Genomic DNA, 41,191 nt, shown 5'->3' on the forward strand with positions numbered 1-41,191 from the left:
CCCGGTGCTGTACGAGGGCCTGACCCGTGGCGAGAAAGACTTCAGCGCCGTGGTGACCAAGATCCGCGCCGCCGGCGCCGACGTGGTGTACTTCGGCGGCCTGCATCCGGAAGCCGGTCCGCTGGTACGCCAACTGCGCGAGCAGGGCCTGAAGGACGTCAAGTTCATGTCCGACGACGGCATCGTTACCGACGAATTGGTGACCACCGCCGGTGGCCCGCAATACGTTGACGGCGTGTACATGACCTTCGGCGCCGACCCGCGCCTGCTGCCGGACAGCAAGGCCGTGGTGGATGCCTTCCGCAAGGCCGGCACCGAGCCTGAGGGCTATACCCTGTACGCTTATGCCTCGATCCAGGCCCTGGCGGCCGGCTTCGGCGGCGCCAAGTCCAACAAGGGCGAAGATGCGGCCAAATGGCTCAAGGCCAATCCGGTGAAAACCGTGATGGGCGAGAAGTCCTGGGACGCCAAGGGTGACCTCAAGGTTTCCGACTACGTGGTCTATCAGTGGGACAAGGACGGCAAGTACCACCAGCTGGAAAAACAGAAGTGACATGAGTCCGAACGGGCCGGTACCACCCCCTGGTACCGGTCCCTGCTCGTGCAGTACTTGCCTTTTCTCGTAGAGCTGCACAACGGACGTGTTGCGCAGACGGGTGATCCCTGTCCGGCGTCGACGGCCTGTGCAGTCTCTCAAGTCCGTGAGATTGCGTTATGGATGGTATTTTCCTGCAGCAACTGATCAATGGGCTGACCCTCGGGTCCGTCTACGGTCTGATCGCCATCGGCTACACAATGGTCTATGGCATCATCGGCATGATCAACTTCGCCCACGGCGAGGTTTACATGATTTCCGCCTACCTCGCGGCAATCAGTCTGGCTCTGCTGGCCTATTTCGGCATTGAATCCTTCCCGCTACTCATTCTCGGCACGTTGATCTTCACCGTCGTGGTGACGGGGATCTATGGCTGGGTCATCGAGCGTGTGGCCTACAAACCCCTGCGCAACTCCACCCGACTGGCACCGCTGATCAGCGCCATCGGCATTTCACTGATCCTGCAGAACTACGCGCAGATCAGCCAAGGCGCCAAGCAGCAAGGGGTTCCGACCCTGCTGGCCGGGGCCTGGAAAGTCGATATCGGCACAGGCTTCGTGCAGCTCACCTACACCAAGATCTTCATCCTGGTTGCGGCGTTCGCCGGCATGGCACTGCTCACCTACATCATCAAGTACACCAAGCTCGGGCGTATGTGCCGGGCCACCCAGCAAGACCGCAAGATGGCCTCGATCCTCGGCATCAACACCGACCGGGTGATCTCCTACGTGTTCGTCATCGGCGCGGCCATGGCGGCCCTGGCCGGGGTGCTGATCACCATGAACTACGGCACGTTCGACTTCTATGCCGGCTTCGTCATCGGCATCAAGGCGTTCACCGCGGCGGTACTCGGCGGCATCGGCTCGCTGCCTGGGGCGATGCTCGGCGGAATCATCCTCGGCATCTCCGAGTCGCTGTTCTCCGGCTTGATCAACTCCGACTACAAAGACGTGTTCAGTTTCTCGCTGCTGGTGCTGATCCTGATCTTCCGTCCCCAAGGCCTGCTGGGTCGCCCACTCGTGGCGAAGGTGTAAGTATGTCTGCTGCCAATAAACCGATTGATATCAAAAAGAGCGTCATCGACGCCGTGCTGGCCGGGCTGATCTCGCTGATCGTGTTTGGCCCCATCGTGGGTGTGGTGCTCGATGGCTACAGTTTCAACCTGCAGCCGACTCGCGTGGCCTGGCTGGTAGCCATTGTCATGGCCGGCCGGCTGGCCCTGAGCCTGTTCCTGCAAACCCCCAAGGGCCTGAAGATTCTCCAGGGCTTTGAAAGCACCGGCTCCGGCGTGCATGTGCTGGCGCCGGACTACAAGTCGCGGCTGCGCTGGATCATCCCGGCCCTGATCGTGATCGCCATCGTGTTTCCGTTCTTCGCCAACAAGTACCTGCTGACCGTGGTCATTCTCGGGTTGATCTACGTACTGCTGGGCCTGGGGCTGAACATCGTGGTGGGGCTGGCGGGCCTGCTGGACCTGGGTTACGTGGCGTTCTACGCCATCGGCGCCTACGGCCTGGCCCTGGGTTACCAGTACCTGGGCCTGGGCTTCTGGACCGTGCTGCCCCTGGCGGCGATTGCCGCGGCCCTGGCGGGGTGCATATTGGGCTTCCCGGTGCTGAGGATGCACGGCGACTACCTGGCCATCGTGACCCTGGGCTTCGGCGAGATCATCCGCCTGGTGCTCAATAACTGGCTGTCCTTCACCGGTGGCCCCAACGGCATGCCGGTGCCGTCGCCGACTTTCCTGGGCCTGGAGTTCGGCCGCAAGGCCAAGGACGGCGGGGTGCCGTTTCATGAGTTCTTCGGCCTGGAATACAACCCCAACCTGAAATTCCTGTTCATCTACATCGTGCTGTTCCTGGTGGTGCTGCTGGTGCTCTACATCAAGCACCGGCTGACCCGCATGCCCGTGGGGCGGGCCTGGGAAGCCCTGCGTGAAGACGAGATCGCCTGCCGCGCCATGGGCCTGAACCATGTGCTGGTCAAACTCTCGGCCTTCACCATCGGTGCTTCCACCGCCGGGCTGGCCGGGGTGTTCTTCGCCAGCTACCAGGGCTTCGTCAACCCGTCGTCGTTCACCTTCTTCGAATCGGCGCTGATCCTGGCCATCGTGGTGCTGGGGGGCATGGGCTCGACGGTGGGCGTGGTGATCGCGGCCTTCGTGCTGACTGTGGCGCCGGAGTTGCTGCGCAGCTTCTCCGAGTACCGGGTGCTGCTGTTCGGCATTCTCATGGTGTTGATGATGATCTGGCGACCGCGAGGGCTGATCCGCATCAGCCGCACCGGCGTCACTCCACGCAAAGGTGCTCTGACTGAGGGGAACGCGCCATGAGCGAATACATTCTTTCGGTCGAAAACCTGATGATGCACTTCGGTGGCATCAAGGCCCTCAGCGACGTCAGCCTGAAGGTCAAGCGCAACTCGATCTTCGCCCTGATCGGCCCCAACGGCGCCGGCAAGACCACGGTGTTCAACTGCCTGACCGGCTTCTACAAGGCCTCCGGCGGGCGCATCGAGCTCAATACCCGGGGCCGGCAGACCAACGTCATCAAGCTCCTGGGCGAGCCCTTTCGCGCCACCGACTTCGTCTCGCCGAAAAGCTTCGCCAGCCGCCTGTACTACAAGATGTTCGGCGGCACCCACCTGGTGAACCGCGCCGGGCTGGCGCGGACCTTCCAGAACATTCGCCTGTTCAAGGAAATGTCCGTGGTGGAAAACCTGCTGGTGGCCCAGCACATGTGGGTCAACCGCAACCTGCTGGCGGGCATCCTCAACACCAAGGGCTACCGCAAGGCGGAAAGCGCCGCCCTGGACCATGCCTTCTACTGGCTGGAGGTGGTGGACCTGGTGGACTGCGCCAACCGCCTGGCCGGCGAGTTGTCCTACGGCCAGCAACGGCGCCTGGAGATCGCCCGGGCCATGTGCACCCGGCCGCAGATCATCTGCCTCGACGAGCCGGCCGCCGGCCTCAACCCCCAGGAAACCGAAGCGCTGAGCGCGATGATCCGGCTGCTGCGCGACGAGCACGACCTGACCGTGGTGCTGATCGAACACGACATGGGCATGGTGATGAGTATTTCCGACCACATCGTGGTGCTCGACCACGGCAACGTGATCGCCGAGGGCGGCCCGGAGGCGATCCGCAATGATCCGAAAGTGATTGCCGCCTACCTGGGTGCCGACGAAGAGGAACTGGCATGACTCAACCTATCCTCGAACTCAAGGACCTGGACGTGTACTACGGCCCGATCCAGGCCCTGAAGAAAGTCTCGCTGCACATCAACGAAGGGGAAACCGTGAGCCTGATCGGCTCCAACGGCGCCGGCAAGTCGACCCTGCTGATGTCGATCTTCGGCCAGCCCCGGGCGGAGTCCGGGCAGATTCTCTATCGCGGTGTGGACATCACCCATAAGTCGTCCCACTACATCGCCTCCAACGGTATCGCCCAGTCCCCGGAAGGGCGCCGGGTGTTCCCCGACATGACCGTGGAGGAAAACCTGCTGATGGGCACCATCCCCATTGGCGACAAGTACGCCAATGAGGACATGCAGCGCATGTTCGAGCTGTTTCCCCGGCTCAAGGAACGGCGTACCCAGCGGGCCATGACCATGTCTGGCGGCGAGCAGCAGATGCTGGCCATTGCCCGGGCATTGATGAGCCGGCCCAAGTTGCTGCTGCTGGATGAGCCGAGCCTGGGCCTGGCGCCGATCGTGGTGAAGCAGATCTTCGCCACCTTGAGGGAGTTGGCGGCCACCGGCATGACCATCTTCCTGGTGGAGCAGAACGCCAACCACGCGCTGAAGCTCTCGGACCGCGCCTACGTGATGGTCAACGGCGAGATCCGCCTGAGCGGCACCGGCAAGGAACTGCTGGTCAACGAGGAGGTGCGCAACGCTTACCTGGGCGGCCACTGACCGTCCGCTCTGTGGATAAAGCATGCCCCGCCGGCCCGCGCCGCCGGGGCATTGTTATGCCCACCCCATCCCGTCCTCCCCTGTAGGCGCTGGCTTGCCAGCGAAGGGGGCCGCCTGACCGCCTTTCTGATTTCACCGAGCGCCGACTGGCGCTTTGCGCCTGCACCAAGCCTGTGTCCGGTAATTGTGGAAAACATTCCTGGCAAGCTGCTTTAACGCGGCATAAAGACGCTGCAAACAGTTGTTTTTCCACTGTTTTGACTTGTCCCCGTTTGCTGTGGAGCGGGCTGTGGGTAACGTGGGTGTAGCTGGCTGCAAGCCTTTAACCACGTGGCTTGCAGGCGATTGGTTGTTTTTTGATCGGTGCTTTTTGTGGGAGCTGAAGGTGCGCTTGTCAACCTTTTTATTGTCGCAGCTGTACCTGGAAAAGGGTTGGGATAAGCCTGTGGATAAGTCTGTGATTAAACTCTGGAAAGACGGCTCTGAGCGGCGTAGTTACTGGCCTCTGGCCTTGTCAACCTTGACCGTGCGGTCATCTTTGCCCGGGCCGGCTGCATGGACCCGCGGTCCGGGTCAAGCAAAAAACTTCTGCTGGACCCGCGCAGGCCCTGTGGATAGCGGCTTTCAGCCCTTTGCACTTGCCCCCAAAGACTGTGGACCGGCCTGTGGATAAGGTGCGTGCACATGGCTGCAGGCCATGTAACCCGTGGCTTGGCGCCTGGTGAGTGTTTTTTGTACAGCGAGCATCGGGCGCGCTCACCGCTTGCGGCTCTTTACGGCCAACGGCGCGGTTGCCGGTAGGAGCCGGCCCGGGCATGCTGCGAAGCGTTTTTTATCGAAACGGCGGCTCGCCACCCAGCAAGGAGAACACCATGACTTCCACACTGTTCATTACGGGCGCGACTTCCGGTTTTGGCGAAGCCTGCGCCCGGCGCTTTGCCGCAGCCGGCTGGTCCCTGGTACTGACCGGCCGCCGCGAGGAGCGCCTCAGCGCCCTGTGCGCGGAGCTGTCCAAACAGACCGAGGTGCATGGCCTGGTGCTCGATGTGCGCGACCGCAAAGCTATGGAAGAGGCCATCGCCCAGTTGCCGCCTTCGTTCAGCAAGCTGCGCGGGCTGATCAACAACGCCGGCCTGGCCCTGGGCGTGGACCCGGCGCCCAAGTGCGACCTGGATGACTGGGACACCATGGTCGACACCAACATCAAGGGCCTGATGTACAGCACCCGCCTGCTGCTGCCACGGTTGATCGCCCATGGCCGCGGCGCAGGCATCGTCAACCTGGGCTCCATCGCCGGCAACTACCCGTACCCGGGCAGCCACGTCTATGGCGCGAGCAAGGCCTTCGTCAAACAGTTCTCCCTGAACCTGCGCTGCGACCTGCAGGGCACCGGCGTGCGCGTCACCAACATCGAGCCGGGGCTGTGCGAAAGCGAGTTCTCCCTGGTGCGCTTCGCCGGTGACCAGGCACGCTACGACGCCACCTACGCCGGGGCCGAGCCAATCCAGCCCGAGGACATCGCCGACACCATTTTCTGGGTGCTCAATACCCCGGCACACGTCAACATCAACAGCCTGGAGCTGATGCCTGTGAGCCAGACCTGGGCCGGTTTCGCCATCGAACGCAACGCCAAGTCATGAGCCCCCTGTAGCCGCTGCCGCAGGCTGCGACAGGGCCGCAGGGCCCTCCAGCGCCCGCAAGATCTTGCGCCTCCTGCGGAGGCGGTCGCAGCCTCGCCATCGCTCGGCAGCGGCTACAGTTGTACTCGGATACACATAAGCTGATTCGTTTCAGCTTGTGGTCAGCCCTGACAGGTTAGAATTCCCGCCAGAAATTTCGCCGCTGCCTCACACGAGGCGGCGTTTTTGAAGTTCGATAGGAGGAATCGTGAGTAACCGAGGTGAGCAGGCTCTGCTCAAACAATCGACCGTACTGATGTTCGCCGTGGCGATCGCCGGTATCGTCACGGGTTTTGTTTCTGGCGCCCAATCCATCCTGTTCGATGGATTTTTTTCGCTGATCGCCACCTTCATCAAGGTCCTGATGCTGATCACCGCCAAGCTGATCGCCAAGGAAAGCAACCACCGTTTCCAGTTCGGCTTCTGGCACCTGGAACCCATGGTGCTGCTGATCGAAGGCAGCTTCCTGATGCTGATCGCCATCTACGCCTTCCTCAATGGGGTGTTCGGCATCATCAACGGTGGCCGCGAGGTCGAGCTGGGGCTGGTGATTTTCTATGCAGCGTTTTTCGCCGTGGCGGAGTTCGCCTACTTCTTCTACGTGCGCCGGCGTAACCGCAAGCTCAAGTCGTCGCTGATCCAGTTCGACAACATCAGCTGGCTGGTGGACGCGATGCTATCGGTGGGGCTGCTGGTGAGCTTCATCATCGCCTTGCTGCTCAAGCAGTACGGGCACGGCCAGTGGGCGGTGTATGTCGACCCGGCGATCCTGATCCTGCTGGCCCTGAGCATGTTGCCGCCGGCGCTGAAGATCCTGCGCCCGGCCCTGCGTGATGTGCTGGGGATCGCCCCGGACCAGTTGGACGAAAAGGTCCGCAATGTGATGGAGCAGGCCAAGGCTGCCCATGGTTTCGACGACTACATCAGCTACGTGCAGAAGCACGGTCGGGCGCGGTTCATCGAGATCCATATCGTCCTGCCGGCGCACTATCCGCTGCAGGATGTGGCGACTCTGGACAGCTTGCGCGAGGAGATTTCCAGCCAGTTGGGAGAGGCCGACGCAGCACGCTGGCTGACCATCAGCTTTACCGGGGATCGCAAGTGGATCGCTTGATGGGCGGCGCCTGTTTCGCCGGCAAGCCGGCTCCTACAACACCGCGTAGGAGCCGGCTTGCCGGGGAAGGGCCTCAGGCAAAATATTCCGCCAGCCCGCGATAGCAGGTCGCCAGGTGATAAGGCGTGGTCGAGGGCATATCCCGCCGGCTGACCGCGCCGCTGGCATCCAGGCATTCATTCCAGCCCCCTGCATGCAGGAAATGCGCTTGCAGCGCCTTTAGCTGACGCAGCAAGGGCGCCTGGCCAGCCGGGCGCAAGGTCAGGGCACGCAGGTATTCGGCCTGGGCCCAGATACGCTGGGTGGCGTCCTTGACGCCGGCTCGGGGCGGCAGTTCGAGCATGGCGCACACGGCGCCGCTCTCGGGCTCGACTCCCAGTTGCTCGGTGAAGGCGAAGGCTCGTTCCACGGAAGAGTGCAGGGCGCTGCCGCGCAGTAACTGTGACGAGGCCAGCAGGAAGTACCACTCGAACTGGTGCCCCGGCTCGAACCAGTTATCCACAGCTCCCAGGGGCTTCTCCATCATCACCCCGTGCTGCGGGTCGATGAACTGCTGCTGCATGGCCTGGCACAGTTCCAGCAACGCGGCTTGCACCGCAGCGTCCTCGCGTACGGCCAGGATCGCGAGAAAGGCTTCGGCCAGGTGCATCAGTGGATTCTGCAGCGGCCCCGAACCCAATATGCACCAGTCCTCGGCGAGGCTGGCTTCGTAGAGCCCGTCGCCGCGGGCGAAGCGCTGGGCTACCACTTCCAGGGCGGCGTTGAGCACCGACTCCACCAGCGGCTCGCGGACCTTGGCCCAGTAGTGAGCGCAGGCGAAGAGGATGAAGGCGTGGGTGTAGAGGTCCTTGCGCCTATCCAGCGGCGCGCCTTCGGGGTCGATGCTGTAGAACCAGCCGCCGTGCTCGGCGTCGTGAAAGTGCCGCTGCAGCGAGCGGAACAGCGCGGCGGCGCGCTCCTGGGCAAAGGGCGCGGCGGCATCGCCGATCAATTGGGAGAACAGATACAACTGCCGGGCACAGGCCATGGCTCGATAGCGCTGCGGCGGCAGCGGCCGATGCTCGGCGTCCAGCGCCTCATAGGGCAGCGCCAACTGCGGATTCCAGCCCGGGCCTTGCCACAGCGGCACTATCACCTTGTGGAAATGCTGCTGCATGGCGTTGAACAGAGCGCTCGATTCAGGCGAGGTGGCGGAGCGGGATACATCGGGCATTGGCTGGCGTCGTCACGGCAGTTTTGAATGCGCGACATGTTACCAGAGAAGCCCCACAAGGCGGCTTGCCCGCCGAGTACGACCTGCTGGCAGGAGCTGGCTTGCCAGCGAAGGCGGCCCAAAGATCACCTCAGTCTTGCAGGAGCTGGCTTGCCTGCGAACGCGGCCCGCAAGACCGCCTTCGCCGGCACGCCGGCTCCTGCAGATGAAGCAGGGATCAGCCTGCCAGCAACCACACGCCCGTAGCGGCCGAGGCCGCACCGGCCAGGCGCACCAGCGGCGCTGCCGCCTGAGGCAGTACCCGTACCACGGCATAACCGGCGGCATGCAAGGCAGCGGTAGCGGCCACGAAACCCATGGCATAGGCCCAGGGGCTGGACATGTCCGGCAGTTCCAGGCCGTGGGCCACGCCATGGAACAGGGCAAACAGCGCGGTGGCGGCAATCGCCAGGCTCAGGGGCGGGCGCACGGCCAGGGCCACGGCCAGGCCCAGGGCCAATACCGAGGCGGCGATGCCGCTTTCCAGGGCCGGCAACTCCAGGCCCTCGAAGCCCAGCACACCACCGATCAGCATGGTGCCGACGAAGGTGCAAGGCAGCGCCCAGCGCGCGGCGCCTTGCTGCTGGGCGGCCCACAGGCCGACAGCGAGCATGGCCAGCAGGTGGTCGAGGCCGCTGATGGGGTGGCTGATACCGGCCATCAGGCCGTTGTCGCCATGGCCCGGGTGGGCGAAGGCCAGGGCCGGGGTCAGCAGCAGGGCCAGGGCCCCGAGGATGCGTTTTAGGGTCATGGAGTGGCTTTCCTTGTTGAGCGGATTGGGTTCGGGGATCAGGCAGCGGTGAGCAGGCCCTGGCGTTCGATGAAGGCGATGATGTCCGCCAGGCCCTGGCCGGTTTTCTGGTTGCTGAAGACGAACGGCTTGCCGCCGCGCATGCGCTGGGTATCGCTGTTCATCATCTCCAGGGAGGCTCCCACCAGCGGCGCCAGGTCGATCTTGTTGATCACCAGCAGGTCGGATTTGCAGATGCCCGGACCGCCCTTGCGCGGCAGCTTGTCACCGGCGGAAACGTCGATCACATAGATGGTCAGATCGGAGAGTTCGGGGCTGAAGGTGGCCGAGAGGTTGTCGCCGCCGGACTCCACCAGGATCAGGTCGAGCCCGGGAAAGCGCCGGTTCAACTGGTCCACCGCTTCCAGATTGATCGAGGCGTCTTCGCGGATCGCGGTGTGCGGGCAGCCGCCGGTTTCCACGCCGATGATCCGTTCCGGCGCCAGGGCCTCATTGCGTACCAGGAAGTCGGCGTCTTCGCGGGTGTAGATATCGTTGGTCACCACCGCCAGGTTGTAGCGCTCGCGCAGGGCCAGGCACAGGGCCAGGGTCAGGGCGGTTTTACCGGAGCCCACCGGGCCGCCGATGCCGACGCGCAGAGGTTGTGCGTTCATGAGTTTCTCCTAGGAACGGAACAGGCGGCTGTACTGGCGCTCGTGGGCCATGCTCGCCAGGGACAGGCCGAAAGCGGCGCTGCCATGATGGTTGGGGTCAAGGTTCGCGGCGTGGTGCTGGGCTTGCTGCAACAGTGGCAGCAGCTCGCTGGTCAGGCGCTGGGCGGCCTGCTGGCCCAGGGGCAGGGTCTTCATCAGCACCGCCAGCTGGTTCTCCAGCCAGCTCCACAGCCAGGCGGCCAGGGCGTCCGCCGGGCTGATGCCCCAGGCCCGTGCCGCCAGGGCCCAGCCCAGGGCCAGGTGTGGTTCGTCCTGGTGCGTCAGCAGTTCCCTGGCATCGCTGTCCAGTTCCGGCAAACCCTCCAGCAGTTGCTTGAGGGAATAACCCATCTGCCGGCTTTCCTGGTAAAGCTCGCGGGTTTCGCGGCTGGCCCGATGTTCCTCGCTCAACTGCTGCAAGCGGGCCCAGTCCTGGTCCGCTGCGGCCTGGCAGTGGGCGAGCAGCAGCGGTGCTTCGAAGCGTGCCAGGTTCAGCAGCAGTTGATCGCTGATCCAGCGGCGGGCGCTGGCCTGATCATTTACCCGCTGCTGCTCCACGGCCATTTCCAGGCCCTGGGAATAGCTGTAGCCGCCAATCGGCAACTGCGGGCTGGCCAGGCGCAGCAGGGCCCAGGCCGGGTTCATGGGCGGACGCCGAACTGGTGCAGGCGCGGCGGATAGTTGAAGTCTTCATCGCCGTGGCGCGAATGATGGTGGCCGCCGCCATAGGCGCCATGCTCGGGCTGGAACGGTGCCTCAAGGGGCGCGGTGCTGGCCCCCAGCTGTTCGAGCATGGCCTTGAGCACATAGTCGTCCAGCAGGCGCAGCCAGCCGTCACCCACCTGCAGGGCCACGTGGCGGTTGCCCAGGTGATAGGCGGCGCGGGTCAGTTCGAAGGCGTTGCGGCAGGTGACGTGCAGCAGGGCTTCCGGGCGGGCGCAGACCTTGACGATGCGCCCGTCCTCGGCCTCCAGGAACTCACCATCGTGCAGCGGTGGCTGGCCCCGCTCCAGAAACAGGCCGACGTCTTCACCGGCGGCACTGAAACAGCGCAGGCGGCTTTTGCTGCGGGCCTCGTAAGTCAGGTGCAGTTCGGCGGACCAGGTGGCTTGGGGGGCGGTTCTGCGGTGGATCACCAGCATCGGAAAGCTTCCAGCTATGAGCGATGCACAAGCCAGAGCAAGGGCCTTGCCAATCACTCGGTGGAGAGGGAAAACCCTTTCTCGATGCCGGAACTGCGCCTGAAAAAGGGGCAAAACCTTGTTTCATCTTGTTACAAATTGATGCGCTGAGCTGATTTATAGCACTGAGTTGGTGCGCGGGAAATGTTTTTGCTGCAATCCGGTGCCCGGCGGGCAGGCAGGCGCAAACGCGCAGCCCAGAGCGGGGCGCATAGTGTGAAGGGGGAGCGGTGCGGGCGAGTTACTCGGTGCTGCCCAGGCCTTGCCAGTGCTTGAGGCCGATGAAGATGAAGCGCAGTTGCTGGGTGATCTTGGCCTGGGGCGTGAGGTGTTCGGGCAGGGCCTGGGCCGGGGGATCGATGATGTCGGGCAGGGTGGCGAACACGCTTTTGACGATCAGGTCGGCCATGACGCTGAGATCGGCGGCGTCCAGGTGCTGGAGCTTGGGCATCAGGGTGAGGTCGGCGGCGAGGTCCGAACTGATGTTCTCGCGCAAGGTGGCGATGGCCTGGCGAACCGGCAGTGAGCCGCCGTACTGCTCTCGGGCCAGAAACAGGAACTGCGAGCGCTTGGCTTCCACTACATCGAGGAAGATGCGTACCGAGGCATCGATGATGCCGCCCATGACGAATTCATTGTGGCGCACCAGGCGGATGGTTTCGCGAAAGGTCTGGCCGACTTCGCTGACCAGTTCCAGGCCCAGTTGGTCCATGTCGCTGAAGTGCCGGTAGAAACCGGTGGGCACGATACCCGCGGCTTTCGCCACTTCCCGCAGGCTCAGGCTGCCAAACCCACGGCCACACTCCATCAGGTGCCGGGCGGCATCCATCAGGGCGTTGCGGGTCTGTTGCTTCTGTTCGGCGCGGGGCAGCATCGGCGGGGCGTTCTTTGCTCAATGGGAGCGGCGCACTCTAGCAAATCAACTTTGCCGGAGTCGAACTGCTGTCAGAGACAGGCGGGAGAGGCAGGGGGAAAAATGCAGCTGCTATAAAAGTCAAAGCCCGATCCAGGGATCGGGCTTTTTTCCAGGGCCAGCATGGCCTCAGCTCGCAGCTTGATGACGTTCGGCCAGGCGATCAGCACCGCCTTCGGCAACGGTCTGACCTTGAGGTGTACGGCTGTAGCCATCTTCCACCAGGCCTTTCTCTTCCAGGCGATCACGGCCGCCTTCAGCTACGTTTTGACCTTGTGGGGTGCGGTCGTAGCCATCTTCGGCGACGTTCTGGCCTTGAGGTGTACGGTCGTAGCCATCTTCGGCAACGTTCTGGCCTTGAGGGGTGCGATCATAGCCGTCTTCGGCAACGCTCTGGCCTTGTGGAGTACGGTCATAACCGTCGGCAGCGACTTTGTTGCGTTCGATCAGGCGATCCGAACCGCCTTCGGCCAGGGTCTGGGTGAACACGCTGTGGCTGGCCTTGACCTGTGGGGTGGCTTGTTCAGCGGCTGGCAGGGCGAAGGCGTTGGCAGCCAGAACAGATAAGGCGAGGCTCAGTAAAAGTTGGCGTTTCATGATGGGTTGCTCCTTGGTAGGGCGATAAATTGGGTACGGAGCTAATGTTACCGCCGCTAAATCGATATAAAAGTTCATAAACACAATGGTAATAATCAACGGAATTGATTGTTTGCCGCGAAGGCTCTAGCTCGGGCGTTAACGCCGATTGCTTTTGCACCAGGGTGGGTATTTTCGACTCACTGCCGCTTCAGGGAGGGGCGGCTCGAGGTAACACAAAGCTGTCCGAGTGATCAGGAAAGCAGGTTTTTTCAGCGGATCGGGTAGCCGGATTAAACCTGCGCAGGCTTTGTCAGTCGTAGTTTTCATGGCCGGTGATTTTTCCATCGGCAGTTCATCGATGCGTCGTGGTTGGGCGCTCAGTTGTCTTCAGGAGCCTCGTGCAATGACGCGCACTCGTAAAATTCTCGCCTGGTCCATCACTGGCCTGATCCTGCTACTGGCGGTGCTGGTACTGGTGATCGCGTTCTTCGATTGGAACCGGATCAAACCCACGCTCAATGCCAAGGTCTCCGAGGAGTTGCACCGGCCCTTCGCGATCAATGGCGATTTGTCGGTGGTCTGGCAACGCGAACCTGACGAAGGTGGCTGGCGGGCCTGGGTGCCCTGGCCTCACGTGGTGGCCCAGGACCTGACCCTGGGCAACCCGGACTGGTCCAAGGCGCCGCAGATGGTCAGCCTCAAGCGGGTTGAGCTGCGCATTTCGCCTCTGGCCCTGCTGGCGCAACGGGTGAGCATTCCGCGCATCGACCTTACCGAGCCCGACGCCGCGTTGCAGCGCCTGGCCGACGGGCGCGCCAACTGGACTTTCAAGTTCGACCCCAAGGACCCGAACGCCGAACCGTCCAACTGGACGGTGGACATCGGTGCCATCGGTTTCGACAAGGGCCACGTGACCCTCGATGACCAGAGCCTGAAGACCCAGCTGGACCTGCAGGTGGAACTGCTCGGCAAGCCGATCCCGTTCAGCGATATCGTCGGTGAAAGTGAAGCGAAGAAGGTGGCCGAGAAAGGCGCCGAGGCCCAGGCCTATGCCTTCGCCCTCAAGGTCAAGGGCCAGTATCACGGGCAGAAGCTCGCCGGCACCGGCAAGATCGGCGGCCTGCTGGCCTTGCAGGATTCCCGCAAGCCGTTTCCGCTGCAGGCCCAGGCGCAGATCGGCGACACCAAGGTGGAGCTGCGCGGCAGCCTGACCGACCCGCTGAACCTCGGCGCCCTGGATCTGCGCCTGAAGCTGGCGGGCACCAGCCTGGGCAACCTCTACCCGCTGACCGGGGTGACCCTGCCGGATTCGCCGCCCTATTCCACCGACGGCCACCTGACCGCCAAGCTGCACGATCCGGCGGGCGCGACCTTCAGTTACCAGGACTTCAACGGCAAGATCGGCGACAGCGACATCCACGGCAACCTGACCTACGTGGCCAGCCAGCCACGGCCCAAGCTCAGTGGCGCGCTGGTGTCCAACCAGTTGCTGATGAGCGACCTGGCGCCGCTGATCGGCGCCGACTCCAACGCCAAGCAGAAGGCCCGGGGCGGCGAGAGCAAGCAGCCGGCGGACAAGGTGCTGCCGGTGGAAGAGTTCCGCACCGAGCGCTGGCGGGACATGGACGCCGATGTGGAATTCACCGGCAAGCGCATCGTCCACAGCGCCGAGCTGCCGTTCACCGATCTGTACACCCACCTGGTGCTCAACGACGGCCAGCTCAGCCTGGAGCCCCTGCGCTTCGGCGTGGCCGGCGGCAAGCTCGACGCCCAGATCCGCCTCAACGGCCACACCACGCCGCTGGAGGGCCGGGCCAGGCTGACGGCGCGCAATTTCAAGCTCAAGCAACTGTTCCCCACCTTCGAACCGATGAAGACCAGCTTTGGCGAGCTCAATGGCGATGCCGACATCGCCGGTCGCGGCAACTCGGTGGCGGCCCTGCTGGGCAGCGCCAACGGTGACCTGAAGATGCTGATCAACGATGGCGCCATCAGCCGCAGCCTGATGGAAATCGCCGGGCTCAACGTCGGCAACTATGTGGTCGGCAAGATGTTTGGCGACAAGGAAGTGAAGATCAATTGCGCGGCGGCCGACTTCGGCATCAAGAGCGGCCTGGCGACTTCCCGGCTGTTCGTCTTCGACACCGAGAACGCCATCATCTACATCGATGGCACCGCCAATATGGCCAGCGAGCAACTGGACCTGACCATCACTCCGGAATCCAAGGGCCTGCGCCTGTTCTCCCTGCGCTCGCCGCTTTATGTACAGGGCAAGTTCATCCAGCCCAGTGCCGGGGTCAAGGCCGTGCCCCTGGTACTGCGCGGTGCCGGCATGGTGGCCCTGGGGGTGATCGCCGGGCCGGCGGCGGGGCTGCTGGCGCTGGTGGCGCCCAGCGGCGATGAGCCCAACCAGTGCGCGCCGCTGTTGCAGCAGATGCGCTCGGGCAAGGCACCGGTGACGGTGAAACCGACTCATTAAGGGCCAGGGCGCGCGGCCAGAAAAAAGCCCGCCGCTGCAGGCAGGGCGGGCTTGGGGGAGAGGGCGTTACAGGTCGTTGAGGATGTCTGCCATGTCGTCGGCGTGTTCTTCTTCCTGGGCCAGGATCTCTTCGAACAGGCGGCGGGTGGTGGGGTCCTTGTCACCGATGTACTGGATGATCTCGCGGTAGCTGTCGACCGCGATGCGCTCCGCCACTAGGTCTTCGTAGACCATTTCCTTCAAGGTGTTGCCGGCCACGTACTGGGCATGGGAGTGCTTGGACAGCAGGTCGGGGTTGAACTCCGGTTCGCCACCGAGCTGGACGATGCGCTCGGCCAGTTTGTCGGCGTGCTCGGCTTCCTGGGTGGCGTGTTCGAGGAACTCGCTGGCGGCGACGCTGGCCTTGATCCCGTTGGCCATGAAGTAGTGGCGCTTGTAGCGCAACACACAGACCAGCTCGGTGGCCAGCGACTCGTTGAGCAGGCGCAGTATCTCCTCGCGATCGGCGTTGTAGCCCTCGGTCACGGCTCCGTTTTCCACGTGTTGGCGGGCCCGTTCGCGCAGGGTGTTCACATCAGACAAATGCATGTCGCTCATCTCGATCTCCTGGAGGCTAATCCGATTTACGCCAGGCTCTGTTGGCCTGATCGCTACCTTGGTTGTGAGTCGCGGCGGCGGCAAAAAGTTTTATCGGATGTGCCCGGCGGTCAACTGCGTGCCAGTGGCGGGTGCCCGGCCAGCAATGATTCCTGCTGCAGCCATTGAAGAAAGGCGCGCACCGGCGGATGGCGCTCGCGGCCGGGCACGCACAGGGCGCTGTAGCCGGCGCCGTCCACCTGGACTTCGGGTCGGTAGGGCTGCAGCAGGCCGCTGGCCACGCTCTGGGACACCAGGATGTCGCTGGCCAGGACCAGGCCCTGGCCGGCAATGGCCGCTTGCAGGGCGTACTGTTCCTCGTCGTAGGAGCGGATCAGCGGCGCGTCATCGAACCAGCTTTCCCCGGCCTGGGCGCACCAGGCCTGCCAACCGTCGGCATACAGCCGGGAGTTGCGCCAGTGCACGCTGATCAGGGTCGGCGCCTGCTGGCGGGCCAGGGCCACCTGCTGGGGCGAGCCGTAGACTGCGAAACGTTCGTCGAACAGGCACAGGCCGTGCAGGTCCAGGTAGCCCTCCTGGCTGTAGCGGATCGCCACGTCGATGCTGGCGTCCTGTTGCAGGTCCACCACCTCGCACTGGGTATCCAGGCGCAGGCTGATGCCGGGGTGCCGGGCATAGAAGCGCCCCAGCCGCGGTACCAGCCACAGGGCGGCAAAGGCCGCGGTGGTGGAAACGGTCAGTTGGGCATTGCTGGGTGTGGGCCGCAGCGTATCGACACTCTGGGTCACTTCCAAAAGAGCACCGTGCAAGCTGTGAAACAAGCGCTGGCCGGGCTCGGTCAGGCGCACCTGGCGCGGCAGTCGTTCGAACAGCGCCACCCCCAGCCAGTGCTCCAGGCTGCGGATCTGGTGCGACACCGCGGTGGGCGTCACCGACAGGTCCTCGGCGGCGGCCTTGAAACTCAGCAGGCGCGCGGCGGACTCGAAAGTGCGCAGGGCGGTGAGGGGCAGGTGGGCGAACATTGAGTGCTCCATGGCTGAGATAAATTCATCTGGAAGAAATTCTGTTCATTTGTTGCAGTGCGGCTGTGCTCTTAGCTTTAGCGCGGACCGGCCTTGGTTTCAAGGCCGCCATCAGCAACCCCTCTGAGGCAGATGAGATGAGTACAGTTCTTGCGATCCACGGTAGCCCACGGGGCGAGCGTTCCCACAGCCGGCGCCTGGCCGACGCCTTCCTCCAGGCCTGGCAAGCGGCCAATCCCCAGGGGCGGTTGACCCGGCGCGAGGTTGGCCGGGGTGCCTTGCCCCACGTCAGCGAAGCCTTTATCGCCGCCGCGTTTTATCCACAGCCCGAGGCGCGGCCTCTGTCGATGCAGGCCGACCTGGCCCTGAGCGACGAACTGGTGGCGGAGTTGCTTGGCCATCAGCGCCTGGTGATCTCGGCGCCAATGCACAACTTCAGCGTGCCCAGCGGGATCAAGGCCTGGGTCGATCACATCGTGCGCCTGGGGCTGACCTTCAACACCCAGCAGGACAACGGCGTGGCCCAGTACCAGCCCCTGGTGCAGGGCAAGAAGGTGTTGATCGTTACCAGCCGCGGCGGGGGCGGCTTTGGCCCGGGGGGCGAGCATGAAGCGATGAACCACGCGGACCGCTGGTTGCGCACCGCCCTGGGTTTTATCGGTATCGAAGACGTCACCGTGGTTGCGGCGGAAGGCGAGGAGTCGGCGCCCGAGCGATTCGCGCAGTCCTGTGGCGAAGCCCAGCAGCGCCTGCTGGCCCTGGCGCAGAGTTTCTGAGGGGGCGGCGCCATGGCCTGGATGTTCCTGCTGCTGGCGGCGGCCTTCGAGGTCACGTTCGCCATGGGCATGAAGTACGCCGAGGGCTTTACCCGGCCCTGGCCGTCGCTGCTGACGGTGGTCGCGGCGGTGGGCGGGATCTATTTCCTGACCCTGGCCATGCGCGAGTTGCCGGTGAGCGTGGCCTACCCGATCTGGACCGCCATCGGTTCCCTGGGCACGGTGCTGCTGGGCTGCCTGCTGCTGGGAGAAAGCCTGACGGCGGTCAAGCTGGTGTCGGTGGGGCTGATCGTGGCGGGGGTGGCCGGGCTGAAGTAGCTGCCGGGAGAAACGGGCTGTCACCAGTTTGTCGCCAAAGCGTCATGGGGGCTGACGACGGCCTCGGTTATGGTCTAGCTTTCAGCCAGCCCCGCTGCCTTCGCACAAGGATGTCGCCGCATGTCCCAAGAGCTTGCCACCCGTTACCCCCTGGTCCTGGTGCCCGGCATGCTCGGCTTTGTCCGCCTGCTGCTGTACCCCTACTGGTACGGGATCATTCCGGCCTTGCGCCGGGGCGGGGCGCAGGTGATCGCGGTGCAGGTCTCGCCGCTCAATTCCAGCGAGGTGCGCGGTGAGCAGTTGCTGGCGCAGATCCAGCGGATCATGGCCGAGACCGGCGCCGCCCGAGTCAACCTGATCGGCCACAGCCAGGGCGCGCTCACCGCGCGTTACGCCGCCGCCAAGCGCCCGGACTGGGTGGCCTCGGTAACGTCGGTGGCGGGGCCCAACCATGGCTCCGAGCTGGCGGATTATCTGCAACGGCATTCACCCGCCCATAGCCTGCGGGGGCGAGTGCTGAGCCTGCTGCTGAGGGGGATTTCAAGCCTGATGCGGTTGCTGGAAACCGGCTATCGCGGACCGAAGCAGCCGGTGGATATCCATGCTTCGCACCAGTCCCTGACCACCGAGGGCGTGGCCCTGTTCAACCGCCAGTACCCCCAGGGGTTGCCGCAGGAATGGGGCGGGCAAGGGCCGGCGCAGGTCGACGGTGTGCACTACTACTCCTGGTCCGGCATTTTGCAGCCGGGCAAGACCAACCGCGGGCGTAACCTGTTCGACGGCACCAACCGCAGTTGCCGGCTGTTCGCCCGCACCTTCGTCCGTGAAGCCGGCCAGTGCGACGGCATGGTGGGGCGCTACAGCTCGCACCTGGGGCAGGTCATTGGCGATGATTACCCGCTGGACCATTTCGATATCGTCAATCAGTCCCTGGGGCTGGTGGGCAAGGGCGCGGAGCCGATCCGCCTGTTCGTCGAACATGCCCGGCGCCTCAAGGCCGCCGGCCTCTGATCTCAGCGTTGCCCGGCAGAAGCCGGCTTGCCGGCGAGCGGTCCCAGCACGGTGGTCCAGCGTTCCGAGAGAATCACCCCGCCCAAGGTCAGCAAGCCACCCACCAAATGGAACCAGGCCAACTGCTCATGCAGCACCACTGCCGCAATCAGCGCCGTGATCAACGGCAGCAGATTGAAAAACAGCGTGGTCCGGCTTGGCCCCAGGCGCACCACCGCCTGCATCCAGGCCAAGGGCGCGAGCATCGAAGCCAGCAGGCAGGCATAGAGCACCAGCGGAATGTTCTGCAGAGTCGGGCCTACCTTCGGCGAAGCCAGGAACAACGGTAGCAGCACCACGACCGCCACCAGCACCTGCAGATACAACAGCACCAGCGGCGGCAGGCGCAGCTGCCATTTCTTCAGCAGGGTGCTGTAGATGGCGTAGGCCAGGGTGGCCACCAGCATCATCGCGTCCCCCAGGTTGACCCCGTGTTGCAGCAGCGCGGCCAGGCTGCCGGAGGACACCACCACCAGCACCCCGGCGAAGGACAGCACGGCGCCCACCAGGGCTCCGGCAGTCAGGCGCTGGCCCAGGGCCGCGATGGCCATGGCCAGGGACATCAGCGGCATCAGCGAAAGGATGATGCCCATGTTGGTGGCCGAGGTCAGGCTGGCGGCGAAGTAGGCCAGGCTCTGGTACACCGCCATGCCCAGCACGCCGAGAATGGCGATGCGCCAGAGGTTGGGGCGGACCTCCGGCCAGTGCTTGATCACCGGCTTGAGCATGAAGGGGGTGAACAGCAGGCCCGCCAGCAACCAGCGATAGAAGCCGATCTCCGCGGGAAAGATCGCGCCCACGGCGAGTTTGTTGATCACGGTATTGCCGGCCCAGATAAAGATGGCCAGCAGTGGATAAGCGTATTGCATGGAGACAACCAGGCAGTTGATGAAGGCTGATTATCCTCTTGTCCGGATCAATGCCTATACTGCAAACCGGACAACCCGCCCCGACATCCGGACAGCATGAGCAAAAAACACATCGATCTCCTGGATTTCCACGGGCTGCCCGCGCCGGTGTACTTCCGCTATGCCGACTTCGCCGCCCACAGCCATGCCCTGGAGCATCGCCACCCCTGGGGCTGCCTGGAGTATTCGGCCCACGGTGTGATGCACATGGAGATTGCCGGCCAGCGTTTCATGTCGCCGCCGCAATATGCGGTGTGGGTGCCGCCACAGACGCCCCACAGTTTCTACACCGCGCAGCCGATCAACTACCGCGCCGTACTGCTGGCCCCGGAGCTGTGTGCCGAGTTGCCGGCCGGGGGCAGTACCCTGGCCATCAGCGAGATCCTCAAGGCGATCCTCAAGGACTTCGCCGCCCGTGACGTGCAGATCCCCGAGGGTGAGGCCGACCAGCGCCTGGCCCAGGTGCTGCTGGACCAGTTGCGCCAGGCGCCGGTGCATACCTGTTACCTGCCCTACGCCAGCAGCCCCGACCTGCTGCGGGTGCTCCAGGCCCTGCAGGCCGAACCGGGCAACAACCAGCCTTTGGCCCACTGGGCGGGGCTGGCCCATGTCAGCGAGCGGACCCTGGCCCGGCAGTTCGTGCGGGAACTGGGCATGAGTTTTGGCGAATGGCGCCAGCGCCAGCGTTTCCTGGCCTCCATCGAGGCCCTGGAGAGCTCGAGCAGCATCCAGGAAATCGCCTTCGACATGGGCTACAGCAGCGCCTCGGCGTTTATCGCGATGTTCCAGCGCCAGGCTGGCAGCACGCCGGAGCAGTATCGCCGGGCCGGCCTGCAGAACAGGTGAAGGTGTAACAGGCTTTGTCTACACTGCGCTGGAGGCCGTGCCCGTCGGCGCGGTGACAAGGAGAAAACTCCATGAAGATGTTGCGTATTCCGTTGTTGATGGTGGGCCTGCTGCTGTGCTCCCAGGGTTTTGCCGCCACCGCCCAGCAGAACAAGATGACCACCTGCAATGCCGAGGCCACCGCCAAGACCCTAAAGGGCGATGAGCGCAAAGCCTTCATGAGCACTTGCCTCAAGGCGGCCCCGGCAGCTGCGGCTACCCCGTCCACGCCTCAGGAAAGAATGAAGACCTGCAACGCCACGGCCACCACCCAGGCGCTCAAGGGCGATGCGCGCAAGGCGTTCATGAGTGATTGCCTGAAGAAGAAATGAGCCTGAATCGATGGGGCCGAGGTGTCGCGCGCGCTACAGAACCTTGGCCTGCATCGGTTTTTCAGAGTTTCGCAGCACATAAACCATTAGCTTTCAATGAGATAGGTCTGGCAGCTACCGCTCGTCGCTTTTTTGTTATGTAAATTTTTTTACATTTACACTTTGTTCCCTTCGAAAACAGGTGCCGGGACGCACCACGCGGACGTTTGGCCAGCCAAAATCCGTGATTCTAGGGAATGGAAAGCATGTCGCGTTTTGGCTTGTTCAGGCCTGTAGTAGCGTTTTGTGCTTTGTCTGCTTCGCTCGCGCTCAGTGCCGCGCCGCTGCAGACGCCGGGTGATCGCGACCTGATTCGGGATCGCCAGCAGCAGTTGCTGCAAGAGCAGCAGAAGCGCCTCGACGAACTCCAGCAACTCCCCGGCAAGACCTTGCCCCCCGAGCCTGCCCCGCAACCGGGCGAGCAGCGCTGTTTCACCATCAAGACCGTGATTCTCAAGGGGGCCGATCATCTTTCCGCCGCCGATCGCGAGCGCCTGGTGGCGCCCTATCGCGACCAGTGCCTGTCGGTGACGCAGATCAACACCCTGCTCAAGGCCATCACCCATCACTACCTGCAGCAGGGCTATGTGACCACCCGGGCCTACCTGCCGGCCCAGGAACTGGCCTCGGGGCAACTGACCATCGTGGTGGTCGAAGGCCGCCTGGAGAGCCTGGACAGTTCCGCCCTGGCCAGCTCGCGGGAACTGGCCATGGCCTTTCCCGGCACCACCGGCGAGGTGCTCAACCTGCGGGAGCTGGAGCAACTGGTGGACCAGCTGACTCGCCTGCCTTCGCGCCAGGTGGAACTGGAACTGGCCCCGGGAGAGAAACTGGGCGACAGCCGTGTCGGGCTCAAGGGCCAGCGTCTGAAACCCTGGCGGGTATCGGCCACCCGCAACAACAGCGGCGACAAGAGCACCGGCGAGCAGCAGGCCGGCCTCGGCCTGGACTGGGACAGCCCCCTGGGCCTGGCAGACCAGCTCAGCCTGCGGGCCAATCAGGACACGGTCAGTGACCGCTGGCGCCACTCCGACAACCAGAGCCTGTTCTACAGCCTGCCCTGGGGCTGGTGGACCCTCAGTTATTCCTACAGCCAGAGCTACTACCGCACCCGCAATGACAGCACCGGCTTCGACTTCACCATGGACGGCGAAAGCAAGAACCAGCAGTTGCGCGCCGAACGGGTGCTGCACCGCGACAACCTGAGCAAGACCGGCATGAGCCTGGGCCTGAGCCAGTTGCGCACGCGCAACTACATCGATGACAACCTGATCGACGTGTCCAGCAACCGCATCACCGAAAGCCAGCTGGGCTTCAACCATGGGCGGCGCATCGGCAATGCCCTGGTCAACGCCGACATTGGCTGGCAGCAGGGCATCGGCGCCCTGGATGCCCAGGCCAGCGGCAATCCCCATGGCAGCGAGCCGGTGGCCCGTTACAACAAATACAGCCTGACCCTGAGCTACCTGCAGCCCTTTCGCCTGTGGAACGAAAACTTCAGCTTCGACAGCCTGGCCACCGGGCAGCGCAGCGAGGACGTGCTCTTCAGCCCCCAGCGCATCAGCCTCGGCGGCCTCAACTCGGTGCGTGGCTTCCAGGACCAGACCCTGTCCGGCAACAGCGGCGGCTACTGGCGCAACCAACTGCGCTGGCGCCGTGCGGTGACCTGGCCGGCGTTGCAGCCTTTTGTCCAGGAATACGGCATGGCCTTTGCGTATGACGTGGGGGTGATCAAGGGCGATCGCTACAACCAAGATGCCCGCGGCCGCATGAGCGGCAATGCCCTGGAACTCAATGCTCGCGGCCAGTACCTGGCTGCATCCGTCAGCTTCGCACGCTCCCTGGAGCGACCGGCAATTATCGAGAGGCGAGAGCACCCGGTGTACTTCCGGGTAGACCTGTTCTTCTGACTCGCCCGCAACGTTATTGAATGGATGATTCGCACATGGACGTACGCAAGCCTTTTGCCCAATGCATTGCCCTGTCGTTGTCGGGGATCCTGTTTCTCAACCCGATCGTCAGCGTGGCCGCAGGCCTGGCCCTGGACCCGGCCGCGGGGGGCAACGCCACCATCGGCGCGGCCGGCAATGGCGTACCCATCGTCAACATCAACGCCGCCAACGGCGCCGGCTTGTCCCACAACAAGTTCAGCGAATACAACGTCGGCAGCAACGGCCTGATCCTCAATAACGGTACCGGCTCGACCCAGAACACTCAGCTGGGCGGCTACATCATGGGCAACCCCAACCTCAAGGGGCAGGCGGCCCAGGTCATTCTCAACGAAGTCACCGGCAGCAATCGCAGCAAGCTGGCGGGCTATACCGAAGTGGCCGGGCAGTCGGCCCGGGTGATCGTCGCCAACCCCCATGGCATCACCTGCAACGGCTGCGGCTTCATCAACACCCCACGGGCCACCCTGACCACCGGCAAGCCGGTGATCGAAGGGCAGAAACTCGATCGCTTCCAGGTCGATGGCGGCGACATCAGCATCGAAGGCGCCGGCCTCAACGCCAGCAACATCGACCAGTTCGACCTGATCACCCGCAGTACCAAGCTCAATGCCGACCTGTACGCCAAGAAGCTCAACGTCATCACCGGGCGCAACGACGTCAAGGCCGATGACCTGAGCGTCACGGCCCGGGATGCCGACGCCAGCGCCAAGCCGGAATTGGCCATCGACAGCTCGGCCCTGGGCGGCATGTACGCCGGGGCGATCCGCCTGGTGGGCACGGAAAAGGGCGTGGGGGTGAACATGTCCGGGGAAATGGCGGCCAGCACCGGTGATATCCAGATCGACGCCAACGGCAAGGTCACGGTCGCCGGCATGGGCGCCAACCAGGCCATCGCCATCAAGGCCCAGAGCATCGAGCTCAAGGGCAAGGCCTACGCCGGCACCGAGGCGACCCTGCAGGCCGCCGAGCAGATCCAGGTGCAGACCAGCCTGGCGGCCCGGGACCGGGTCCAGGTGGTGGACGCCGCGCAGGTGGTCAACCACGGCATCATCGAAGCCGGAGTCAACACCGACAACAGCCGCAACGATCACGGCGAGGTCAAGCTGACCGCCGGCACCCTGGAGAACCGCGGCAACGTACTGGCCAGCCGCAACCTGGAGCTGACCGCGCGCCAGGCCCTGAACAACCAGAACGGGGTGATTCAGGGGCCCAAGGTCGAGGTCAAGACCGCGCGCCTGGTCAACCAGGGCGCACAGGCCCGTGTGCTGGCACAGCACGAGCTGGTGCTGACCACCCCGGCCATCGCCAACCTGGGCGGCCTGATCCGCTTTGGCGAGCAGCAGGCCGCGACGCTCACTCTGGATAGCCTGAACAACAACGGCGGGCGCCTGGAAGTGGCGGGCGCCGACCTGACCCTCAAGGCCCGCGAAGTGAGCAACCAGAAAGGCTCGATGATTGCCGACCGGGTAGAGATCAGCGCCGGGCGGCTGGACAACCAGCAGGGCCTGATCGGGGCCAGCCAGGGCAGCGCCACCTTCAAGGTCAGCGAGCAGTTGAACAACAACGGTGGCCAGCTCCAGGCCCAGACCCTGCTGGAAACCCAGGGCGCAGAGTTGCTCAACCAGGGCGGCAAGCTGCTGGCCGACCAGATCAAGATCACTGGCACTCGCCTGGACAACAGCCAGAAGGGCCTGGTCAGCGCCGAGAAGGGCGAGTTGCAGGTGAGCCTCGCCCAGGACCTGATCAATGCGGGTGGCAAGCTCCAGGCCACATCGCTGCTCAGCCTCAAGTCCGCCAGCGTGGATAACCGCGCTGGCACCCTGGTTGCTCCGCAGCTGACCCTCACCAGCAGTGGCAAGCTCGATAACCAGGGCGGCACGGTGGATGCCACCGGGCTTGAGCTGCACACCGCGGACATCGACAACCAGGGCGGCCTGCTGCAAGGCAAGGACAACCTGCTGCTGGAAGCCCGGGACCTGGCCAACAACCAGGGCCAGGTGATCGGCAACGTACTGACTGCCAACCTCGACAGCCTCAGCCAGAACCAGGGCGGGGTACTCAGCGCCGAAGCCGGCCAGCTGACCCTGACGGTCAAGCAGCATCTGAACAACGCCCTGGGCCATTTGCAGGCCAAGAACGGCGATGTGCAGATCGGCTCCGGCAGCCTGAACAACCAGGGCGGCGTGGTGGTGGGCAATCAATTGCTGCTGACCAACAACGGCCTTTTGGACAACCGTGGCGGGCAACTGGTGGGCGACCGCCTGAGCCTGAGCACCCAGCGCCTGGACAACCAGGGCGCAGGCCTGCTGGCGGCGGGCAGCGACGGCTTGCTGCTGACCTTGACTGCCGATGGCGCCACCCCGGGGCAGTTGCTCAACAGCCAGGGGCGCCTGCAAAGCGACGGGCATCTGCAAGTCAACGGCGGCCAACTGAACAACAGTGGCGGGGTGATCCTCGGCGAGAGCGTCGGGATCAACGCCGCGGGCCTGGACAACAGCGCCAGGGGCGCAGTGGTGGCCAAGACCGGGGGGCTGCATGTGGCCCTCAACAACGGCGTATTGAACAACAGCGCCGGGGTCATCGACGCCGGTGACCAGGCACTCAAGGTCACCCAACTGGCCCGTCTCGACAACCAGGGCGGCACCCTCAAGGGCAAGCGCCTGGAGGTCGATGGCGGCGCGCTGGACAACCGCCAGGGGCAACTGCTCGCTGGCAGCGATGGCCTGAACCTGGTGGCCGGGGGCCTGAACAACGCCGAAGGGATGATCCTGGCCCAGGGCGGCCATGGTGAGGTCACCCTGGGCCAGGGCAGCCTGGACAACCGTGGCGGCACCCTGCAGGGCGCGACCCTGGCGGTGACGGCCGGGGCTGTGGATAACAGTGCCCTGAACGGCAAGGCCGGCTTGATCAGCAGCCAGGCCGGCAACCTGAAGCTGGTGGTGGACCGCCTCACCAACCAGGCAGGCAAGCTCTACGCCAACGGCCTGCTCAGCGCTTCCGGACAGACCCTGGACAACCGCTGGGGCGGCGAAATCAGCGCCCAGCAGTTGGACCTGACCACCGCGGCCAACCTCTACAACCAGGGCGGCCTGGTGGAGTCGGCCGGCTCGCTGCTGCTGGTGGGCGGCAACCTGGACAACAGCGCTGGCGGGCGAATCCGCGCCGTAGGCGGGGAGCAAAGCCGGGTCAGCCTGGGCGGCAGCCTGTACAACCAGGGCGGTAGCCTGGCCCTGGGCTCCAACGCCTTCAGCCTGAATGCGGGCAACCTGAACAACGTCGGCGGCAGCATCGAGCACGCTGGCAACGGCCTGTTCAAACTCGACCTGGGCGGGCTCTCGGGCCTCCAGGGGCGCATCACCGGCCTGGGCCGGGGCGACTGGGACATCGGCCGGGTGGACCGCAGCGGGCTGATGCAGCTCAACGGCGCCCTGGACCTGAGCACCGGCGGCGATCTCAACCTCAGTGCCGGTGACCGTATCGCCAGCGCCAGCGGCCTGCGGGTGGGCGCCGCAACCCTGAACAACGCCGGGGAGCTGGCCAGTGACGGCTACCTGACCCTGGACCTGGGGGGCAACCTGAACAACAGCGGCCTGCTGTCGTCCCGGGGCAAGCTCACGGTGGGCGCCAGCGACCTCAACCAGAACGGCGGTCGTATCGCCAGCGGCGGCGACACCGAGCTGAACCTGCGCGGCACCCTGGACAACCTGGGCCGGCTGATCGCCAGCCAGAACCTCTACGTGTCGGCGGGGCAGATCAACAACCGCGGCACCCTGGGCGCCCTGGGGCAGATGCAACTGCGCTCCAGCAACGGCATCACCACCTCGGCCGACACCCTGATCTACAGCGGCGGCGACATGCTCCTGCGGGGCAACGGCCTGGCCAACAGCTACGGCGACATCTACAGCGCCGGCAACCTCAGCTTCGCCGCCCTCGACGGGGGCCGCGCGGCCCTGCTGAGCAACCGCTCCGGAACCATCGAAAGCGAGGGCGACATGAACCTCAACGTGGCGTTGCTGCAAAACGCCATGGACCAGTACCAGGTCGGCGAAACCATCACCCAGCGCAATATCGTGATCAACTGCACCGACTGTTCCGGCGATTACCACACCGCCACTTACATCGTTAACACCACCTACGAAGGCACCATGGGCGAGCACTCCGCTGGCGCCCGCCTGGTGTCCAACCGTGACCTGACCATCAATGCCGATACGGTGGAAAACGACCAGAGCCTGATCGCCGCCAACCGCGATGTCTCCATCACCGCCAACAACCTGTACAACCGGGGCCTGACCCTGAACAAACGGGTCGAGAGCATCAGCTATTTCCTGCACGGGGTTTCCAAGGGCGCGTTCCGCGCCGCCGAGCGCGCCACCATCGCCTGGAACGCCGCCAACGCCAATCGCGCGCCGGGCCAGCAGGACCCGCTGCCGACCGTGGTGACCCAGTACCCGATCTACGAACCCGCCAGCCACACGGTGATCACCCCGGGCTCCCAGACTGCCTACGCCTCCACCCTGCAGGCCGGCCAGCGCCTGCACCTGCAGGTCAGCGGCACCCTTGAAAACGGCGTGCAGAGCGAACAGAGCCGCGCCCAGCTCACCGGGCAGACGCTGCAGAACAACCTGGCCCAGGTCGGCGGCCAGGTGATCACGGTCAATGCCCAGAGCTCCGCGGCGGCCAACCAGGTGGCCAAGGATGTGCAACGCATCGAGAAGGTCGGCGCCGACGGCACCACCCAGGTCAGCTTCGTCCCGGTGGATTTCTCCGGCGTGCCGTTCGCCGCCGTGGACCCGACCTCGCTGTCGAGCTTCCGCGTGCCTCAGGGCGAGTACGGCCTGTTCGTCAAGAGCCAGAACCCCCAGGGCCGCTACCTGATCGAGACCAACCCGACCTTCACCGACCTGTCGCGCTTCATGAGCTCGGACTACATGCTCGGCAACCTCAACTACAACACCGATCAGACCTGGCGCCGCCTGGGCGACGGCCTGTACGAGACCCGGCTGATTCGCGACGCGGTGCTGGCCCAGACCGGCCAGCGCTTCCTGGCGGCCGGGCTGACCAGCGACTACGACCAGTACCGCTACCTGATGGACAACGCCATCGCTTCCAAGGACCAGTTGAACCTGAGCATCGGCGTGTCCCTGACCCCGGCCCAGGTGGCCTCGCTGACCCATGACATCGTGTGGATGGAAACCCGCGAAGTGCAGGGTGAGAAAGTGCTGGTGCCGGTGCTCTACCTGGCCCAGGCGGAAACCCGCAACCTGCGCGGTGGCAGCTTGATACAGGGGCGCGACATGACCCTGATCGCCGGCGGCGACCTGACCAACGTCGGTACCCTGCGGGCCAGCAACGACCTGAGCGTGAATGCTGGCGGCAGCCTCTACCAGGGCGGCCTGATCGAGGCCAACGAGCGGGTCAGCCTGATGGCCCAGGACAGCGTGCGCAACGCCCTGGCCGGGGAAATCCGCGGCAACCAGGTCAGCGTCACCTCGATCAAGGGCGACATCATCAACGACCGCACCGCAGTGGCCGTCGGCTACGGCTCGGGCAATCGCACCATCCTCGACCAGGGCAGCCAGATCACCGCGCGCCAGCAGCTGGACCTCAGCGCCGGTCGCGACCTGACCAACCTCGGCCAGCTCGCCAGTGCCGGCGATGCCAAGCTCAGCGCCGGTCGCGACATCGACCTGCTGGCGGTGCAGGACCACACCTTCACCCAGAGCGCGATCCGTCGCGGCCTGGTGACCAACGACACGGTGCAGACCCTGGGCTCCAGCGTGACCACCGGCGGCAACCTGGAACTCAATGCCGGGCGCGACCTGGCGGTGGTAGCGAGCCAGGTCAGCGCCGGCAACGACCTGTCCCTCAATGCCAAGCGCGACATCGTCATCGCTTCGGCCCAGGACGAGCAATCCTCGACCTTCTACCAGAAGAAGAAAGGTTCCTGGGGCAAGAGCAAGACCACCCGCAGCGCCGATTCCTCCACCACCAACGTGGCTTCCGAGATCAGCGCCGGGCACGACCTGATGGTCAACGTCAGCCAGGACAAGGACGGCCGTATCAGCCTCAACGGCGGACGCGACGTCACCGTGGTCGGCAGCCAGCTCAAGGCCGGCAACGACCTGCTGGTGGGCGCTACCCGGGACGTCAGCCTGGTCTCGGCCCAGGAGCAGCAGGACAGCGCCTACAGCCAGAAGAAGAAAGGCAGCTTCGGCCTGAGCAAGAGCGGCAACAGCCGCACCTCCAGCAGCACCACCCAGGTGGGCAGCGAGCTGAGTGCCGGCAATGACGCGGTGGTGATATCCGGGACCAACGTCAACCTTTCGGCCAGTTCCATCGAAGCCAAGCGCGATGCCGAAGTGCGCGCCGGGCTGATCGACAAGAACGGCGACATCAACCTGATGGACGCGGCCAACACCTCCAGCAGCCAGAGCGACAAGTACAAGAGCAAGGTGGGGTTCTCCAGTTCCGGCAGTTTCACTTCGATTGCCTCCTCGAAGAAATCCGGCCAGGAAAACATTCAATCCCAGAGTGTCGGCAGCGTGGTCAGTGGCGGGCGTGACACCACCCTGCAGGCATCCCGTGACGTCAACATGATCGGCAGCACGGCCGCGGCCGAGCGCAACCTGAATGTGGGGGCGGGACGCGATGTCAACGTGCTGGCCGGCAGCAACAGCTCGGACCAGAGCAACTGGAAGTCCGAGAAGCATGTGGGGCTGTCCCTGGAGAGCGATCGCAATGGCGTCACCGCGTTCCTGGGCAGCGAAGGCCTCAAGCAGAAATCGCGCAATGCCGAGCAGACCGTGGCGCCGAGCCAGTTGCTGGCCGGGCAGGATGCAACCATCAAGGCCGGACGTGACCTGACCCTGGAAGGCTCGCGAGTGGATGCCGGGCGTGATATCAACCTGCAGGCCGGGCGCGATATCAGCATCGACGCGGGCAAGGAAACCTCGATCGAGGAGCGCAGCAAGAGCCGTGACCGCAATGGCCTGACGGTCAATGTCAGCCACAACTACGGCAACACCATGGACGCCCTCAAGGGCACCGGCAAAGGCGAGGACAACACCAGCAAGGCCTCCAGCGTGCTGAGCACCGTGGATGCGATCAACCAGTTCACCTCGGGCCCGACCACCGCGACCCATTTCGGTACGGCCAGCCAGTCCAGCAGCTCGCGCCAGGAAGTACACAGCAACAGCCCTGCCAGCCTGGGGGCCGGGCGGGATATCAGCGCCGTGGCCGGCAATGACATCAACATTCGCGGTGGTCAGTTCGACGCCGGGCGCGACATCACCCTGGTGGGCCGTGACATCAATGTGGATGTGGCCCGCGGTTCGGTTTCCGAAGAGAGCAAGACCGCCCGCAGCCAGGGCGGCATCAATGGCCAGAGCGGCGGCGGTAGCGCCCGTGCCGGTATCGGCGGCAGCAACGGTGTGGCCAGCGAGCAGATGAACCAGGGCACCAACACCCCGTCGGTATTCCTCGCCGGGCGTGATGTCAGCCTTGAGGCGCGCAACAACCTGACCCTGATCGGAACCCAGGTCCAGGCCGGGCGCGATATCGACCTGGGCGCCGGTAACGACCTGACCATCCGCGCCGCGCAGAACGATTCCAGCAGCGAGTCCAGCCGCCACAGCGGCGGTGGTGAAGTGGGCCTGGCCGTGGGCGGCAAGGACTTCATCTCGGTCTACGCCAGCGTCGACATGGGCAAGGGCCAGTTGGACCGGGACAACCAGCGGCAGCAGAACGCCAATCTGGTAGCCGGCGACCAGCTGCGCTTCAGCAGTGGCAAGGACACCACCATCGCCGGCGCCACCCTGCGCGGTGGTGAGGTCATCGGCCGGGTTGGCGGTGACCTGACCGTGTCCTCGGTGCCGGACACCGGCAAGGTCAGCGGCAAGGAAATGGATGCCAGTGTCACCGTGAGCATCGGCCTGGGCGGCGGTGGCAGCGTCAGCGGTTCCCTGGGCATGGGCAAGACCACCGGCAAGACCAACTGGGTCCAGGAGCAGACCAGCATCACCGGCAAGAACGGAGTGGACATCCGCACCGAGAACCACACCCAGCTCGACGGCGCGCTGGTCGCCGCCGACAACGGCAACCTCAAGCTGGACACCGGCACCCTGGGCTTCCGCGATATCTCCGGCCAGGACAAGGAGCACAGCTACTACGTCAATGCGGGCGGCACCTTTGGCTGGGGCGGCGGCGATGGCGCCAAGGCCACCGGCGGCAAGGACGTGGCCTTCACCACGGACAAGAGCCAGGAAGGCAAGGGCAAGACCGGGGCGTCCGGCTGGAGCGTCAGCGGCTATGACTACCGCAAGGAGCGTGAGCAGGAAGTGCGCGCCACAGTGGGCGCGGGCACCATCACCGTGCGCAACGACGCCAAGACTGGCGCCGACTCCACTGCGGGCCTGAACCGCGATGTGTCCCTGGCCTATGAAATCACCAAGGACAAGGAAAAGCGTACCGACCTGTATGTCTCGCAGTCGTCCCTGGAGTCGGTGAACCACCCGATTCAGACCCTGAACCAGTGGAAGGAGGGGATGAAGAACTATGGCAAGAATGCCTCGGGTATCTTCACCCAGTTTGGCGACCTGAGTAAGGCGGCGGACCAGGTGGTGGCCGACAACCCGTCGTTGCTGCCGCTGGCCTGGATTCCTGGGCTCCTGGAAACCGTGCTCGACAAGGCTGGCAAGTACACCGGTGGCATCATGCCCGGCGTCGAGAACCATGGTGGCCTGATCACCCAGGTGCCGGCCTTGATCACGGGTGACATGCGCTTCTATCGGGTTGAGACCAAGTACCAGTACGAGTCCGACGGCAAGACCATCAAGGTGGACCCGTTGTCCGGCAAACCGATGATCGAGAACGTGCAGAAGCTGATGGAGATCGAGCGTCCCGATGGTGATGGTGCAGTGTTCACCAACGGCATCCAGAACTCGCTGATGGCGGCATTGGTCAACGGTGCGATGCAGACCGGCTCCGATTCCTTCATGCAGGCCTACAACCCCGAGCACGGGATTCTCGGCGACTTGGTCGAGTCGCTGTGGGATGTGGCGCTGGGCGGGACGGTACGCTCTGGTAACGCCCAGCAGCTGCACGATTTCTTCCAGGCCGGGATCAAGGATGAGTACAAGCTGGACGTTGCCGGCCACAGCCAGGGCGGTCTGTTGACCTACCGGGCGATTTCCGGCCTGGATTTCAACCTCAATGGCCAGGTCGGGAGCATCCAGTTGTCGGGCGCCCCAGTGGGTTCCAAGAGCTTCTTTGAAGCCGCCGATGCCGCCGGATTCGATATCGGCAACGGCGCCTTCTTCCAGGTCAACCGTCCGGGGTCGAAGACCTTTTTCGGCATGTTGCCGGTCACCGATACCGTGTCGGATCTGCTGGGGCAGAACTTCACGCACTCGTCCGACCCGGTGGCTCGTTTCTTCGGTTCGCTGGCGACCAGCACCTCGTTGATGGGAGTGGATAGCCCGCACTCGAACTACCTGTGTGTTGCCAAGGGCATGTGCGGTGATGCGCCCAATGCGCTGCAGGACCAGTTCAAGAAGAATCCCCGGTACATTGAACCTACGTTCATCGATGCCAATGGCAAGGACACTATCCGCAGATGAGGGGGAGTCCAAGTGTGGTGGTGGGGCTGGCAGTGCTGCTCGGGGGATGCCTGAACCTCCCCGCCAAGCCGCAGGAGCGACGCACCGAGCAGCGCATGTTGTGTAGCGAAGGGGCCAAGCGGGTGACCTTGCCCCAGCGTTTCTCCTTCGACCTGCCTGAACCGTTCCGGCACACAGAATGCGGTACGCTCATGGGCGGTTTCTACTACGACAGAATCAGCGACAGCCTGTCTGTCGCTACCGAGGGGACCTTCGCCTATGGCGATGTCCAGGTATCGGCGTCTTCGCTGTACATGAAGGTCAGCAGTTTTCTCGACGGTGAGGGTTATGGGCTGATGTATCCCCACGACGCCTTTCTCCAGGGCAAGCTGGCTGCATTGGCTTTGCCCGGCAGTGGTGCCAAACCCCGTGAAGTGGATTGGGTCACCCGGGGTGGCTACCAGTGCCTGCGCTTCTATGAGCACTGGCAGGGGGCTGCAGTGGGGCTCTGGGAGGATGAGGTCAGGTATTGGTGCTGGGAAGGGGAAAGCGGCCTGACTCAACCGTTCTACGTACATGCCGGGCAACGTCTGGCGCTGGGCGCCAAGGGTTACGATCTTGATCGGACCTTTATCCTGCCGTTCTTTGCCAGCTTGCAGATCAAGCGTCTGGCACCTTCGGCTCTGGCTCAGGCACAAAACCGGCTCCAGGCTGCTTGTGCCCGCGGCAAGGCTCGTTATGACCGGGGAAGTGCCTGGGGCAGCGACTACCCCGACAAGCGCCTGACCCTGACCCGCCTGCACTACTGCGGCTACGACGTGCCGCTGCCCGACCTTTCGGCCCCGGCGCCCGGGGCCAAAGACGACTGAACCTTCGCCTGTCACAACACTCCAGTACCCTGTAAGCCCGCGTCCTCACGGCGCCTGCCACTATTCCTCAGGGGTGAAGGCTGGCAGACTGCCGGTCTTTTCCCCGCTGTCTGTCTTGAGGCTATATGCCAGCGTTTTCACAGCGTCATCTGTTGTTCATCAGTTGGATCATCATCTTCGGTGGCCTGTTGCTGGCCTTGCCCCTGCGTCTGCTGCCCAGCCTGCTGGCCGGGTTGCTGGTGTTCGAGCTGGTCAACATGCTCACCCCGCAACTGCAGCGGCTGATCGAAGGCCGGCGTGCGCGCTGGCTGGCGGTGGCCCTGCTGGGCACCCTGGTGGTCAGCCTGCTGACCCTGCTGTTCGCCGGGGCCATCAGCTTCCTGTTGCATGAGGCGGAGAACCCGGGTGCCTCGCTGGGCAAGTTCATGGTGGTGGTGGACAAGGCCCGGGGCCAGTTGCCGCCGTTCCTCGATTCCTACCTGCCGGCCAGCGCCGCCGAGTTCCAGGCCGCCATCGGCGCCTGGGCCAGCAAGCACCTGAGCGAGTTGCAACTGGTAGGCAAGGACGCGGCGCACATGTTCGTGACCCTGCTGATCGGCATGGTCCTGGGGGCGATCATTGCCCTGCAGCGGGTCCCCGACCTGACCAAGCGCAAGCCTCTGGCGGCGGCGCTGTTCGACCGTCTGCACCTGCTGGTCCAGGCGTTTCGCAACATCGTCTTCGCCCAGATCAAGATCTCCCTGCTCAACACCTTCTTCACCGGGATCTTCCTGGCGCTGATCCTGCCGCTGTTCGGGGTCAAGCTGCCGCTGACCAAGACCCTGATCGTGCTGACCTTCCTGCTGGGCCTGCTGCCGGTGATCGGCAACCTGATTTCCAACACACTGATCACCATCGTCGGCCTGTCGCTGTCGATCTGGGTGGCGGTGGCGGCGCTGGGCTACCTGATCTTTATCCACAAGCTGGAATACTTCCTCAACGCGCGGATCGTTGGCGGGCAGATCAGTGCCAAGTCCTGGGAGCTGCTGCTGGCGATGCTGGTGTTCGAGGCCGCCTTCGGCCTGCCCGGGGTGGTGGCGGGGCCGATCTATTACGCGTACCTGAAGAGCGAGTTGAAGCTGGCGGGATTGGTGTGAACCTTGTTCGCCGGCCCGCCGGCTCCTACAGAACCTTGTAGGAGCCGGCGGGCCGGCGAAGCTGTTTCAGCCGTAACGCTTCTTGGCCTCGATGGCCAGGCCGCTGCCGATGCTGCCGAAGATATTGCCTTCCACATGCCGGGCATTGGGCAGCATCGCCGCCACGCTCTGGCGCAGCGCCGGAATGCCGCTGGAACCTCCGGTGAAGAACACCGTATCGACCTGGCCCACACCGACATTGGCGTCGTTCAGCAACTGGGTGACGCTGGTGCGGATGCGCTCCAGCAAACCGTCGATGGAGGATTCGAACAGGGCCCGGCTCAGGTCCACGCTGAGGTCGCGCTCGATTCGGTCCAGGGCTACCAGGCGGTTCTCTGCGTGGGTCAGCTGGATCTTGGTCTCTTCAACGATCATGGCCAGCCAGTGCCCGGCGCGCTGTTCGATCAGCTTGAACAGGCGGTCGATGCCGCCGGTGTCCTCGATGTCATAGCGCATGCTGCCCAGGGCCAGCTGGGATTTCTGCGAGTACACCGAGTTGATGGTGTGCCAGGTCGCCAGGTTCATGTGGTGGCTGGTGGGCATGTAGGCGCCGCTCTTCATCCGGCTGCCGTAGCCGAACAGCGGCATCACGCCCTGGAGGCTCAGTTGCTTGTCGAAATCGGTACCGCCGACGTGCACGCCGCCGGTGGCGAGGATGTCGTCGTGGCGGTTATCGACGCCACGGCGCTCGGGGGACAGGCGCACCAGGGAGAAGTCCGAGGTACCACCGCCGATGTCGACGATCAGCACCAGCTCTTCGCGCTCGATGGTGGATTCGTAGTCGAAGGCCGCGGCGATGGGTTCGTACTGGAAGGACACGTGCTTGAAGCCGATCTTGCGGGCCACTTCCACCAGGGTGTCTTCGGCTTCCTGGTCGGCGGCGGCGTCGTCATCGACGAAGAACACCGGGCGCCCCAGCACCACTTCTTCGAATTCCCGACCGGCGGAGGCTTCGGCGCGGCTTTTCAGTTGGCCGATGAACAGCCCCAGCAGGTCCTTGAACGGCATGGCAGTGCCCAGCACGCTGGTGTCGTGCTTGATCAGCTTGGAACCCAGCAGGCTTTTCAGCGAGCGCATCAGCCGGCCTTCGTAGCCTTCCAGGTATTCGTGCAGCGCCAGGCGGCCGTATACCGGACGGCGCTCCTCGATATTGAAGAACACCACCGAAGGCAGGGTGATCTTGTCGTCCTCCAGGGCGATCAGCGTCTCCTCGCCGGGGCGCAGCCAGCCGACGGTGGAGTTGGAGGTACCGAAGTCAATGCCGCAGGCACGGGCCGGGGTGGCGTTGTTCATGTCTTTGGATCCGGTGAAAAAAACGGCCGCGCAGCGTACGCCAGTCCTCGCGCCTTGCAAAGGCCGACTATCTGCTAAATCACCCCCTGTCGTGCCTTGAAAGACTATCCTTTACCCCCAAACTTGCAGGCATGGGCCGAGCAGCCACCCGGGATCACAAGATCCGCCCGAGGCTGCCGATAAACTTCTGATGCGCCGTTCAGTCAGAGAATTGAGATTGATCAATTCTCATGCTGCCAGACCGAGCATGCTGTGCTGCACGCCGCGCGACTTTGATAACGGATGGTGATTCCCTCGATGGACTTCAAAGACTATTACAAGATTCTCGGCGTGGAGCCGACAGCGGACGACAAGGCGATCAAGGCCGCCTATCGCAAGCTGGCGCGCAAGTACCACCCCGACGTCAGTAAGGAAAAGGATGCCGAGGCCAAGTTCAAGGACGCCTCGGAAGCCTATGAAGCGCTGAAAAGCGCCGACAAGCGCGCCGAGTACGATGACCTGCGCAAGTACGGCCAGCATGGCCAGCCCTTCCAGGGCCCGCCGGGCTGGCAGAGCCGTGGCGGTTTTGGCGGCGGCGAGGACGGTGGCGATTTCTCGGACTTCTTCAGTTCGATCTTTGGTAACCGGGGGCCAGGATTCGGCGGCCCGGAGCAGCGCCGCAGCAGCGGTCGTCGTGGACAGGATGTGGAAATGGAACTGCCGATCTTTCTTGAAGAAACCCTGTCCACCGAGTCGAAGAAGATCAGCTTCCAGGTGCCGCAGTACAACGCCAATGGCCAACACGTCAGCAACACCAGCAAGAGCCTGAACGTGAAGATTCCGGCAGGTGTCACCGACGGCGAGCGCATCCGCCTCAAGGGCCAGGGCGCGCCGGGCGTGGGCGGCGGCGCGAATGGCGACCTGTACCTGACCATTCGCTTCGCGCCGCATCCCAAGTTCGATGTCGAAGGCGAGAACCTGATCATCACCTTGCCACTGGCCCCCTGGGAGCTGGCGCTGGGGACCGAGGTCGCGGTACCGACCCTGACCGGCAAGATCAACCTCAAGGTTCCGGCCGGCAGCCAGAATGGCCAGCGCATGCGCGCCAAGGGCCATGGCCTGCTGAACAAGGCCGGCCAGCGCGGCTACCTGTTCGTGCAACTCAAGGCGGTCATGCCCAAGCAGGCGGGCGACGACGTCAAGGCCTTGTGGCAGGAGCTGGCGAAGAAGGCAGCGTTCGACCCCCGGGAAAATTTCTGATTCGACACTAGGAGGCGCTGATCATGAGCACCCTGATCGTTCAGCTGGACATGGAAGAGTTCTGTGAAGTGGCCGACCTGTCGGCGGCCTACGTGATCGAAATCGTCGAGCACGGCATCCTCGAACCTCAGGGCCGGGCCCCCAAGGACTGGCGCTTCAACGACTATGAGCTGTCCCTGGCCAAGCGCGCGGCGAAGTTGCGCCGCGACCTGGACCTGGAATGGGAAGGCGTGGCCCTGGCCCTGGACCTGCTGGACGAAGTGCGGCAACTGCGCGCCGAGAACCAGATGCTCAAACAGCGCCTGGGCCGCCTGCTGGTGGACTGACCGCCCCCTGTAGGAGCCGGCTTGCCGGCGAAGAGGCCCTTGAGCCTTGCGTCGCTTGTGCTGGCGCCTTCGCTGGCAAGCCAGCTCCTACGGGGTGGCGCGGGAGACGCGCGGCAGGACCACGGTGAAGGTGGTGCCATCGCTGGCGTTGGAGCTGACTTCGATGCTGCCCTGGTGGGCAACCACCACTTCCTTGACGATGAACAGCCCCAGGCCAAGGCTGGTGCTGGGGTTGCCCAGTTCTTCGTCGACGCTACGCACCAACGGGTCGAACAGGGTGCCCAGGGCCTCCGGGGGGATCGGCGGGCCGTAGTTGTGCACGGTTAACAGCACCTGTTCCGCGCCACCGGTGATGGTCACGGTCACGGTGCGGCGGTTGTTGCCGTGCTGCAGGGCGTTGCCGATCAGGTTCTGCAGCATCTGCTCGATGCGCCCGCGGTCCCAGATGCCATGGCTGTCGCCCTCGAAGCTCATCAGCGGGGTGCAATCGGGCTGCCCGGCGCAGGCTTCGTCCATGGCCGCCTTGGCCGCGCTGGCCAGGTCCATGGGCGCAGGTTCGATGGGCAGGCTGCTGCCCAGGCGGCTGCGCACGAACTCCAGCAGGTCGCTGACCATGGCGCCCATGTGCCGGGTGCCGCTCTTGATACGTGAAACGAAGGCCTGGGCGTCGCCGTCCAGGGCGACTTTGCGTGCCAGCATTTCAGTGGACATGCTCACTGCCTGCAACGGCGCCCGCAGGTCGTGGCCAAGAATTGCCAGGAAGATATCCCGCGAGCGGCTGACCTGTTCGGCATAGGCCGCGGTGGACTCGGCCAGGGCTTCATCAATGGCTTCGTTGAAACGGATCATGTCCTGCAGGTAGGCCAGGTCCGGTGTCTGCAGGCTGGCCACCCACAGGCGGATCACGCAGGCTCGCAGGTGGCGGAATTCCGAGGTCATCTGCACCAGGTCAAAACCCACGTGATGGCGCAGCTCGCCATGGCTGGCGGCCGCGGCATCCAGGCTGGGGGTTTTTTCCGGGCCTTCGCCCTTGGCCTTGGCCCTTTGTTCCCCGGGGCTCTGGGCGGTGCACATATCCCGGGCGGCGGCCAGCAGGATGGAGCGCGCGTGGTCACGCAGGTCCGTGCGGGTCAGGGAGTCCTGGGCGAGGCTCCTGGCAAATTGTTCCCATTCATCAACGATTCGATCAACGTGCTGCACGATAAAATCGGACAGGCGCATAGCCGGGCACCTTACTGGGCAGTGAGTGGAAAACCGAGACGCATCTTAGCGCCTAATCGAACATTTCAGCAGCCACTCTGCCCAGTGGTGGACCGGCCCTAGAACAGGAAGTAGCGCTGGGCCATGGGCAGCACGTCCGCCGGTTCGCACCACAGCAGGACGCCATCAGCCTTGACCTGATAGGTCTGCGGGTCGACTTCGATATCCGGCAGGTAGTCGTTGTGGATCAGGTCGGTTTTCTGCACGTTGCGACAGCCCTTGACCACGGCGATGCGTTTTTTCAGCCCCAACTGCTCCGGCACCCCGGCCTCCAGTGCCGCCTGGCTGATGAAGGTCAGGCTGGTGGCGTGACGGCTGCCGCCGAAGCTGGCGAACATCGGCCGGTAGTGCACCGGCTGCGGGGTCGGGATCGAGGCGTTGGCGTCGCCCATCAGGCTGGCGGCAATGGCCCCGCCCTTGAGGATCAGGGTCGGCTTGACCCCGAAGAACGCCGGGCGCCAGAGCACCAGGTCGGCCCACTTGCCCACTTCGACGGAGCCCACCTCATGGCTGATGCCGTGGGTGATCGCCGGGTTGATGGTGTACTTGGCAATGTAGCGCTTGACCCGGAAGTTGCTGTTGCCCGGGCCGTCTCCCGGCAGCGGACCGCGCTGCTTGTGCATCTTGTCGGCGGTCTGCCAGGTGCGGGTCACCACTTCGCCGACCCGGCCCATGGCCTGGCTGTCGGAACTGATCATCGAGAACGCGCCCAGGTCGTGGAGGATGTCCTCGGCGGCAATGGTCTCCCGGCGGATGCGGCTTTCGGCGAAGGCCACGTCCTCGGCGATGCTCGGGTCCAGGTGATGGCAGACCATCAGCATGTCCAGGTGTTCGTCGATGGTGTTGCGGGTGAAGGGCCGGGTCGGGTTGGTGGAGCTGGGCAGCACATTGGCCAGGCCGCAGGCCTTGATGATGTCCGGGGCATGGCCGCCGCCGGCGCCTTCGGTGTGGTAGGTATGGATGGTGCGGCCCTTGAAGGCGCCCAGGGTGGTTTCGACGAAGCCCGATTCATTGAGGGTGTCGGTGTGGATCGCCACCTGCACGTCGTACTCATCGGCCACGCTCAGGCAGTTGTCGATGCTGGCCGGGGTGCTGCCCCAGTCCTCGTGCAGCTTGAGGCCGATGGCCCCGGCCTTGACCTGTTCGATCAGCGGCTCGGGCAGGCTGGCGTTGCCCTTGCCGGTAAAGCCGATGTTCATGGCGAAGGCGTCCGCCGCCTGGAGCATGCGCGCCATGTGCCAGGGCCCGGAGGTGCAGGTGGTGGCGTTGGTCCCGGTGGCAGGTCCCGTGCCGCCACCGATCATGGTGGTGACGCCGCTCATCAGCGCCTCTTCGATCTGCTGCGGGCAGATGAAGTGGATATGGGTATCGATGCCGCCGGCGGTGAGGATCATGCCCTCACCGGCGATGACCTCGGTGCTGGCGCCGATGGCGATGTTCACGTCGGGCTGGATGTCCGGATTGCCGGCCTTGCCTATGGCGGCGATGCGCCCGTCCTTGAGGCCGACGTCGGCCTTGACGATGCCCCAGTGGTCGATGATCAGGGCGTTGGTGATCAGGGTGTCCACCACCTCGGCGGCCAGCAACTGGCTCTGGCCCATACCGTCACGGATCACCTTGCCGCCGCCGAACTTCACTTCTTCACCGTAGGTGGTGAAATCCTTCTCCACTTCGATCCACAGCTCGGTGTCGGCCAGCCGCACCTTGTCGCCCACGGTGGGGCCGAACATGTCCGCGTAGGCTTCACGGGAAATCTTCATCGCAGCTCCTTACAAAAACAGGTCTTGCAGGAGCCGGCTTGCCGGCGAAGGGGCCCGAAAGACCGCATTCGCCGGCAAGCTGGCTCCTACGTGCGTAGGGTCGAGGGATCAGAGGTCGCCCATGATCCGCCCGGCGAAGCCGAATACCCGGCGCTTGCCGGCCAGTTCCACCAGTTCCACTTCCCGGGTCTGGCCCGGTTCGAAGCGCACCGCGGTGCCGGCGGCGATGTTCAGGCGCATGCCGCGGCTGGCGGCTCGGTCGAAGGTCAAGGCGTCGTTGGTTTCGAAGAAGTGGTAGTGGGAGCCGACCTGGATTGGCCGGTCGCCGCTGTTGGATACGTTCAGGCGCAGGGTGCGGCGCCCGGCGTTGAGTTCGATCTCGCCGGGCTGGATCTGGTATTGGCCAGGAATCATAGGGGTTGTCCCAGGGTCTTGAAGTAGATGGCGGTGGCGGTATAGGTGCCGTCCGGGCTCTGGCAGTAGTTGGGCAGTTCGCCGACCCGGGTATAGCCCAGGGCGCGGTAGAACTCTTCCGCCGCGGAGCCGGCCTCCGTGTCCAGGTACAGCAGCCCGCGCTTGTGCTGGCGGGCGGCCTGTTCCAGGGCATTCATCAACTGCTGGCCCAGGCCGCGGCGGCGGGCGCTG

The 41,191-nt window shown here is 64.3% G+C and carries 34 protein-coding genes (1 of these 34 running past the window's edge); 19 read left to right on the forward strand and 15 right to left on the reverse strand.

The genetic code is table 11. The annotated features are described in order from the left end of the window. The 7 genes from F6S12_RS02335 to F6S12_RS02365 form a co-directional block, all read left to right on the forward strand. On the forward strand, nucleotides 1-553 hold the 3' portion of the coding sequence (locus tag F6S12_RS02335; RefSeq protein WP_152685905.1) for a branched-chain amino acid ABC transporter substrate-binding protein. Its footprint begins 584 nt before the window's first position; only the last 553 of its 1,137 coding nucleotides appear in the window; the start codon falls outside the window, past its left edge; it ends in the stop codon at nucleotides 551-553. A 161-nt stretch (nucleotides 554-714) separates the two neighbouring features. Further along, nucleotides 715-1,629, forward strand: a complete 915-nt coding sequence (locus tag F6S12_RS02340; protein ID WP_011058967.1) for an ABC transporter permease subunit — start codon at nucleotides 715-717, stop codon at nucleotides 1,627-1,629. A 2-nt stretch (nucleotides 1,630-1,631) separates the two neighbouring features. Further along, complete coding sequence (livM, locus tag F6S12_RS02345; RefSeq protein ID WP_011058968.1) at nucleotides 1,632-2,927, forward strand: high-affinity branched-chain amino acid ABC transporter permease LivM; 1,296 nt, start codon at nucleotides 1,632-1,634, stop codon at nucleotides 2,925-2,927. Continuing rightward, entirely contained in the window at nucleotides 2,924-3,796 is an 873-nt protein-coding gene (locus F6S12_RS02350) for an ATP-binding cassette domain-containing protein (RefSeq protein ID WP_011058969.1), read from the forward strand. The genes livM and F6S12_RS02350 overlap by 4 nt, the downstream gene beginning before the upstream one ends. Continuing rightward, nucleotides 3,793-4,509 carry an ABC transporter ATP-binding protein gene (locus tag F6S12_RS02355; protein WP_011058970.1) on the forward strand — a complete coding sequence of 239 codons (717 nt, stop codon included), beginning with the start codon at nucleotides 3,793-3,795 and terminating at the stop codon, nucleotides 4,507-4,509. The genes F6S12_RS02350 and F6S12_RS02355 overlap by 4 nt, the downstream gene beginning before the upstream one ends. A gap of 872 nt (nucleotides 4,510-5,381) precedes the next feature. Further along, the gene (locus F6S12_RS02360) at nucleotides 5,382-6,149 is read left to right on the forward strand and encodes an SDR family oxidoreductase (protein WP_041115482.1); all 768 of its coding nucleotides are present in this window, start codon (nucleotides 5,382-5,384) and stop codon (nucleotides 6,147-6,149) included. A 247-nt stretch (nucleotides 6,150-6,396) separates the two neighbouring features. Then, the gene (locus F6S12_RS02365; RefSeq protein WP_236185727.1) at nucleotides 6,397-7,302 is read left to right on the forward strand and encodes a cation diffusion facilitator family transporter; all 906 of its coding nucleotides are present in this window, start codon (nucleotides 6,397-6,399) and stop codon (nucleotides 7,300-7,302) included. A 73-nt stretch (nucleotides 7,303-7,375) separates the two neighbouring features. Here the strand turns inward: F6S12_RS02365 and F6S12_RS02370 are convergent, their stop codons facing one another. The 7 genes from F6S12_RS02370 to F6S12_RS02400 form a co-directional block, all read right to left on the reverse strand. Continuing rightward, entirely contained in the window at nucleotides 7,376-8,515 is a 1,140-nt protein-coding gene (locus F6S12_RS02370; RefSeq protein ID WP_315868689.1) for an AGE family epimerase/isomerase, read from the reverse strand. Between the two features lie 217 nt (nucleotides 8,516-8,732). Then, complete coding sequence (locus tag F6S12_RS02375; protein ID WP_041115486.1) at nucleotides 8,733-9,305, reverse strand: HupE/UreJ family protein; 573 nt, start codon at nucleotides 9,303-9,305, stop codon at nucleotides 8,733-8,735. A gap of 38 nt (nucleotides 9,306-9,343) precedes the next feature. Next, nucleotides 9,344-9,958: an urease accessory protein UreG gene (gene ureG / locus F6S12_RS02380; protein ID WP_011058975.1), complete on the reverse strand. Its 615-nt coding sequence runs from the start codon at nucleotides 9,956-9,958 to the stop codon at nucleotides 9,344-9,346. A gap of 9 nt (nucleotides 9,959-9,967) precedes the next feature. Beyond that, complete coding sequence (locus F6S12_RS02385) at nucleotides 9,968-10,642, reverse strand: urease accessory protein UreF (RefSeq protein WP_011058976.1); 675 nt, start codon at nucleotides 10,640-10,642, stop codon at nucleotides 9,968-9,970. Further along, on the reverse strand, nucleotides 10,639-11,139 hold the full coding sequence (gene ureE / locus F6S12_RS02390) for an urease accessory protein UreE (RefSeq protein ID WP_015633955.1): 501 nt from the start codon (nucleotides 11,137-11,139) through the stop codon (nucleotides 10,639-10,641). Before ureE ends, F6S12_RS02385 begins: the two co-directional genes overlap by 4 nt. Nucleotides 11,140-11,419: 280 nt before the next feature. Next, complete coding sequence (locus F6S12_RS02395; RefSeq protein ID WP_011058978.1) at nucleotides 11,420-12,052, reverse strand: TetR family transcriptional regulator; 633 nt, start codon at nucleotides 12,050-12,052, stop codon at nucleotides 11,420-11,422. A 168-nt stretch (nucleotides 12,053-12,220) separates the two neighbouring features. Further along, nucleotides 12,221-12,688, reverse strand: coding sequence for a hypothetical protein (locus F6S12_RS02400; protein ID WP_011058979.1), 468 nt, complete (start codon nucleotides 12,686-12,688; stop codon nucleotides 12,221-12,223). A 385-nt stretch (nucleotides 12,689-13,073) separates the two neighbouring features. On the opposite strand from F6S12_RS02400, the gene F6S12_RS02405 reads away from it, so the two are divergent. Then, entirely contained in the window at nucleotides 13,074-15,149 is a 2,076-nt protein-coding gene (locus F6S12_RS02405; protein WP_015633956.1) for an AsmA family protein, read from the forward strand. A 66-nt stretch (nucleotides 15,150-15,215) separates the two neighbouring features. Here F6S12_RS02405 and F6S12_RS02410 read toward each other — a convergent pair whose 3' ends face one another. Then, the gene (locus F6S12_RS02410; RefSeq protein WP_015633957.1) at nucleotides 15,216-15,746 is read right to left on the reverse strand and encodes a bacterioferritin; all 531 of its coding nucleotides are present in this window, start codon (nucleotides 15,744-15,746) and stop codon (nucleotides 15,216-15,218) included. 110 nt (nucleotides 15,747-15,856) lie between these two features. Then, complete coding sequence (locus tag F6S12_RS02415; RefSeq protein WP_162470465.1) at nucleotides 15,857-16,780, reverse strand: LysR substrate-binding domain-containing protein; 924 nt, start codon at nucleotides 16,778-16,780, stop codon at nucleotides 15,857-15,859. Nucleotides 16,781-16,905: 125 nt separating this feature from the next. Between F6S12_RS02415 and F6S12_RS02420 the strand changes: the two genes are divergently transcribed. The 3 genes from F6S12_RS02420 to F6S12_RS02430 all read left to right on the forward strand — a co-directional run bounded on the left by F6S12_RS02420 (nucleotide 16,906) and on the right by F6S12_RS02430 (nucleotide 18,873). Continuing rightward, a complete protein-coding gene (locus tag F6S12_RS02420) occupies nucleotides 16,906-17,544 on the forward strand; it encodes an FMN-dependent NADH-azoreductase (RefSeq protein ID WP_072452016.1) in 639 nt (212 codons plus the stop codon). A gap of 12 nt (nucleotides 17,545-17,556) precedes the next feature. Then, nucleotides 17,557-17,862: a DMT family transporter gene (locus F6S12_RS02425; protein WP_011058984.1), complete on the forward strand. Its 306-nt coding sequence runs from the start codon at nucleotides 17,557-17,559 to the stop codon at nucleotides 17,860-17,862. 120 nt (nucleotides 17,863-17,982) lie between these two features. Next, a complete protein-coding gene (locus F6S12_RS02430; RefSeq protein WP_019094041.1) occupies nucleotides 17,983-18,873 on the forward strand; it encodes an esterase/lipase family protein in 891 nt (296 codons plus the stop codon). Between the two features lie 2 nt (nucleotides 18,874-18,875). Here the strand turns inward: F6S12_RS02430 and F6S12_RS02435 are convergent, their stop codons facing one another. Beyond that, a complete protein-coding gene (locus tag F6S12_RS02435) occupies nucleotides 18,876-19,781 on the reverse strand; it encodes a DMT family transporter (RefSeq protein ID WP_011058986.1) in 906 nt (301 codons plus the stop codon). 96 nt (nucleotides 19,782-19,877) lie between these two features. On the opposite strand from F6S12_RS02435, the gene F6S12_RS02440 reads away from it, so the two are divergent. From F6S12_RS02440 to F6S12_RS02465, 6 genes are all read left to right on the forward strand, one after another. Further along, a complete protein-coding gene (locus tag F6S12_RS02440; RefSeq protein ID WP_053156114.1) occupies nucleotides 19,878-20,666 on the forward strand; it encodes an AraC family transcriptional regulator in 789 nt (262 codons plus the stop codon). A 71-nt stretch (nucleotides 20,667-20,737) separates the two neighbouring features. Further along, nucleotides 20,738-21,037: a PsiF family protein gene (locus tag F6S12_RS02445; RefSeq protein ID WP_011058988.1), complete on the forward strand. Its 300-nt coding sequence runs from the start codon at nucleotides 20,738-20,740 to the stop codon at nucleotides 21,035-21,037. Nucleotides 21,038-21,282: 245 nt separating this feature from the next. Next, complete coding sequence (locus tag F6S12_RS02450) at nucleotides 21,283-22,986, forward strand: ShlB/FhaC/HecB family hemolysin secretion/activation protein (protein ID WP_161466580.1); 1,704 nt, start codon at nucleotides 21,283-21,285, stop codon at nucleotides 22,984-22,986. Between the two features lie 20 nt (nucleotides 22,987-23,006). Beyond that, complete coding sequence (locus tag F6S12_RS02455) at nucleotides 23,007-32,645, forward strand: hemagglutinin repeat-containing protein (RefSeq protein ID WP_315868690.1); 9,639 nt, start codon at nucleotides 23,007-23,009, stop codon at nucleotides 32,643-32,645. Further along, nucleotides 32,642-33,493: a hypothetical protein gene (locus F6S12_RS02460; RefSeq protein ID WP_311167248.1), complete on the forward strand. Its 852-nt coding sequence runs from the start codon at nucleotides 32,642-32,644 to the stop codon at nucleotides 33,491-33,493. Before F6S12_RS02455 ends, F6S12_RS02460 begins: the two co-directional genes overlap by 4 nt. A gap of 125 nt (nucleotides 33,494-33,618) precedes the next feature. Beyond that, on the forward strand, nucleotides 33,619-34,629 hold the full coding sequence (locus F6S12_RS02465; protein ID WP_011058994.1) for an AI-2E family transporter: 1,011 nt from the start codon (nucleotides 33,619-33,621) through the stop codon (nucleotides 34,627-34,629). 66 nt (nucleotides 34,630-34,695) lie between these two features. On the opposite strand, the gene F6S12_RS02470 is transcribed toward F6S12_RS02465, so the two are convergent. Next, nucleotides 34,696-35,961: an Hsp70 family protein gene (locus F6S12_RS02470; RefSeq protein WP_161466583.1), complete on the reverse strand. Its 1,266-nt coding sequence runs from the start codon at nucleotides 35,959-35,961 to the stop codon at nucleotides 34,696-34,698. A 297-nt stretch (nucleotides 35,962-36,258) separates the two neighbouring features. Here F6S12_RS02470 and F6S12_RS02475 point away from each other — a divergent pair, with 297 nt between their 5' ends. After that, complete coding sequence (locus F6S12_RS02475) at nucleotides 36,259-37,200, forward strand: DnaJ C-terminal domain-containing protein (RefSeq protein ID WP_011058996.1); 942 nt, start codon at nucleotides 36,259-36,261, stop codon at nucleotides 37,198-37,200. A 23-nt stretch (nucleotides 37,201-37,223) separates the two neighbouring features. Beyond that, nucleotides 37,224-37,526, forward strand: a complete 303-nt coding sequence (locus F6S12_RS02480; protein WP_011058997.1) for a chaperone modulator CbpM — start codon at nucleotides 37,224-37,226, stop codon at nucleotides 37,524-37,526. 87 nt (nucleotides 37,527-37,613) lie between these two features. Here F6S12_RS02480 and F6S12_RS02485 read toward each other — a convergent pair whose 3' ends face one another. The 4 genes from F6S12_RS02485 to F6S12_RS02500 all read right to left on the reverse strand — a co-directional run. After that, a complete protein-coding gene (locus tag F6S12_RS02485; protein WP_161466584.1) occupies nucleotides 37,614-38,747 on the reverse strand; it encodes a sensor histidine kinase in 1,134 nt (377 codons plus the stop codon). A 98-nt stretch (nucleotides 38,748-38,845) separates the two neighbouring features. After that, nucleotides 38,846-40,546 (reverse strand): urease subunit alpha, encoded by a 1,701-nt coding sequence (ureC, locus tag F6S12_RS02490; RefSeq protein WP_011058999.1) that lies wholly within the window; start codon nucleotides 40,544-40,546, stop codon nucleotides 38,846-38,848. 108 nt (nucleotides 40,547-40,654) lie between these two features. Further along, nucleotides 40,655-40,960, reverse strand: coding sequence for an urease subunit beta (locus F6S12_RS02495; RefSeq protein ID WP_011059000.1), 306 nt, complete (start codon nucleotides 40,958-40,960; stop codon nucleotides 40,655-40,657). Next, a partial coding sequence (locus F6S12_RS02500) for a GNAT family N-acetyltransferase (RefSeq protein ID WP_315868691.1) occupies nucleotides 40,957-41,191 on the reverse strand: 235 nt, incomplete at its 5' end. The genes F6S12_RS02500 and F6S12_RS02495, both read right to left, overlap by 4 nt.

Origin of the sequence: Pseudomonas sp. JV245A (assembly GCF_032424515.1) — a bacterium.
GTDB classification, from domain to species: Bacteria; Pseudomonadota; Gammaproteobacteria; order Pseudomonadales; family Pseudomonadaceae; genus Aquipseudomonas; species Aquipseudomonas protegens.

Excerpts from the sequence above, each read along its gene's own strand:
- F6S12_RS02340 (WP_011058967.1), top strand. The coding sequence starts at position 715 with ATGGATGGTATTTTCCTGCAGCAACTGATCAATGGGCTGACCCTCGGG.
- F6S12_RS02400 (WP_011058979.1), bottom strand. The coding sequence starts at position 12,688 with ATGAAACGCCAACTTTTACTGAGCCTCGCCTTATCTGTTCTGGCTGCC.
- F6S12_RS02395 (WP_011058978.1), bottom strand. The coding sequence starts at position 12,052 with ATGCTGCCCCGCGCCGAACAGAAGCAACAGACCCGCAACGCCCTGATG.
- F6S12_RS02460 (WP_311167248.1), top strand. The coding sequence starts at position 32,642 with ATGAGGGGGAGTCCAAGTGTGGTGGTGGGGCTGGCAGTGCTGCTCGGG.
- F6S12_RS02385 (WP_011058976.1), bottom strand. The coding sequence starts at position 10,642 with ATGAACCCGGCCTGGGCCCTGCTGCGCCTGGCCAGCCCGCAGTTGCCG.
- ureE (WP_015633955.1), bottom strand. The coding sequence starts at position 11,139 with ATGCTGGTGATCCACCGCAGAACCGCCCCCCAAGCCACCTGGTCCGCC.
- F6S12_RS02485 (WP_161466584.1), bottom strand. The coding sequence starts at position 38,747 with ATGCGCCTGTCCGATTTTATCGTGCAGCACGTTGATCGAATCGTTGAT.
- F6S12_RS02480 (WP_011058997.1), top strand. The coding sequence starts at position 37,224 with ATGAGCACCCTGATCGTTCAGCTGGACATGGAAGAGTTCTGTGAAGTG.
- F6S12_RS02450 (WP_161466580.1), top strand. The coding sequence starts at position 21,283 with ATGTCGCGTTTTGGCTTGTTCAGGCCTGTAGTAGCGTTTTGTGCTTTG.
- F6S12_RS02465 (WP_011058994.1), top strand. The coding sequence starts at position 33,619 with ATGCCAGCGTTTTCACAGCGTCATCTGTTGTTCATCAGTTGGATCATC.
- F6S12_RS02430 (WP_019094041.1), top strand. The coding sequence starts at position 17,983 with ATGTCCCAAGAGCTTGCCACCCGTTACCCCCTGGTCCTGGTGCCCGGC.
- F6S12_RS02410 (WP_015633957.1), bottom strand. The coding sequence starts at position 15,746 with ATGAGCGACATGCATTTGTCTGATGTGAACACCCTGCGCGAACGGGCC.
- F6S12_RS02350 (WP_011058969.1), top strand. The coding sequence starts at position 2,924 with ATGAGCGAATACATTCTTTCGGTCGAAAACCTGATGATGCACTTCGGT.
- F6S12_RS02355 (WP_011058970.1), top strand. The coding sequence starts at position 3,793 with ATGACTCAACCTATCCTCGAACTCAAGGACCTGGACGTGTACTACGGC.
- ureG (WP_011058975.1), bottom strand. The coding sequence starts at position 9,958 with ATGAACGCACAACCTCTGCGCGTCGGCATCGGCGGCCCGGTGGGCTCC.
- F6S12_RS02415 (WP_162470465.1), bottom strand. The coding sequence starts at position 16,780 with ATGGAGCACTCAATGTTCGCCCACCTGCCCCTCACCGCCCTGCGCACT.
- F6S12_RS02455 (WP_315868690.1), top strand. The coding sequence starts at position 23,007 with ATGGATGATTCGCACATGGACGTACGCAAGCCTTTTGCCCAATGCATT.
- F6S12_RS02445 (WP_011058988.1), top strand. The coding sequence starts at position 20,738 with ATGAAGATGTTGCGTATTCCGTTGTTGATGGTGGGCCTGCTGCTGTGC.
- F6S12_RS02435 (WP_011058986.1), bottom strand. The coding sequence starts at position 19,781 with ATGCAATACGCTTATCCACTGCTGGCCATCTTTATCTGGGCCGGCAAT.
- F6S12_RS02440 (WP_053156114.1), top strand. The coding sequence starts at position 19,878 with ATGAGCAAAAAACACATCGATCTCCTGGATTTCCACGGGCTGCCCGCG.
- F6S12_RS02370 (WP_315868689.1), bottom strand. The coding sequence starts at position 8,515 with ATGCCCGATGTATCCCGCTCCGCCACCTCGCCTGAATCGAGCGCTCTG.
- ureC (WP_011058999.1), bottom strand. The coding sequence starts at position 40,546 with ATGAAGATTTCCCGTGAAGCCTACGCGGACATGTTCGGCCCCACCGTG.
- F6S12_RS02470 (WP_161466583.1), bottom strand. The coding sequence starts at position 35,961 with ATGAACAACGCCACCCCGGCCCGTGCCTGCGGCATTGACTTCGGTACC.
- F6S12_RS02375 (WP_041115486.1), bottom strand. The coding sequence starts at position 9,305 with ATGACCCTAAAACGCATCCTCGGGGCCCTGGCCCTGCTGCTGACCCCG.
- F6S12_RS02475 (WP_011058996.1), top strand. The coding sequence starts at position 36,259 with ATGGACTTCAAAGACTATTACAAGATTCTCGGCGTGGAGCCGACAGCG.
- F6S12_RS02360 (WP_041115482.1), top strand. The coding sequence starts at position 5,382 with ATGACTTCCACACTGTTCATTACGGGCGCGACTTCCGGTTTTGGCGAA.
- F6S12_RS02405 (WP_015633956.1), top strand. The coding sequence starts at position 13,074 with ATGACGCGCACTCGTAAAATTCTCGCCTGGTCCATCACTGGCCTGATC.
- F6S12_RS02495 (WP_011059000.1), bottom strand. The coding sequence starts at position 40,960 with ATGATTCCTGGCCAATACCAGATCCAGCCCGGCGAGATCGAACTCAAC.
- F6S12_RS02420 (WP_072452016.1), top strand. The coding sequence starts at position 16,906 with ATGAGTACAGTTCTTGCGATCCACGGTAGCCCACGGGGCGAGCGTTCC.
- livM (WP_011058968.1), top strand. The coding sequence starts at position 1,632 with ATGTCTGCTGCCAATAAACCGATTGATATCAAAAAGAGCGTCATCGAC.
- F6S12_RS02425 (WP_011058984.1), top strand. The coding sequence starts at position 17,557 with ATGGCCTGGATGTTCCTGCTGCTGGCGGCGGCCTTCGAGGTCACGTTC.